The sequence below is a fragment of the Flavobacterium profundi genome (assembly GCF_006491645.1).
Taxonomy (GTDB): Bacteria; Bacteroidota; Bacteroidia; order Flavobacteriales; family Flavobacteriaceae; genus Flavobacterium; species Flavobacterium profundi.
The window spans coordinates 173,015-230,685 of the sequence record NZ_VDCZ01000004.1 but is presented as its reverse complement, the minus strand read 5'-3'; the positions used below and the strand labels follow the sequence as shown (position 1 = coordinate 230,685).

General features: G+C 31.7%; 44 protein-coding genes and 1 tRNA gene (1 of these 45 cut by a window edge). 31 read left to right on the top strand and 14 right to left on the bottom strand.

What is annotated here, in order from left to right:
* Positions 1-127: 127 nt before the first annotated feature.
* The 15 genes from FHG05_RS07680 (at position 128) to porT (ending at position 13,869) form a co-directional block, all read left to right on the top strand.
* Positions 128-874, top strand: coding sequence for an electron transfer flavoprotein subunit beta/FixA family protein (locus FHG05_RS07680; protein WP_140997433.1), 747 nt, complete (start codon positions 128-130; stop codon positions 872-874).
* Between the two features lie 29 nt (positions 875-903).
* Entirely contained in the window at positions 904-1,872 is a 969-nt protein-coding gene (locus FHG05_RS07675; protein WP_140997432.1) for an electron transfer flavoprotein subunit alpha/FixB family protein, read from the top strand.
* Positions 1,873-2,125: 253 nt separating this feature from the next.
* Complete coding sequence (locus tag FHG05_RS07670) at positions 2,126-2,755, top strand: bifunctional nuclease family protein (RefSeq protein WP_140997431.1); 630 nt, start codon at positions 2,126-2,128, stop codon at positions 2,753-2,755.
* Between the two features lie 13 nt (positions 2,756-2,768).
* Positions 2,769-4,430: a NupC/NupG family nucleoside CNT transporter gene (locus FHG05_RS07665; protein WP_140997430.1), complete on the top strand. Its 1,662-nt coding sequence runs from the start codon at positions 2,769-2,771 to the stop codon at positions 4,428-4,430.
* Between the two features lie 145 nt (positions 4,431-4,575).
* Positions 4,576-5,400: a thymidylate synthase gene (locus FHG05_RS07660; protein WP_140997429.1), complete on the top strand. Its 825-nt coding sequence runs from the start codon at positions 4,576-4,578 to the stop codon at positions 5,398-5,400.
* Between the two features lie 11 nt (positions 5,401-5,411).
* Complete coding sequence (locus tag FHG05_RS18355) at positions 5,412-5,579, top strand: hypothetical protein (protein ID WP_157504201.1); 168 nt, start codon at positions 5,412-5,414, stop codon at positions 5,577-5,579.
* 15 nt (positions 5,580-5,594) lie between these two features.
* A complete protein-coding gene (locus FHG05_RS18685) occupies positions 5,595-5,762 on the top strand; it encodes a methyltransferase domain-containing protein (protein WP_140997503.1) in 168 nt (55 codons plus the stop codon).
* Complete coding sequence (locus FHG05_RS07650; RefSeq protein WP_140997428.1) at positions 5,737-6,189, top strand: class I SAM-dependent methyltransferase; 453 nt, start codon at positions 5,737-5,739, stop codon at positions 6,187-6,189. Before FHG05_RS18685 ends, FHG05_RS07650 begins: the two co-directional genes overlap by 26 nt.
* Positions 6,190-6,206: 17 nt before the next feature.
* Positions 6,207-6,986, top strand: a complete 780-nt coding sequence (locus tag FHG05_RS07645; protein ID WP_140997427.1) for an energy transducer TonB — start codon at positions 6,207-6,209, stop codon at positions 6,984-6,986.
* A gap of 85 nt (positions 6,987-7,071) precedes the next feature.
* Positions 7,072-9,516 (top strand): zinc-dependent metalloprotease, encoded by a 2,445-nt coding sequence (locus tag FHG05_RS07640; protein WP_140997426.1) that lies wholly within the window; start codon positions 7,072-7,074, stop codon positions 9,514-9,516.
* A gap of 253 nt (positions 9,517-9,769) precedes the next feature.
* Positions 9,770-10,465 carry a DUF547 domain-containing protein gene (locus FHG05_RS07635; RefSeq protein WP_140997425.1) on the top strand — a complete coding sequence of 232 codons (696 nt, stop codon included), beginning with the start codon at positions 9,770-9,772 and terminating at the stop codon, positions 10,463-10,465.
* A gap of 71 nt (positions 10,466-10,536) precedes the next feature.
* A complete protein-coding gene (locus FHG05_RS07630; protein WP_140997424.1) occupies positions 10,537-11,898 on the top strand; it encodes an aldehyde dehydrogenase in 1,362 nt (453 codons plus the stop codon).
* Between the two features lie 17 nt (positions 11,899-11,915).
* Entirely contained in the window at positions 11,916-12,407 is a 492-nt protein-coding gene (locus FHG05_RS07625) for a dihydrofolate reductase (protein ID WP_140997423.1), read from the top strand.
* 33 nt (positions 12,408-12,440) lie between these two features.
* Positions 12,441-13,172 carry a bifunctional demethylmenaquinone methyltransferase/2-methoxy-6-polyprenyl-1,4-benzoquinol methylase UbiE gene (ubiE, locus tag FHG05_RS07620; protein ID WP_140997422.1) on the top strand — a complete coding sequence of 244 codons (732 nt, stop codon included), beginning with the start codon at positions 12,441-12,443 and terminating at the stop codon, positions 13,170-13,172.
* 1 nt (position 13,173) lies between these two features.
* A complete protein-coding gene (porT, locus tag FHG05_RS07615; protein ID WP_140997421.1) occupies positions 13,174-13,869 on the top strand; it encodes a type IX secretion/gliding motility protein PorT/SprT in 696 nt (231 codons plus the stop codon).
* Between the two features lies 1 nt (position 13,870).
* On the opposite strand, the gene FHG05_RS07610 is transcribed toward porT, so the two are convergent.
* On the bottom strand, positions 13,871-14,593 hold the full coding sequence (locus FHG05_RS07610; RefSeq protein WP_140997420.1) for a TrmH family RNA methyltransferase: 723 nt from the start codon (positions 14,591-14,593) through the stop codon (positions 13,871-13,873).
* Between the two features lie 101 nt (positions 14,594-14,694).
* Here FHG05_RS07610 and tamL point away from each other — a divergent pair, with 101 nt between their 5' ends.
* The 4 genes from tamL (at position 14,695) to FHG05_RS07590 (ending at position 19,449) form a co-directional block, all read left to right on the top strand.
* The gene (gene tamL, locus FHG05_RS07605) at positions 14,695-17,184 is read left to right on the top strand and encodes a translocation and assembly module lipoprotein TamL (protein ID WP_140997419.1); all 2,490 of its coding nucleotides are present in this window, start codon (positions 14,695-14,697) and stop codon (positions 17,182-17,184) included.
* A gap of 45 nt (positions 17,185-17,229) precedes the next feature.
* Positions 17,230-18,297 carry a class II fructose-bisphosphate aldolase gene (gene fbaA, locus FHG05_RS07600; RefSeq protein WP_140997418.1) on the top strand — a complete coding sequence of 356 codons (1,068 nt, stop codon included), beginning with the start codon at positions 17,230-17,232 and terminating at the stop codon, positions 18,295-18,297.
* Positions 18,298-18,382: 85 nt separating this feature from the next.
* Positions 18,383-19,237, top strand: coding sequence for an acetyl-CoA carboxylase, carboxyltransferase subunit beta (accD, locus tag FHG05_RS07595; RefSeq protein WP_130736752.1), 855 nt, complete (start codon positions 18,383-18,385; stop codon positions 19,235-19,237).
* A gap of 130 nt (positions 19,238-19,367) precedes the next feature.
* Positions 19,368-19,449: transfer RNA gene (locus FHG05_RS07590), tRNA-Leu, on the top strand.
* 173 nt (positions 19,450-19,622) lie between these two features.
* On the opposite strand, the gene FHG05_RS07585 is transcribed toward FHG05_RS07590, so the two are convergent.
* The 10 genes from FHG05_RS07585 to FHG05_RS07540 all read right to left on the bottom strand — a co-directional run bounded on the left by FHG05_RS07585 (position 19,623) and on the right by FHG05_RS07540 (position 39,200).
* Positions 19,623-20,000, bottom strand: a complete 378-nt coding sequence (locus tag FHG05_RS07585; RefSeq protein ID WP_140997417.1) for a hypothetical protein — start codon at positions 19,998-20,000, stop codon at positions 19,623-19,625.
* Between the two features lie 471 nt (positions 20,001-20,471).
* Positions 20,472-21,020 (bottom strand): hypothetical protein, encoded by a 549-nt coding sequence (locus FHG05_RS07580; RefSeq protein WP_140997416.1) that lies wholly within the window; start codon positions 21,018-21,020, stop codon positions 20,472-20,474.
* Positions 21,013-24,981, bottom strand: a complete 3,969-nt coding sequence (locus FHG05_RS18535) for a DUF6443 domain-containing protein (protein WP_198172265.1) — start codon at positions 24,979-24,981, stop codon at positions 21,013-21,015. Before FHG05_RS18535 ends, FHG05_RS07580 begins: the two co-directional genes overlap by 8 nt.
* Before the next feature lie 36 nt (positions 24,982-25,017).
* Positions 25,018-28,086 (bottom strand): hypothetical protein, encoded by a 3,069-nt coding sequence (locus tag FHG05_RS07570; RefSeq protein WP_140997415.1) that lies wholly within the window; start codon positions 28,084-28,086, stop codon positions 25,018-25,020.
* 14 nt (positions 28,087-28,100) lie between these two features.
* Positions 28,101-29,723, bottom strand: coding sequence for a T9SS type A sorting domain-containing protein (locus FHG05_RS07565; RefSeq protein ID WP_140997414.1), 1,623 nt, complete (start codon positions 29,721-29,723; stop codon positions 28,101-28,103).
* A 285-nt stretch (positions 29,724-30,008) separates the two neighbouring features.
* On the bottom strand, positions 30,009-30,464 hold the full coding sequence (locus tag FHG05_RS07560; protein ID WP_140997413.1) for a hypothetical protein: 456 nt from the start codon (positions 30,462-30,464) through the stop codon (positions 30,009-30,011).
* Between the two features lie 98 nt (positions 30,465-30,562).
* Positions 30,563-33,430, bottom strand: a complete 2,868-nt coding sequence (locus FHG05_RS07555) for an alpha-amylase family glycosyl hydrolase (protein ID WP_140997412.1) — start codon at positions 33,428-33,430, stop codon at positions 30,563-30,565.
* Between the two features lie 43 nt (positions 33,431-33,473).
* Entirely contained in the window at positions 33,474-34,559 is a 1,086-nt protein-coding gene (locus FHG05_RS07550; protein WP_140997411.1) for a SusE domain-containing protein, read from the bottom strand.
* 17 nt (positions 34,560-34,576) lie between these two features.
* Positions 34,577-36,118 carry a RagB/SusD family nutrient uptake outer membrane protein gene (locus FHG05_RS07545; RefSeq protein WP_140997410.1) on the bottom strand — a complete coding sequence of 514 codons (1,542 nt, stop codon included), beginning with the start codon at positions 36,116-36,118 and terminating at the stop codon, positions 34,577-34,579.
* 10 nt (positions 36,119-36,128) lie between these two features.
* On the bottom strand, positions 36,129-39,200 hold the full coding sequence (locus FHG05_RS07540; protein WP_140997409.1) for a SusC/RagA family TonB-linked outer membrane protein: 3,072 nt from the start codon (positions 39,198-39,200) through the stop codon (positions 36,129-36,131).
* Positions 39,201-39,427: 227 nt separating this feature from the next.
* Between FHG05_RS07540 and FHG05_RS07535 the strand changes: the two genes are divergently transcribed.
* The 10 genes from FHG05_RS07535 to FHG05_RS07490 all read left to right on the top strand — a co-directional run bounded on the left by FHG05_RS07535 (position 39,428) and on the right by FHG05_RS07490 (position 53,499).
* Complete coding sequence (locus tag FHG05_RS07535) at positions 39,428-40,450, top strand: LacI family DNA-binding transcriptional regulator (RefSeq protein WP_140997408.1); 1,023 nt, start codon at positions 39,428-39,430, stop codon at positions 40,448-40,450.
* A 200-nt stretch (positions 40,451-40,650) separates the two neighbouring features.
* Positions 40,651-42,177 carry an MFS transporter gene (locus tag FHG05_RS07530; RefSeq protein ID WP_140997407.1) on the top strand — a complete coding sequence of 509 codons (1,527 nt, stop codon included), beginning with the start codon at positions 40,651-40,653 and terminating at the stop codon, positions 42,175-42,177.
* On the top strand, positions 42,167-42,823 hold the full coding sequence (gene pgmB / locus FHG05_RS07525) for a beta-phosphoglucomutase (RefSeq protein ID WP_140997406.1): 657 nt from the start codon (positions 42,167-42,169) through the stop codon (positions 42,821-42,823). The genes FHG05_RS07530 and pgmB overlap by 11 nt, the downstream gene beginning before the upstream one ends.
* A gap of 1 nt (position 42,824) precedes the next feature.
* On the top strand, positions 42,825-45,122 hold the full coding sequence (locus FHG05_RS07520) for a glycoside hydrolase family 65 protein (protein ID WP_140997405.1): 2,298 nt from the start codon (positions 42,825-42,827) through the stop codon (positions 45,120-45,122).
* 1 nt (position 45,123) lies between these two features.
* Positions 45,124-47,238, top strand: coding sequence for a glycoside hydrolase family 97 protein (locus tag FHG05_RS07515; protein WP_140997404.1), 2,115 nt, complete (start codon positions 45,124-45,126; stop codon positions 47,236-47,238).
* A gap of 56 nt (positions 47,239-47,294) precedes the next feature.
* Entirely contained in the window at positions 47,295-49,136 is a 1,842-nt protein-coding gene (locus FHG05_RS07510) for a glycoside hydrolase family 13 protein (RefSeq protein ID WP_140997403.1), read from the top strand.
* Positions 49,137-50,072: an alpha/beta hydrolase gene (locus FHG05_RS07505; RefSeq protein WP_140997402.1), complete on the top strand. Its 936-nt coding sequence runs from the start codon at positions 49,137-49,139 to the stop codon at positions 50,070-50,072.
* A gap of 10 nt (positions 50,073-50,082) precedes the next feature.
* The gene (locus FHG05_RS07500) at positions 50,083-51,528 is read left to right on the top strand and encodes an alpha-amylase family glycosyl hydrolase (RefSeq protein ID WP_140997401.1); all 1,446 of its coding nucleotides are present in this window, start codon (positions 50,083-50,085) and stop codon (positions 51,526-51,528) included.
* 82 nt (positions 51,529-51,610) lie between these two features.
* The gene (locus FHG05_RS07495; protein ID WP_140997400.1) at positions 51,611-52,288 is read left to right on the top strand and encodes a glycerophosphodiester phosphodiesterase; all 678 of its coding nucleotides are present in this window, start codon (positions 51,611-51,613) and stop codon (positions 52,286-52,288) included.
* Complete coding sequence (locus FHG05_RS07490; protein WP_140997399.1) at positions 52,285-53,499, top strand: BaiN/RdsA family NAD(P)/FAD-dependent oxidoreductase; 1,215 nt, start codon at positions 52,285-52,287, stop codon at positions 53,497-53,499. The genes FHG05_RS07495 and FHG05_RS07490 overlap by 4 nt, the downstream gene beginning before the upstream one ends.
* A gap of 28 nt (positions 53,500-53,527) precedes the next feature.
* Here the strand turns inward: FHG05_RS07490 and FHG05_RS07485 are convergent, their stop codons facing one another.
* The 3 genes from FHG05_RS07485 to FHG05_RS07475 all read right to left on the bottom strand — a co-directional run bounded on the left by FHG05_RS07485 (position 53,528) and on the right by FHG05_RS07475 (position 55,629).
* A complete protein-coding gene (locus tag FHG05_RS07485; RefSeq protein ID WP_140997398.1) occupies positions 53,528-54,100 on the bottom strand; it encodes a hypothetical protein in 573 nt (190 codons plus the stop codon).
* A 24-nt stretch (positions 54,101-54,124) separates the two neighbouring features.
* Positions 54,125-55,057: an OmpA family protein gene (locus tag FHG05_RS07480; protein ID WP_140997397.1), complete on the bottom strand. Its 933-nt coding sequence runs from the start codon at positions 55,055-55,057 to the stop codon at positions 54,125-54,127.
* Positions 55,058-55,152: 95 nt separating this feature from the next.
* Positions 55,153-55,629 (bottom strand): TspO/MBR family protein, encoded by a 477-nt coding sequence (locus FHG05_RS07475; RefSeq protein WP_140997396.1) that lies wholly within the window; start codon positions 55,627-55,629, stop codon positions 55,153-55,155.
* Positions 55,630-55,710: 81 nt separating this feature from the next.
* Here FHG05_RS07475 and mvaD point away from each other — a divergent pair, with 81 nt between their 5' ends.
* Positions 55,711-56,787 (top strand): diphosphomevalonate decarboxylase, encoded by a 1,077-nt coding sequence (mvaD, locus tag FHG05_RS07470; protein ID WP_140997395.1) that lies wholly within the window; start codon positions 55,711-55,713, stop codon positions 56,785-56,787.
* 36 nt (positions 56,788-56,823) lie between these two features.
* Positions 56,824-57,671 carry the 5' portion of a mevalonate kinase family protein gene (locus FHG05_RS07465; protein ID WP_140997394.1) on the top strand. Its footprint extends 91 nt past the window's final position, so only the first 848 of its 939 coding nucleotides appear in the window; its start codon is at positions 56,824-56,826; its stop codon lies off the right edge, out of view.

Here is a 57,671-nt window from a genome sequence, read left to right as displayed (position 1 = left end):
TAAAATTATTAAGATCAACACCATATTCACCTATAAAATAAAAAATGTTTAAAAATTTATTATGCATGCATAGTATTTTTAAACATTTTTTTGTAATTTCGTGCCATTAAATCTCAAAAATTAAACAATGAAAATATTAGTTTGCATCAGCCATGTACCTGATACTACATCAAAAATCAACTTCACAAACAACGATACAGAATTTGACACAAATGGTGTTCAATTTGTAATCAATCCAAACGATGAATTTGGATTAACAAGAGCCGTTTGGTTTAAAGAAAAGCAAGGTGCTACCGTTACGGTTGTAAATGTAGGTGGTACAGATGCAGAAGCTACATTAAGAAAAGCATTAGCGATTGGAGCAGATGAAGCCATTCGTATCAACGCAAATCCAACTGATGGTTTATTTGTAGCAAAACAACTTGTTGAAGTGGTAAAACAAGGAGGTTATGATTTAATTATTGCTGGAAAAGAATCATTAGACTACAATGGTGGTATGGTTCCTGGAATGATGGCTGGATTATTAGGTTACAATTTTGTTAATTCTTGTACAGGTTTAGAAATTGACGGAAATAAAGCTACTGCTGTAAGAGAAATCGATGGTGGTAAAGAAACACTTTCTACTTCATTACCGTTAATTATTGGTGGACAAAAAGGTTTAGTAGAAGAAAAAGACCTAAGAATTCCAAATATGAGAGGAATTATGATGGCACGTTCAAAAGCGTTAGCCGTTAACGAACCAACAAACGACAGTAATGCAACTCAAGCTGTTAAATTTGAAAAACCTGCTCCAAAATCAGCAGTTAAATTAATTAGTCCAGATAATTTAGACGAATTAATTAATCTACTTCATAACGAAGCAAAAGTAATCTAATTTAGCCATTAACATAAAAATATAGAATCATGTCAATCTTAATATATGCTGAATCAGCAGAAGGAAAATTTAAAAAAGTAGCATTAGAATTAGCTTCTTATGCAAAAAAAGTAGCAGATGCAATGGGCACAACTGTAACTGCAGTTACTGTCAACCAAACGAATGCTACAGAATTAGCAAAATATGGTGTTTCTAAAGTATTAAAAGTTTCTAATGACAAATTAAGTCCTTTTAACGCTAAGGCTTATGCGGATGTAATTAAACAAGCAGCTGAAAAAGAAAGCACTAAATTAGTGGTATTATCTTCTACGACAGACAGTTTATATCTAGCTCCATTAGTGGCAGTAAGTTTAAATGCAGGTTATGCTTCCAATGTAGTGGCTTTACCAGTAAGCACAAGTCCTTTCCAAGTAAAGAGAAATGCTTTTTCAAACAAAGCATTCAACATTACTGAAATCAATACTGAAGTAAAAGTTATAGGAGTTGCTAAAAACTCTTTTGGATTATTTGAATCTGAAACTTCACTTACAGAAGAAGATTTTGCTCCTTCATTGAACGATGCTGATTTTGGAGTAAAAGTAGAAAACATTGAAAAAGTAACTGGTAAAGTTACGATTGCAGATGCTGAAATCGTAGTTTCTGCAGGCCGTGGTTTAAAAGGTCCTGAAAACTGGGGAATGATTGAAGAATTAGCATCAGTTTTAGGAGCTGCTACAGCTTGTTCAAAACCTGTTTCAGATATTGGATGGAGACCTCACAGTGAGCACGTTGGACAAACAGGAAAACCGGTAGCTGCCAACTTATACATTGCTATTGGTATTTCAGGTGCGATCCAACATATTGCAGGTATTAACTCTTCTAAAGTAAAAGTAGTTATCAATACAGATGCTGATGCTCCTTTCTTTAAAGTAGCTGATTATGGCGTAGTTGGTGATGCTTTTGAAGTAGTGCCACAATTAATTGAAAAATTAAAAGCTTTTAAAGCAAACAATGCTTAATTTTTAATTGTTCAAAAATATATTATATTAAAATTAGAGTTATCTTTGTTTAGATAGCTCTTTTTTTTATTTTTGAGCGAATGTTTTTGGTATTTTTGCCAACCATTTTCCTGCTGTACGCTTTATTTTTTATGCAGACTACATCCGCATAAAAAGATATCGCTACCATCAGGGCTAAATAGAATCATAGTTTATTTTAATAATCTTTAAGTATTGTTTTTATATTCAATCAGTACTTGTTACGAATTACATAATGAGTTTAGTCAAATTAACAATAAAAGGCATTTCCTATAGCCAAACACAAAATGGTGCGTATGCACTCATCTTAAATGAAGTGGATGGAGAACGAAAATTACCTATCGTTATCGGTGCTTTTGAAGCACAATCCATAGCCATAGCTCTGGAAAAAGAAATCAAACCGCCACGTCCACTAACCCACGATTTATTTAAAAATTTTGCAGATCGATTTGACATTATTGTAAAACAAGTCATCATTCATAAACTAGTAGATGGTGTTTTCTTTTCAAGTATCATCTGTGAAAGAGATAAAATTGAAGAAATAATAGACGCACGCACCTCAGATGCAATCGCTTTAGCACTACGTTTTAGCGCACCCATTTTTACTTATAAAAACATCTTAGACAAAGCGGGTATCTACTTAAAAATAAACCCTTCAAAAGACGAAGAAAACAGCAATGAAACCGATGATGTTTTATCCACACCAGAAACTTTTGGAAGTGATGACCCAGTTGTTTCTCAACAAGAAGAATACAGCGGCTTTTCGCTACAAGAATTGTACGATAAGCTAGAAGAAGCTGTACAAAATGAAGACTATGAAAAAGCTGCAAAAATAAGAGATGAAATCTCTAAAAAAGAATCTTAATACTACATCCAGAATGATTAAAAATATATTTTTATGCCTCTCTCTTATATTTACTTTTTTAAATATAAATGCTCAAGAAATTGAAAAAAAATGGCAATTAGGCACTTCTAAAAATGATTACTTAGAATTAAAAGAAGGGACATACCAACTCCAATTATCTAAAGACAGTCTTTTTCAAAAAGGCGATTATTTAATACAAGATAAGTTTTTATTCCTTTTTGAAGACGGATCCGATTCGCCTACCAAACGCTTTGTAATCGAAACTAAAACCGATTCTACACTTACTTTGAAGAAAGGAGATAAAGCCTATTCTTTTTTCTCTTCAAATAAAATTAAGAAAACAACCGAAACCACGAATACTTTAGTAAAAAGTACTGGAATAACTACTGGTGGAATCGCTAGAGGTATTCTAGGCATGTTCGCCTTACTAGCTATCGCATTCGTGTTTAGTGCGAACCGAAAAGCTATTAACTGGAAAACCGTCTTTATTGGTTTAGCTGCACAATTAATCTTAGCTATTGGTGTACTAAAAATTTCATTTGTTAAATCTGCATTTGAATTTGTAGGCAACCTTTTTGTTTTAGTATTAGATTTTACCAGAGCAGGTAGCGAGTTTCTTCTAGGCGGAATGATGAATGTTGAAAGTTTTGGCTTTATCTTTTTATTCCAAGTTTTACCAACCATCATCTTCTTTTCAGCTCTAACTTCATTATTATTTTATTTAGGAATAATACAAATTGTGGTAAAAGGATTAGCAAAAGTTTTAACCAAACTACTTCATATATCTGGAGCTGAAAGTTTATCTGTAGCAGGAAATATTTTTTTAGGACAAACGGAAGCACCTCTAATGATTAAAGCCTATTTAGAGAAAATGAATAAGTCCGAAATCTTACTCGTAATGGTAGGTGGAATGGCTACAGTAGCTGGTGGAGTACTTGCTGCTTACATTGGTTTTTTAGGCGGTAACGACCCTGTACTACGCTTAGAATTTGCCAAACATTTATTAGCTGCTTCAGTTATGGCTGCACCAGGTGCCATTGTTATTTCAAAAATACTATACCCTCAAACGGAATCGATCGACACCAATGTAGAAGTTTCAAAAGAAAAAATTGGCTCTAATATTTTAGATGCTATTTCAACCGGAACCACAGAAGGATTAAAATTAGCGGCTAATGTAGCGGCTATGTTGTTAGTTTTCATTGCTTTTATAGCCATGATTAATTACACTTTAGGATGGATTGGAGACTGGTCTGGATTAAATACTGTTATTGCAAACAACACTCCATATTCTAAGTTTTCTTTAGAAACCATACTTGGACTTATTTTCTCTCCTCTAATGTGGTTAATTGGTGTAGCACAAGAAGACATGATGCTGATGGGGCAATTATTAGGAATTAAATTGGCTGCTTCTGAATTTGTGGGTTATATTCAATTGGCTGAATTAAAAAACGCAGCGAACGATATTCATTTTACCTATGAAAAATCGGTAATTATGGCAACCTATATGCTTTGTGGTTTTGCGAACTTTGCCTCTATCGGAATTCAAATTGGAGGTATTGGTTCTTTGGCTCCAAATCAAAGAAAAACTTTATCCGAGTTTGGATTAAAAGCGGTTATTGGTGGAAGTATTGCCTCACTATTATCTGCAACTATAGCAGGAATGATTATTGGGTAAACTTTTAGGCAAAAGTAAAAAGGCGGAAATAGTTGAAACAAAAATTATATTTATACAAAATTTAGAAAGCAAGATTGGTTCGTTTATCATATTTTTAAATAAAAACAACTCATAATCTTTTATCTTTCACCATTAACCAAATAAGATGAAACAATATCACGATTTAGTAAAACATGTATTAGCAAACGGTAACCAAAAAGGAGATCGTACAGGAACGGGAACTATTAGTGTATTTGGATATCAAATGCGATTCGATTTAAGTGAAGGTTTTCCTATGGTAACAACAAAAAAATTACATCTTAAATCTATCATTTACGAATTATTATGGTTTTTAAAAGGAGATACTAACATCAATTATTTAAAAGAGAACGGCGTTAAAATTTGGAATGAATGGGCAGATGAAAATGGAGATTTAGGACCTGTTTACGGGCATCAATGGAGAAACTGGAACAGTGAGGAAATCGACCAAATAAAAGAAGTTATAGAAACTTTGAAGAACAACCCAAATAGTCGCAGAATGCTAGTTTCTGCATGGAATCCAAGTGTGTTACCAGATACTTCTATTTCATTTGCTAAAAATGTTGCCAATGGTAAAGCCGCTTTACCTCCTTGTCATGCTTTCTTTCAATTTTATGTTGCTGATGGAAAATTAAGTTGCCAACTATACCAAAGAAGTGCTGATATTTTCTTAGGTGTTCCTTTCAATATTGCTTCCTATGCCTTATTAACAATGATGATGGCTCAAGTTTGTGATTTACAAGTAGGTGATTTTATTCATACTTTTGGAGATGCTCATATTTACAACAACCATATAGAACAATTAGAGTTACAATTGTCTCGTGAATGTCGTCCGTTACCCAAAATGAAATTAAATCCAGAAATCAAAAATATATTTGATTTTGATTTTGAGGACTTCACTTTAGAAGGTTATGACCCTCATCCACATATTAAAGGTGCTGTAGCTGTTTAATTAGATTTTTAATGTCACATTATAGTACAGAAGTAACTTCGTCAAAAATTAAATCTGACAATCCTGTTCATCAAAGGTTACTTTTTGGATACTATTCTGCAAAAGAATATATCCATGGTGATGTGCTAGAAATTGGTTGTGGCATTGGGAGAGGTTTAGAAATTGTAGTAAAAAAATGAACAACTTACACAGGAATAGATAAAAATAAAAAACTAATTGATGAACAAATTCAAAACTTTCCTGAAAACTCTTTTATTCACGGAACGGTTCCTCCTTTATTAGAAATTGAAAACGAACATTTTGACACTGTAATAAGCTTTCACGTTATTGAACATATTGAAAAAAGACAATTTGTTTCTTGAAGAAATATACCGTGTTTTAAAACCTAATGGCACACTAATTCTCTCTACTCCCAATAAAGAAAAAACCATTACAAAAAACCCTTGGCATATAAGAGAATACAATGACGTTGAATTAAAAAAAATTTTAAAATCGAAACACTTTAAAGTTGAAAAAGAATATGGTATTTTTGGAAATCAAAAAGTAGAAAATTATTTCGAAATGAATAAAATAAATACATTAAAAATAATTCGTCTCGATTTTTTCAATATCAGAAGATTCCTTCCGCCTTTTTTATATAAAATCATTTATGAATTTTTCAACAGAGTAAATAGAATTCAATTAATGAAAAAAAACCCTGTCATTTGCTCTTCCATAACACACCAAGATTTCAACATAGCTAATTACTCAAAAGACTGCTTAGATCTTTTTTTTGTAGTAAAAAAATAACTTCATTAGAAAACTTTATGAAAAAAATTACTCTTATCTTATTCCTACTTATAAATATTGCATTTTCACAAGAACAAGACTATACAAATGTTTTTTCAAATTTCGACAGCATACAAAAATCCAGTTTAACCTATCATACTAACAGACTAATAACGGTATTTAACTATGAATTTGTTAAATCAAAAAAAGACAGTCTTAGAGAAGTGACCATGACTATGAAATTAGATTCGATTGGGAAATTCAATCTAATATACATTGAAAAACAAAATATTGATTTACAAGCTTTTTTTACAACTCTTTTGGAAAAAATTCCATCTGTTGAAATCTTAAATTCGAACAATAAAAAAGCTGTAAATGAATTTATAACTTGTAAATTTAAGTTGTATCCAAATGCTGATGTATCAAAATTGAATGCTGCAATTTTTGAAAAAGAAACAGACACTATCAAAGCAATTAAAGAATTGGATATATATCCCTCATTTGGTAATTTTAAGAAGAATACCAACAAAGAAAAATCATTAAATGAATTCAACAAAAATATTACAAAACACATCCAAGATAATTTTATTTATCCAGAATATGCTATAAATAACAACATTACTGGTAAAACTTTTGTTTATTTTGTAATTGAAAAAGATGGCAGTGTAGAAAAAATTATTGTTACTCAAGCACATCCCGTCTTACATTTTACAGGAATAGACATTATAAGTAAACTACCTAAACTTAAACCTGGTATGATAGATGGCGAACCCGTTAGAGTAAGTTATGGATTACCATTAACGTTTAGATTCAAATAATTGTGTTATTATTTTCTTAAAACAAAACACTTATTTCATTCCTTTTTTTCAATTTAGTATTTTAGCAAAAACTACACCTAAACGAATGAAAAAAATTACTCTACTTTTTTTAGCACTTTTCATATTTCAAAGCAGTACTGCACAATTTTGGAAAAAGAAACAAAAACAAAAACCAGAAATAACTGCAGCAACGGAAAAGAAAAAAACAGGAAAAATAAAGGATTACAATAGTGTAATAACTAAAGACGCTAAGACTACTTCTGGTTTATTTAAAATACACAAAGTAACCGATACATATTATTTTGAAGTTCCTAACCAACTCTTAAATAAAGACATGCTTTTGGTGAGTAAATTCGCTAAAGTTCCTGAAGGTCTTGGAGGAGGTTATGTAAATGCTGGTACTGAAACCAATACACAAATGATTTTTTGGGATCGTTTTGAAGACAAATTACTCATTAAAGTAAAATCTGCTAATAGTATTGCCAATGATAGTCTACCAATCAACATTTCAGTTAAAGCAAACAATAATGACATCACATTATTTTCATTTGATATAAGCGCATTTTCTAAAGATTCTACCGCAACTGTAATTGATGTTACTAAATTTTTCGCAACAGATGTAAAAGCGATTAGTGGTTTGTCTCCTAGAATAAGAGAAGCTTATAAAGTTAAAAATTTAGACGAAAGCAGAAGTTTTATTACTTATATGAAAGCCTTTCCTTTAAATATAGAAATTTTACAAGATTTTACTTACAACGCTTCAAAGCCTTCTATTTTAGAAAATACGGAATCCATTAGTGTACAAATGAGTCAATCGCTCATATTATTACCTGAAAACCCTATGCGACCTAGATATTTTGATTCTCGCGTAGGTTGGTTTACATTGAATAAATACGATTATAGTAGTACCGAATTAAAATCGGACAAAAAAACGTATATCAGAAGATGGCGATTGGAACCCAAAGACCCAGAAGCTTATGCAAGAGGAGAATTAGTAGAACCTATCAAACCCATTATTTATTACTTAGATCCAGCAACACCAGACAATCTTAGACCTTATATTAAAAAAGGCGTAGAAGAATGGCAAAAAGCCTTTGAAGTTGCCGGATTTAAAAACGCTATTTTAGCCAAAGACCCACCTACAAAAGAAGAAGATCCAGATTTTAGCCCAGAAGACATTCGCTATTCTGTAATTCGTTATGTAGCCAGTACAACAAGAAACGCCATTGGCCCTAGTATTTCAGACCCTAGAACTGGTGAAATTATTGAAAGTGATATTATTTGGTATCACAATCACCTTCGTTCGTATAGAAACAGATACCTTCTAGAAACAGGTGCGGCTAATCCTTCTGCACGCACATTACATACCAGTGATGAAGAAATGGGTGAAATGATGCAAATGGTTATCGCTCATGAAGTAGGACATGCTTTAGGTTTTCCACACAATATGAGTGCAAGTTGTGCCTACAATGTAGAAGATTACAGAAAACCAAATTTTACAAAACTAAATGGAATTTCTGCGAGTATAATGGATTATGCAAGATTCAATTATATTGCACAACCTGGAGACACCAATATTCGTTTCATAAGACAAATGGGACCTTATGATGCTTATGCTGTAAACTGGGGTTATCGAATTATTCCAAATGCAACCACACCAGAAGATGAAATTCCAGTTTTAGATCAATGGATTTTAGAAAAAGCAGGTAATCCTATGTATGAATTTGGAAAACAATCAAGTAATTTTAATCCTTACTCTCAAACGGAAGATATAAGCAATAATGCCATGAAAGCGAGTGATTATGGTATAAAAAACTTAAAAATTGTAGCGCAAAATCTTCCCGAATGGACGAGTAGCCAAACCAATAATTATGAAGATTTAGAAGAATTATATGGCGAACTGTTAAGTGTTTGGAGTCGTTATATTGGTCATGTAGTTACTTATGTGGGCGGAGTGGATGAAATTGAAAAGAAACCGAATCAAGAAGGTGCCATTTATTCCGTTATTCCAAAAGAAAAGCAAAAAGAGGCTGTAAGTTGGTTATTGAAAAATGTTTTTTCGGACCAAAATTGGTTGGTTAACCCATCGTTACTTAATAAATTTACACCTGATGAATATGCACAAAAATTATTAAGCTACCAAAAAAGACATTTGAACAACTTATTAAGTTTAGAAAGAATGTCTCGTTTAATAGATGCAACTTATATCAATTCCGAGAATTATACTCTTTTAGAATTACTTACTCAAACCAGAAATCACATTTGGTCAATACAACCTAAAGAGAATTCAATTTCAGAAAGAAATCTTCAAAAAGCCTATTTGAATCATTTAATTTCAATTTATGAAAATAAAGACAACACTATGAAAACTGAATTATCTGATATTAAATCGTTAGTGTATGGTCAACTTTTAGAATTAAAATCCTATTTGAAAAGGGTTTTAAACCAAGTAACTCATAGAGAAACTAAATATCATGTTTTAGAAAGTTTAAATACTATTGAAAAAACCTTGGAAAACAAATCCAAATAATACAACTGATAATCAAAGCAATAATTAAAAAAGCAAAGTTTTTATAAAAAGAGAATTAATTTTTCTACAATTTGGCTTACTTTTTGTAAATAATGAAATAAGCACGACTGTTTAAATAGTTACTATAATGATTTACAGTAATTTAATTTTTATTTATCAATTAAATTTATCTTATTTTTACTGCAATTCTAAAATAGATTTCCTATTTTTGCAATCGTTTTTTTTAAATTATTAAAATTATTAAAAAAATCTTATGAAGAAAATTTTACTATTATTATTAGTTGTTACCTTAAATGGATTTAGTCAAGTTATTGATTTTTCAGAATATGACGATTTTCTGAAAAAACATGTATCGAGCAAAGGAGTTGTAGATTATGACAAGGTTTTAAAAAACATGAATGAAATTAGAAATATAGCTCAAAATTTTTCTAAAATTTCCCCTAATAAAAGTTGGTCAGAAGCTGAAGTTAAAACGTATTGGATCAATGTTTACAATGCTAATATTATTAAATTATTAGTAGAGAACTATCCAATTAAAAGCATCAACTATATTAGAGACCCATTTAAAATGCAGTTTATTGACTTTGATGGTGAAAAAATTTCATTAGATCATATCGAGCATGAAATTTTACGCCCCATGAACGATCCTAGAATTCATTTTGCATTATATTCAACTGCTATTTCATCTCCACATTTAAGAAATACAGCCTATGCTTCTAACAGTATTGATTATGATCTTGATGTAGCAACTAGTAATTATATTAACGACGCTTCACAAAACACAATTGGAACTGCTACTTGCCAATTATCAAAAATTTTTGAATGGTATTTTACAGATTTTATTGGACCAATGAACATGGTAGGTTTTATCAATAAATATTCTGCAGTAAAAATAAACGATAATACTAAATTAGAGTTTAAAGATTACGATTGGAATTTATACAAATAAATCAAAAATATTAAGTATCTTAATGCCTGTTTGAAACAATCTTCAAACAGGCATTTTTGATTCAAAAATTCATGAAAAAAATAATACAAGACCAAAGACTTTTCTTCCATACCAATCAAACAAAATCCATATCGTTTAGAATAAAGGCTTTAAAAAAATTAAAAAGTATCCTACAGGAAAACGAAACTCTTTTATACGAAGCCATTTATATCGATTTTAAAAAATCAGCTTTTGACACCTACACTAATGAATTAGGGCTATTGTATAAAGACATAGACGAAGCGATACATCATCTTAAGAAATGGTCAAAAATTAAAAGTGTAAGTACTAATTGGGTGAATTTCCCAGCTAAAAGTTATATAGTCCCAGAACCATTTGGAAACACCTTAATTATAGGAGCTTGGAATTATCCATACCAACTTTCATTAGCTCCTGCAATTGCAGCCATTGCAGCTGGTAATACCATTATACTTAAACCTAGCGAAGTACCTAAAAATACAAGTCGTGCATTGGCTACCCTTATAAATAAAAATTTCAGCCCTAATTTTTTTAATGTAATTGAAGGTGGTGTAGATGAAACAACTTATTTATTGAATCAAAAATGGGATAAAATATTTTTTACTGGAAGTGTTCCTATTGGAAAAATTGTATATGAAGCTGCAGCAAAACACCTTACACCAGTAACTTTAGAACTAGGAGGCAAAAGTCCGGCCATTGTTGCTTCAGATTGCGATTTAAAAACAACCGTTAAACGATTAATTTGGGCCAAGTTCTTAAACGCTGGTCAAACATGCATTGCTCCAGATTATGTCTATGTTCACAAAACAATAGAAACTGATTTTTTAAAGGCTTGTCAAAAAGAAATTGAAGCTTCTCATTTCAGTTTTGAAAATCAAAATTATGTTCAAATTATTAATGAAAAGAATCACAAACGACTCACAAATTTGATTGATCCCAACAAACTTTTCTTTGGAGGAAACCATAACATTGAGAATCGATACATACAACCTACCCTCTTAAACAATATAACTGAGGACGATACCATTATGAAAGATGAAATATTTGGGCCCATTTTACCTGTTTTATCCTATACCGATTTATCAGATATAATCCATAAGATCAAACAAAGACCAAAACCCTTATCTTGCTACGTTTTTACAAATGACAATTCTACCAAAAAGAGAATCTTGAACGAACTTTCGTTTGGTAGTGGAAGTATTAATGAAGCAATTATGCAAATCAGTAACAGTAAATTACCTTTTGGAGGCGTTGGCGAAAGTGGAATAGGCTCATATCATGGAGAACATGGTTTTAGAACATTTTCACACTATAAAAGTATTTTAGAAAAACCCAATTGGTTTGAATTGAATTTAAAATATTTCCCACATTCGTTGAAGAAACTAAAAATAATAAAATTCTTATTGAAATTATAAACTTAAACAAACATACTATGTTAACCATAATTGCAGCTGCTGCAGAAAATAATGCTTTAGGCAAAGACAACGATTTAGTTTGGCATTTACCCGACGATTTTAAAAGATTTAAATCATTAACAACGGGGCATTACATCATAATGGGTAGAAAGACTTTTGAAAGTTTCCCTAAGCCTTTACCGAATAGAACTCATATTATCATCACTAGACAAAAAAACTACACTGTCCCAGAAAACTGTATCGTAGTAAGTAGTTTGAAAGAAGCTATTGCTAAATGTCCAAAAGATGAAGAAAATTTCATTATTGGTGGTGGAGAAATTTACAAACAATCTATTACTATCGCTGATAAAATTGAACTTACTCGCGTACATACTAGCATTGAAGCCGATACTTTTTTCCCAGAATTTGACTCTAAAGATTGGCAGTTAATTGCAGAAGAATTTCATTCGAAAGATGAAAAACACCTTTATGATTTTACCTACCTTACTTACTGTAGAAATGAAAATTAAATTCGTATTTTTGCGAACCATATAATTAAAATCATGTCAAAAAATATAACGCCATACAAAGATTCAGATTTAGGCAAAAAAGAGCAAGTTGCACAAATGTTTGATGCGATTGCCACGAATTATGACGGTTTAAATAGGGTTATCTCTTTTGGAATAGATGTTTCTTGGCGCAAAAAAGTATTACAATTAGTAGCTAACACCAAACCGGAGACCATTTTAGACATTGCTACAGGAACGGGTGATTTGGCCATCTTAATGACCAAAACAGATGCTAAAGAAATAATTGGTTTAGACATTTCAGCGGGAATGCTTGAAATTGGCAAACAAAAAATTAACGAAAAAAAACTAGATCATAAAATCACTATGGTTTTAGGTGATAGCGAAAATATTCCTTATCCAGACAGTTATTTTGATGCCATAACTGTAGCATTTGGTGTACGTAATTTCGAAAATTTAGAAAAAGGACTTGCAGAAATACTTCGCGTTTTAAAACCAAATGGGATTTTTGTTATTTTAGAAACCTCTGTCCCAACCCGATTCCCATACAAACAAGGATACGCTTTTTACACTCGATTTATCTTACCACTCATTGGAAAATTATTTTCTAAAGACAAAGTAGCATATAAATATTTATCGGATTCTGCTAATATTTTCCCTTTTGGAGAAGCTTTGAACAATATTTTAAGGAAAATTGGGTTTATAGATGTAAAGCATTTGCCTCAAACCTTTGGAGTTGCCACAATTTATCATGCATCTAAGAAATAGTATGAAAAAAAGTTTAATTTTATTGTTACTAACTACCACTATTAGCTTTGCTCAAGGTGGTTTATTTGGAAAAGATCCAATTATTAATCTCGAAAATTTCGACAAACAGAAAGTACATTGGGGTTATTTTTTAGGTTTTAATAGTTTGGATTTTAAATTTGATTATTTACAACCCGCTGAAGACGTTTCAACACAAACTACAATTGGTTTTAATGTTGGTTTAGTTGGAAACTTACGAATAATTGACCATGTAGATTTACGATTTGAACCAGGACTTTACATTACACAAAGAAATTTAACTTTTCCAGGTATAGACAATCCTGTTGATGCTTTAAGAGAAGTAAAATCAACTTATATTTATTTCCCTTTATTACTTAAATTCTCCGCAAAACGTGCTGGAAATATTAGACCTTATTTAGTGGGAGGACTTTCGACAGCTTTAAATTTAGGAAGTAATTCACAAGCACCTGATGACAACTTCAATGATCGTTTTAGAATGAAAAAATGGTCTAATTTTTATGAAGTAGGGTTTGGTATAGACTTATATTTGGAATATTTCAAGTTTTCTCCATCCATTCGTGGTGTATTTAGCATGAACGATGAATTAATACGAGACAACACACCTGATAGTCCCTGGACTGGAAATGTTCAATCCATGAAAACAAGAGGTATCTTTATTAATTTCACATTCCACTAATTTACCTTTTAAATTCACTTAAAATAATAGCTGTAGCGGTTGCCACATTTAAACTTTCAGTTTGTTGTAAGTTACCAAACCTAGGAATGGCAATTTTTTGAGTAACCAAGGCTTCAATGGAAGGAGAAATTCCATTAGCTTCATTACCCATTACAATAACGCCTTCTTTTAAAAGAGAGGCTTCATATATGTTTTTACCATCCATAAAAGTACCATAAATTGGCACACGAATTCCGCTTAATTTTTTTTCTAAATTCGTATACAAAACATTTACTCTACTTAGAGATCCCATAGTCGCTTGCACCACTTTAGGGTTATAAATATCTACTGTTTCTTCTGAACACCAAAGCGTTTCGATTCCAAACCAATCACAAAGTCGAATAATTGTCCCTAGATTCCCTGGATCTCTTACATCATCTAAAGCTAAAATTAACCCGTTAGGAGTTGTTCTTTTTTCTTTCGGAATTTTAAAAATGGCCAAACACGAATTAGGAGTAGTTAGTGCACTTATTTTCTTCAATTCACCAACCGTTATGGTATGAATTTTGTTTGTATCAACCGACAAAAACAAATCAGTTGTAGTGAATAAACTGTGTAATTCATAGTTAGCATCTAGGAACTCTTGAATTACTTTTTTACCTTCGGCAAAAAATAATTGGTACTGCTTTCTATATTTTTTTTGTTGCAGACTCGTTATAAGCTTAATTTGGTTTTTACTAAGCATAAAAATTGTATTTTTGACTAACTATATTAATCGAATTGAAAAAAATTTTTCCAAAAATAGCATTTATATTTATAACTGGCACCTTATTTTACTCTTGTTCGATGGTAAAAAAAGTTCCAGACGGCAAACAACTCTTAACGAAGAACACTGTCATAACCAATGATACTGTTGTTAAAAACGAAAGAGTCGAAAGTCTAATCAGTCAAAAACCAAATGGGAAACTTCTTGGATTTCCATTGCGTTTAGGCCTCTACAATATTGCCAAAGACAATCCTGACTCTCTTTATTACGCTTGGTTGGAAAGAAAACCCAATAGAAGAGAAAATCTAGCCAAAATTCTATCCAATAAGCAAGTAGATCGATTAAGCCAATCATTTTTGGTATCTGGATTAAGTCGCTTCTTAAAAAAAACTGGCGAAGCGCCTGTTATTATTGATTCTATTAAAATTGGTACAACCAAAAATAGACTACAAGGTTTTTATAGCAATCAAGGTTTTTTTGATGCCAAAGTAACTGCAAAAGTCGATTCTGTAGGTGTAAAAAGAGCCGAAATTACCTATCATGTAGAAACAGGAAAAGGATATATTATCGATAGCATTTCCAAACGCATTGAAACTCCAGCTTTAGACAGCCTATTTGTAAAAACACAACCACGCTCTTTAATCAAAAAAGGGGAACAATTTAACGATGAAAAGTTTGATGCAGAAAGAACGCGATTGACAACCTATTTTAGAAATCATGGGGTTTACGATTTTCAAGTCAACCATGTGAGATATGATGTAATTACGAGTGAAAAAGATACTAACATAGACATTGTATACGATATTGAAGACCGAAAAATTAAAAGAGGTGATACGCTCGTTAAGACTCCTTTTAAGATTTATAAAATCAGTCAAGTAAATATTTTCACCAACAGTCCTATAAAAAAAGGAAAATATAAAATAAGTGACAGTGTTGTTTATAATAATTATAATATTTATTCCATTGGAAAGTTAAATTATAAACCTAAAGCTATTACTGATGCCATTTTTATTGAAAAAGGAAATTATTTTAGCGACAACGACAAAACCCTAACATCCAGATCATTAAGTAACTTAAAAGTATTTAATTTTCCTAATATTGAATATATAGAAGATCTTTCCACAGAGGATGAAAATGATTTGGTAGCCAATATTTATCTTATTCCATTAAAAAAGAAAAATCTAAATGCTTCTATTGATTTCAATCATTCCAATATTCAAGATTTTGGTATTACTGGAAATCTTTCCTTAACTTTTAGAAATTTTTTTAGAAGAGCCGAAACCTTAGAAATTTCAACACGAGGTAATATTGGTTCCTCTCGAGATTTACCTAATCCAAACGGTACTTTCTTCAATCTTTCTGAATACGGAGCCGATGTAAAACTTACGTTTCCAAGAATATTTTTCCCTTTTAAAACCACTAGCATCATTAAAAAGGAAATGCTTCCTACTACACAGATGAGCTTTGGTTTAACCAATCAAAAAAATATTGGATTAGATAAAGAAAATTTCACTAGCATCATCAATTACAATTGGTTACCTAAAGACGACACCACTATTCGTTATGATTTATTAAACATTCAATTTGTTCGTAATTTAAATATCGACAACTATTTCAATGTGTATAACTCTTCTTACAACCGATTGAACGATTTAGCTCAAGTGTATGATACAACAGGAACGTATTTAGACCCAAGCACTGGAAACTTAACCAATACAAGTGCAGTAGGTTTTATTGATGCTGTTTTAAATGGTTCCATTCCAATTAACAACCAATCTTCTGACTTTAATTCAATACGAAGTATTGGAGAAAGAAGAAAACGTTTAATTGAAAACAATTTGATTGTTTCCTCTGCTTTTACCTACAATAAAAATACCCGAAAAGGCTTTCTAGATAATACATTTTATGCTATTAAAGCTAAAATTGAATCGGCAGGAAATTTAGTCAGCTTATTTGCCAAACAAGTGCCACAACCTGAAAGTGATAATGGCAATGAAACTCTTTTTGGTATTGAATATGCGCAATATGTAAAAGGAGAAGTCGATTTAATCAAACACTGGGATTTAGGCAAAAAAAATATTCTAGCTTTTAGAACATTTGGCGGAATTGCAATTCCTTATGGCAATGCCAATTCTATTCCGTTTTCACGTAGTTATTTTGCTGGAGGTTCCAATGACAATAGAGGTTGGCAAGCCTATGGATTAGGTCCTGGAAGTAGTGGCGGTATTAATGATTTCAATGAGGCCAATTTAAAACTAGCAGCCAGTGTTGAATACCGTTTCAATATAGTGGGTAAGATAAACGGTGGTCTTTTTGTAGATGCAGGAAATATTTGGAATGTATTTGACAATGTGGAAGACAAATCGTATACCTTCAATGGCATTGAATCCTTAAAAGACATAGCTGTAGGAACTGGAATTGGGTTGCGATATGATTTTGATTTCTTTGTCTTTAGAATCGATTTTGGTTACAAAGCATACAATCCTGCAAAAGAACAAAGTGAAAGATGGTTTAAAGATATAAACTTTAGTAAAACTGTCTTAAATTTTGGAATTAATTACCCATTCTAATTTTTTAAATTATTATTTTTGTAAATTATATTAAACAAACTAACTATGAATCATTCAATAAAACCTGGTGTAGCAACTGGAAATCAAGTTAAAGAAATATTCAAATATGCTAAAGAAAAAGGATTTGCATTACCAGCAGTTAATGTTACAGGTTCAAGCACAATAAACGGTGTTCTAGAAACTGCCGCTAAACTAAAAGCACCCGTTATCATTCAGTTTTCAAATGGTGGTGCTCAATTTAATGCTGGAAAAGGGCTTTCAAATGAAAATCAAAAAGCAGCTATTTTAGGAGCTGTTGCAGGAGCAAAACACATACATGAATTAGCAGAAGCTTATGGAGCAACTGTCATTTTACATACTGATCACTGTGCGAAGAACTTATTACCTTGGATTGATGGTTTATTAGATGCTTCAGAGCAATTTTACAAAGAAAAAGGAAAGCCTTTGTTTAGTTCTCACATGATTGATTTATCAGAAGAACCAATAGAAGAAAATATTGAAATTTCTAAAAAATATTTAGAGCGCATGAGCAAAATGGACATGACGTTAGAAATTGAATTAGGAATTACAGGTGGTGAAGAAGATGGTGTAGACAATTCTGATGTTGACAGTTCCAAATTATATACACAACCTGAAGAAGTAGCTTACGCATACGAAGAATTAATGAAAGTGAGTCCGAGATTTACCATTGCAGCTGCTTTTGGAAATGTACACGGGGTTTACAAACCAGGAAATGTAAAATTAACTCCAAAAATATTAAAGAACTCTCAAGAATATGTTCAAAACAAATACAGCACAACGGCAAACCCAGTTGATTTTGTTTTCCATGGTGGAAGTGGTTCTACACTAGAAGAAATTAGAGAAGCGATTTCTTACGGAGTAATTAAAATGAATATTGATACCGATTTACAATTTGCTTTCACAGAAGGAATTCGTGACTATATGACGAAAAATATCGAGTATTTAAAAACTCAAATTGGTAGTCCAGAAGGTCCAGAAAGTCCAAACAAAAAACACTATGATCCAAGAAAATGGATTAGAGAAGGTGAAGTAACATTTAACAAAAGACTTGAGCAAGCATTTGCCGATTTAAATAACGTTAACACTTTATAATTAATTTAGAATTTAAAATTTAGAATTAAGAAATTACGATTTCTAGTTCTAAATTTTGATTTTACAACTTCTAACTTCAAGAATTATGGCTTGGTTTAAAAGAAAAGAAAAAGGAATTCAAACAGCAACAGAAGATAAAAAAGATGTTCCTAAAGGTTTGTGGTACAAATCGCCAACAGGTAAAATTGTAGACACTGAGGAACTAGCAAAAAATTTATGGGTAAGTCCAGAAGATGATTTTCATGTACGAATAGGGAGTGCCGAATACTTTGAAATTTTGTTTGACAACAATGAATTTAAAGAATTAGATGCTAAAATGACTTCTAAAGACCCTTTGAAGTTTGAAGACACTAAGAAATATGGCGATCGTTTAAAAGATGCTATGGAAAAAACCAAATTAAAAGATGCGGTTCGTACTGCAGTTGGAAAATCGAAAGGAAAAGACTTAGTAGTTTCATGTATGGATTTTGCTTTTATTGGCGGTTCCATGGGAGCGGTTGTAGGAGAAAAAATTGCTAGAGGAATTGATTATGCTATCCAAAACAAAATACCTTTTGTAATGATTTCTAAATCGGGTGGTGCCCGAATGATGGAAGCGGCTTATTCCTTAATGCAGTTAGCCAAAACTTCTGCTAAATTAGCGCAATTAGCTGACGCAAAAGTACCATATATTTCACTTTGTACAGATCCAACTACAGGAGGAACTACAGCTTCTTATGCAATGTTAGGAGACATCAACATTGGAGAACCAGGTGCTTTAATTGGTTTTGCAGGTCCGCGTGTGGTAAAAGACACAACAGGTAAAGATTTACCAGAAGGCTTCCAAACTTCAGAGTTCTTGTTAGAACACGGATTCTTGGATTTTATTTCGCACCGAAAAGAATTAAAAAACAAAATCAACTTATATATTGATTTGATTTTAAATCAAGAAATACGATAAAAAGAAGCCAGCAAAATTGCTGGCTTTTTCTTTTTCAATCCTTTAGCAAAAAAGCGATAGAAAACCTTTCAAAAAACAGCTAAAAGTTTTTGATTATATCTAAAAATAATTATATTTGCACTCCAATTTAGCGGGTATGGTGAAATTGGTAGACACGCCAGACTTAGGATCTGGTGCCGCAAGGTGTGAAGGTTCGAGTCCTTTTACCCGCACAACAAAAAGCTGAACAATGGTTCGGCTTTTTTTATGGTATTTATTTACAGATTTGAAATATAACAACTATAGTTGTTCATTATATATTTTTTGTTCACGGAAAACATTTTCGCGTTATTAGGGATAGAATAATAATTATTTAAAAAAAACTTTTCATAATATATTAAATTAATTATTTGCAATCGGTCCATTTTTCTAAAAACAGATAGTTTCTTGCAGGTATCTTTTTAAAAACTTCATATTTATTTGTTTCATCATTAAATCTCAAAACACACAATATATTATCACACTTTTTTTTATACAAAATATCTCCAACCTCCAATAAATCATGATCTGTTAAATTATATGCAACTAAATGCTGAAGCTCACCTTTACTAAAAATCCTAATATAACCATTTATATTCTCATCTATTGATTCTACTTTAAAACAAAGCTTATTTTTATAAGTTTCAACAACATTTTTAAAAACTAGAACACGATTGATTAGGTAAAATAATACAAAAAATATAATTAAACCAATTTTAAAATATTTATCAGATTTTTTCTCCATAAAAATTTAAACATTATACATCAAAAAATTTCAATTTCATTACCGATAGCTCGGATTCACTTCGCCAATTCGGCTGAAGCTTTGGGTGCAATCCGTTCCAGTAATATTAATCAAAAGCAACCTAACCTTTCTTCAAAAATAAATAAAATTAATAGCTTTTTGGATGTAAAAAATACCTTTTAGCTTGTAATGACAACCTTTTTGCTTATTAAAAGATGCTTTTTGAATATAATTTGAACCTATTCGTTTATAATTACAAGCTTTTTGATTACAAATAGAAGCTTTGAGGTTGTAAATAATACCTTTTAGCTTATTATTAGAAGCTTTGAAGTTTTAATTAGAATCTTTTAGTCTATAATTATGCGCTTTTAGATTATAAATAGCAGCTTTTAGATTATTGAGAGATGCTTTTAGGCTTAAAATATAAAACCACTCTTTAAGGAGTGGTTTTATATTTAGCTATTTTGAGAGCTATTCATTGCATTTCAATTCATATGCTTGTAATTCCTCTAGTTCTTTAGCAACTATCAGAGACCATTCTTTTTGTTTTTCTTTATTAGAATAAACATTAAGATCATAAAGCATATTATATTCATTTTTCTCTTGTGCTAGAATTGAAAATACTTTCGAATAGGGACCACTGTGATTCACTTTTAGTTTATTCAAACTATCAAAAGCCTTTCTTATTTTTCTAGCATAAATTTCAGCAATATCAAAATGCAATTGTTCATGAGCTAATGTAGAACTATCATTAACAATTCTCCATGATTTGCTTTTAATAAAAAAAGACTTAACCTCTAATCTTGGCAAACCATCTATAAATTCATTTTTTGTTATTTCTAAACTTGTAAAAACTGCAGCATCAGCTAAAGGATTATTAATAGTATCTGGTGTACCTAAAAAATCATCCCAATTCAGCTTTCTTTCTGAGCACCATTGAACTAAATTCTTTTTATCAATACTTTTATTACTTAGTAAAAAAAATATTACACCAATAAAAATAATAAAAATTTTATTCATATTTCTTAATTTTTTTTGGAACATTTCTAAAATTTATAATAGAATTATTTCCTCTCCCCTTATTATTTAAAACATCTCCTTCGGCAACTTTTATTCTTCTCCAATCTATTCCATTTCTAATCAGGTAAGCCTCAATGGCTCTAGCTCTTGCAAGCATTAAAGCCGAAACTGTTGTTGATATATTATTTAAATAAGCTTGCGAATCACGATTCATAATCACATTTGGTTTATCAAATACACCATTACCTCTAATAAATAATGTTATTTGAGGATATTCCTTAAGTGTTTTTAAAATGTAATCAAAAACTTCATTATTCTTTTTGCTATCTCTTATTACATCAGAACTACTTTTAAAACTAATATTTACATTTAATATAAAATCAAAATCTTCAAACATCATTGGCAGTTTAAAATTAACTGTTGGTGGTTGTAAAGCTTTAAAAGGTTGTAAAGTTAAGTAATTCTGTAATTCTCCCATAAAAGGTTCTCTAACTACTTTATAGCTCCTACTACTTCCTTTGTCTGATCCATACCATCCAAAATCTGGTTTTTCCCATGATTCCGCTATTGATTCCTCCCTGCCACCACAATTACAATTCTTTCCTGAGAAAATTCTTTTAACTCCATTTTTTGCTCTTCTGAATAAATTTCCTATAACATTTAATATTCCTAATCCATATTCATCTCTATATAAAACAGGATTATTATCACTAGCCACATAAGGTGATTGATAATTCACAAAGTCCGCCATTGGGTCTTGTACCATAAATCGTGCCAATGCAGGGTCATACATTCTTGCTCCCAAATCGTACATGTTTAATCCTAACTCATTTTGCAACTCTTTACCGTTGTATTTATACTTATAATTTGGTTGTGCATTATCTGCATTATATCCTTGGTGTTTTAATCCATACGGATAATAATGATTTTCTTCTAAAACGGGGCTTACAAAATAATCATTACAAATTAATGCTCCACTCTTTGGACTTGTAAAACAAACTGTTGTGTGTTCCATTCCAAGAAAACCATTTCCATCAACATCTGAGTAACTCAATCTTATGTTTCCTAAATGGTCTGTATAGTTAAAAACATATTTGAAAGTGGGACTTACTCTACAAGTAGAACATGCCTCAGGAATGTGATACTTTACATATCCTTCTGCATGTGGAAAAAACTGCAATAATCCGTCTAAATACTGAAAACCTCCTAATAAGTATTCTGTAGTAGCTACTACACTATTTTCAGATACTTTTTTACTTATCTTCTGACCAGTTGCACTATAAAGATAGGAAATTTCATTCCCATCTTCAAATAAAATATGAGTAGGCAAATTATAATGGTTATAAGTAATGGATTGAATATGCTTATTTTTATCTCTTGTAAGATTACCATAATCATCATACTCATAATCATCTCCACTCGTATTTCCGTCCACAAAACCTTCTGGTGAATTTGTGTTATCATCTACACGCATCAATTGATTTTTATTATTGATATCATAATGATAAATCAAATCATCCATAGGAATGGTATAATTAGTATCATCTATAACCCCATATCTACTTAAATCTTTAATATTACCATTTTTGTCATAATTTATGGTTTCTCGGTAGGCATTTAAAGGGGTCGTTTCTCCTACTCTTTCGTATTTAGCATCTAATAGCCTATTTAAATGATCATAAGCATAATTGTATCTTCTTAATTTATTATCACTTGATGTCTTCCAATATGTCTCTGCTATATTACCATTAAATAAAGGAGTTGCTTCTTCTGCATCATTATATCTAATCTTAAAAGCAAATAAATCACTTCCTAAATTATTTACATCGTTAATATTTTTTAACCAACCTCTAATATTATAAGTATAGTCAACAATTTGTAAAGCCGTATTTCCTGTTGTATCTGTACCCCCAACATTTTTACTCACCAGTTGCCCTAATTCATCATAGGTGTTTTTTACAATTAACTGTTCTACCCCACCATTTACTTGTTGGGTATGAAGACTTAAACGGTCTTGTTCCGTATAAGTATAATTATCCCTAACTGTAAAAATATTTGCACTATTACTATCATGTTTATTAATAGTAATTGTGTATAGTGTTTTACCTGCCCAATCGAGCTTATTATCAATTTGGGTGTAACCTCCCAGAGAATTAGAAACATAGCTTCTTACTGGACGATATTGTACATCATATAAACTATAGCCTATTTCTGCTGCATTGGGATTTGTAGCATCCATTACTTTAACCCAAGAACCTGTCAACAATCCTTTTACGTCTGTTGCTAAAGCTTGTCCCTCAACGTCAGTTGGAAGTGAAGGAGCTCCTGGATACGTATACGAATCGTAAAAGTTTTTTGTTAAAATAAGATCATCAATGGCTAAAGTAAATGGATTACTCCCTGAATTAATATTATCTTGATAAGTTGCTCTATCTGTGGAAGAAACAGCCATTTGTTTCCAACCAGTTTGTGTAACTCTACCAAAAACATCATATTCTGTAATCATCCAACCTAAAGTAGTTCCTCCATAAGGTGTAAAAGCTGGTCCATTAGCTACTGGACGATCTAATCTATCATAAATAATGTATTCCCAATCCTTACCAGGCAATTTTTTCTCTATAATACGATTACGTGTATCATATTTATATTGATAACCTAAATTTTCAATTTCTGAAAAATTAAGTGTGTAAGAATATGTTGTTACTCCACCAAAAACATTAGAATCCAAGGGTTTACTTAAATTTTGAGATATTCCTGGAAGAGATGTAAAATATATCTGCGGATTATTTACATCATAATCCTCAAAAAAAAGTTTATTATTTTCAATTTTTACAATAAATTGATGATTACTGGTATAATAAAAATCAACATATCCTAAAATCATATCAGGTATAGGTGCAACAGCATTAATCTGAAATTGTTTTGTTAAATCAAAAGTAGATTGTACTCCTAAACCAGCAGATAAGTTTAAACTTATAGTACTATTCTGGATTTGAATAGACATTCCTCCTCCACCAGCTGTTACAGGATTACCTGAAGAATCTATTAAAAATTCTGAAATGTTAAAATATTGAGAGTAAGTATAAGGTGTTTGATTTGTCTGAACACTAACTATATTATCTGAAGCCTGAGGCGGAACTACATAAGTTAAATTACCAATAGCATCATATATATAGTAGGTATCAAACTTTTGTCCGTTATTAAAACTTCTTTTAAGAACAGTTCTATCTAAATTATCAACATACTCCTCAGTAGTATTATTTACACCATCTAATGCTTGCCAATTTTCATTTTTTACAGTATTTTTATATATTGTATTTGGATTATAATATCCTAAACACTCTAAAGTATAATTGATACCATTCTTTGTAACTTTAAAACGAAATACTTCGTCGCTCTCTGAATTTAAATCGTAACCGTATTTTACCTCATGACCACTATCTATAGCCCAAGATGCTCCAGGAGCGGACTGTCTCATCACTCGATTTAATGGAGAACCATCATATATTTTTTCACTAAATGGAAAATTAGTCGTTTCAAAATTGGGATTCGTACTACTTGAATAGTAATTCGACTGACTACTTAATGCACTGGAATCAAAATCTAAAGTCGAACTCGATCGTACGTAAGGTAAAAAATCTTTTGCTTGTCTTCCAAAACCATCATACTCCATTGGAATGATAATATCATTTCCTTCTCCTGATTGTTTATAAGCAACTTGCTGAACTGGTCTACCCAAACCATCAAAATACTGAACTTGAAGTACAGCATCTGTTGGATTAGTAGGATCTAGCGTATTCTGAGTGGTTTCTTTTTTGTATTTGATTGTTTTTATATAATTTTTATCTTGACTTTGGGAAAAAGAAAGCAACGAAAAAAGCAAACTAATTACAACAAAAAATACATTACTAGTAATTCTCAACTGACTATTTAAAAATGAAAAAGGTAAAATACTTTTCATTTGACTATTCTTTCTATAATTTTTATTCATCTTACCTTAATCTTTATAATGATACTCATTTTCACTTAAAACATTACCATTTTTATCTTTTACAAACTGCAACCTGTTATTTGTGTCGTAATGATATGTAAACTTATTGCCTTTTGCGTCTACCATTGTACAAACTCCTACCAAAGGTTTATGTGTATAAGTTGTTACCATTGCATCTGGTAATGCATTTCTTAAATTTTCCAATGCAATAAGTAACTGAGCTTCTGTACCTGTATTTGAAGCTTCTTGTATTGCTTGAATCAAAGAAGAAGAAATACTAGAATATGCCACATTTTCAATTTTTGCTACGGGTAGCGTTTTGTTGTAACCCCAAATAATACTAACATTTATATTATGTTCCTGATGGTATTGAAGCACATTATTTTTATCATCATAAAGATCATAGAAAAAATTTATTTTTGTTGATGGATCAGGATTACCTTCTGGCAACTCTTCAGTTTTGATAGGCAAGACAACATTATTATCGGTAGAATATATATATTGTAAAAATTTTTTAACAGAACCATTTTCACTAACAGATAACCAAATTGGTAAATCAAGAATATTTTTACTTAAAACAACTGAATTAGTACTCATTGAAGAATTTTCCTGATAGATAATTTCTCCAGATTGATTTTTTAATGTTTTCCCAATTGGAATGTTATTAGAATTATACTGATATTCTGTAGTTGTTAATTTCGTCCCAGAAGAAAAAACATCAGAGTCAATCACTTTTAATAATCTTGGAGTATTTGCAAAAATTGGATAAGAAGTTAATAAAAATCTAGGATGAATAAATTCTTGAGATCCGTTTGAATTAAATTGAAAAAAATAAGTAGTATCGTATGCCGAAAAACTAACACCATATCTATTTATATTTGAAGTTAATAATGAATATATATATTTTTTTTCTTTAATCACTTCATTGGAATTATTAAATATTTTTTCGTTTAGTAATGTACCATTGCTTAAATAATTTCTATCTTTATAAAATGTGGGTTTAAAGTTCAATTTTTGAAAAGGAAATAAAATATTATAAGCAGTATTTGTGAATTCTTTCAAAATTTTACCATTATAAGAACCTCCTATTTTTGTAATTTCTACTTTATCATAACCTATATAGTCATCAATTTCGTCAATAAAATTTTTACCCAAATTTCCATTACTTAAATTTGCTTCAATTAAATTAGTATTATATTTAGTTAAATTAGGAATAGGTGTATTAATCCCTGAACTTATAATAGATTTAACACCCGTAATTTCTCTAACTAATCTCTTTTTAAAAATCACTTTCCCATTATAATAATTATATTGTTTTTTACTAGACAAACTATTTAATGCAGAAAAATCACTAATTGACTTAATTCTTAATCCACCACCTTTAGTAATAATTGGCACATAATTATTCATATTAGGATGAAGAATTAGATCATCAAATTCATTAAGTTCATATTCAAATTCGGAATAACCACCAGTGGGATAAATTATTTTTTGTAAACTAGCTATTTTGCAAAACGTCAAATAACTTTTAAAATCATTTTGTGAATTATCATTATAATTACTGTAGCCAAGATCATTTAAATTTGGAAAAAAACTAATATTTGGTTTTCCATTAAAATATCCCCAATAATCAATAGAATATGAATTTTTCGATGGTAAGTCACCTTCATTATAAATAAAACTATACGAGTTTTCATTATTAGTTGACACAGATTCCAACTTCAACCTATTATTCAAGTATCCAGTTCCATTACTAAAGTAACTATAATTAAAATCAATTGATTTTATTACATTATTATTATTAGCTATTTGAATATTATCTATTTTTTTCATTCCTTCATAATCAATTCTATCACTATAATTAAAACTAACCACCTCATTAGGAGTGGAAATTGTAGTTAAAAAAGAAAATAATTGCGACTGTTTTTCACTTGTAACTGTATATGAAGATTGTTGACTACTATTAAAAGTAGGCAGATTTACACCTTCAATATTCTCTGGATTAGAATTATAGTAATTACTTTGTAAGGTTTGCGAAGTGGTATTAATGTTTTTATAATAAATATAACTATGCTTCTCTAAATCTTTTACTGTTCCATTGAAATATGAAAAAATTATTTCATTATTTTTATTTGTAATAATTTTTGTTAATTTAAAGATTTTAGAAGTAACTTGATTTGATAAGGAACCATTTTGAAGATAACCATTATTTGTGAAAATTGAATTTATTGAATTAATAAGATTAAAAAAATATTGACTCCCACTAAAATCAATAATTTTAATACCTCCATCATTTAATAATTCCACTTTATACTCAGAATGTCCATTTATAACTTTTAAGGGTAAGGAAACATTATTAATTGGTGATGGTGTATTTACTCCAATATCGTCTCTAATAATAATTAAGTTATCTCCATTAATATTAACTGTAAATGTATCTGGCTCTGTATCAACATTTGTATAACACATATCGTAGAATTCAGATCCGCAAGGGTACTTCCCATCTTTATTAATTAAAAAATATCCACTTGAAACAAAATATTGTGGTTGTATATTATAAGCTACTGAACCAGCATTTGAACATGGTGTTGCTACATCAGCACCACCAAACGTAAAGTAGCTTGGACTCCAATAATCTGGATTTAAACCTCCAGCTGTTGGAAAAATGGTATTACCTGTATTACCAGGCAAAGTTTGAAACTTAGTAAAAGGATCTAAATCATCTTCATCTTTTATATTTTGAATTAAAGTTGGCAAACTCATATTCCAACCTAATCCCACCAATCCAGCTTCTTCAGAGACTTTTATGCCTCCTGTATAGTAATTTAAATTTAAACCAATATTAATTCCATCTAAACTTATCTGGTATAATGGAATATTAATATCCGCCAAACCTCTATATTCATTTATATTTACATCTCCATATTTACTAAATTCGTAAACACTTGGATTGGTTGGAAAACTCACATTTGATTTAGAAGTTTCTAATTTATTAGATATTCCTTGAGAATTAGAATAATAACAATTACAGAAGATTAATATTAATATCAATCTAAATCTTAATTTTTTTTTCATTATAATTGGGTATCTTATTTTTTAATCACTTTTACGCTTCCTTTTTCGGTGTTGGTTTTTATTTCCACTAAGTAAATCCCTTGTGGTAGATGACTTACTTCAATAGGAATGGTGCGGTCGCCTTTTAAGGCTTGGGTTTGTAGGCTTCTGCCGTTTAAATCATATACAGTAGCCGTTCCTGTTTCGTATTCAAAGTTTACGATGATATTGGTAAAACTAATTGCAGGATTTGGCATTGCCTCAACCTTAATTTTTAGTTCTTCTTCTTTTTCTTTATCGCGCAGTTTTACTACCCAAAAATCACTACCTCCTTTAGCTGATTTCTTATCTCTTGAAGCGCTTCCTTTGGAAGTTCCTGCTAAAAGATAACCACCGTCTCTAGTTTCTAAGAGTTTCTTCAACACTTCATCACCTTTACTACCAACCGTTTGACTCCAAATTTCTTCTCCTTTCGCATTAATCTTTAAAGCGATATAATCGTTAATCCCTTCTTTGTCTGAACTAAGACTCTTACCTAATATCTTTTGTGCATTGGCTCTTGACTCACTTTGCGCATAACCACCAATTAAATAACTGCCATCTTTGTTTTCTACAATAGAAGTTAGCACATCAATTTTTCCATAGTTATAGGTTTCTTGCCAATCGATTTCACCTTTCTCATCCAATTTTAACACCCAAAAATCCGATCCATTTTGACTGGATTTTGATTTGGAATTCGTAGCTCCTGAATTGGAATTTCCACCCACAATAAAACCACCATCTTTGGTTTGCAATAAGGTAAATAAGTTATCGTCTTTATCACCACCTAAGGTACGTTGCCATTCGATACTTCCCGTTTCATCAAGTTTGACTATCCAATAATCACCTAAACCAAAATTCGCTTCTGTTTTATCACCAGAAACAGGTGAATTGGAATAACCTCCTAAAATATAACCACCGTCTTTGGTTTGAGAAATACTTTTTAATTCGTCTACATATTGACCGCCTATGGTTTTTTGCCACTGCATGCTGCCATCAGCTTTTAATTTTACAATCCAAAAATCTAAATTTCCTCTCGAATCTTCGCTTTTACCAAAAGGATTCTTTTCTAAATCGGGTGAAGTATTTGAGCTTGAAGTACCACCTAAAATGTAGCCACCGTCTATGGTTTGTGCAATACTCAGTAGTTTTTCCATACCATTACCGCCAATGGTTTTTTGCCACAATTCCTGACCTTTAGCATTCAATTTAATCACCCAAAAGTCTTCCTGGCCTTTGCAGTCATCTTGCTTGTCGATACCTTTATTTGAAGAAGAACTACCTCCTAAAATAAAACCACCATCACTAGTAATAGCAATACTTTGCAACAAATCGACTTGGTTACCTCCAAAGCTTTTTTGCCAATCGAGGTTCCCTTTTTCGTCCATTTTCCAAAGCCAATAATCTAAATCGCCTTTATTATTGTCTTCTTTATTTCCGTTTTTACCAGAAATAGAACTTCCTGCCAGAATAAAACCATAATCTGGTGTAGGAATTGCATCGTACAAAAATTCGGCATGTTTGCCTCCGTAGGTTTTTTCCCAAAGGATGTCTTGGGCATAAGAAAAGGAACTTGCCAAAAGTAAGGCAAACCCAAAGAATGAGGATTTTTTTATCATAAGAATAGCATGTAATTTTTACTCGAGAACAAAACTAGGTCTTCTTACCTATAGTTGTCAATACGTATTTATACGTATTTTTCATACTTTTTGCTACGTATAAATACGTACTTTTTGAATTATCTCTACTCTATAGAGCATTAAAAAAGGTAAAAGGTTGATCAAAAGACTTTTATTTTTTCTGCGGCAAAAATAGTCTCCGCATTTTTTAAAAAATAGGAATATTTTACATTTAACTAATATTACAATTTTTCTGTAATTATAGTTAAATGTAAATAGAAAAATTTATTTCAATGGTCGCAAGGTATTGCTATACGTAATCGAGAAATCGGCTGTATCGTCTTTATATTCTTTCATCAAATAAATGAATTTATACTTTTGTGCTTTATCCGCTGGAATTGCAATGTCTTTTTTAGAAAACTGATCGTGTATAATTAAGGTACTCTCGTTAGAAAAACTAAAATAATCGGCCAGTTTTGTGTTTAAATTGGTAATAGGATAACTCGAATAAACCGATTTTTCACCTTGTTTTGCCGTAATCTTTTCTCCTTTAAAGCCTTGTGTTAAAATGAGAACGCTACGATTAGTTCCATCCGCGTTCTGCTGTTTCAAAAACGCATTCTTTTCGCTTTCTGAAACACTGGTAAAATCATCTCGATATTGGGTAGATACACCACCCGATTTACATCCTATAATAAGTATTAAAAGGACAGCTAGGGTATATAAATTTTTCTTTTTCATACTTTAATAACTTAAAAAAACAGCTTATAGTATGTTTTTAAACTAAAAAAAGCACCTTTTAAAAAAAGATGCTTTTTAAAAACATATCCTAAATCAAATTAATCTTTACTAAATTTTATTTTAGTGATGGTGTTATCGGAATTAGTAATCGTAATAAAATAAATTCCTTTTTGAATATCTTCAATCGATAAACTTTGATTTGCTTTCACCGAATTAAAACTCTTCACCAATTGTCCTGTTATGGCATAAATAGCAACTTTATTAGCATCTAAAGACACATGCAGGTTGCTTTTTGCAGGATTTGGATACACCAAAACTTTATCATTTGCTTCAAATTCAGAAGTACTTAAAGTACTTGGTTGATTACCAAAAATTCTAAATTGACCAGAAGGAATACTAATTGCAGTTGTTGTATTCGTAACTACATAAGGCGTATCATTCATTAAATCGTACCAAGTTCCAGTGTAAGGAAAATTAGGATTAATCGTTAAATCTGCTACAGAAAAATTAGCCAAAATCACTACATTTTTCAATTGCGTAGTGGGCAAACTATTATCGTAAACATAGATTCTTTGTCTAATATTATTTCCATCTGGACTAATGGCGTAATCTCCATTAAAAACTGGTTCGTTCGTTTTTAAAGCAATCATTCGTGCATACTTATCATAAATTGCACCTCTAATTGGGTCGCTTGTCCAATTTTCAACCCATTGTGGTTGTGGTTTTGTAGCCAATTTACAATCTCCTGGAGTCGGATCAGATTCAGAATTTACAGTACCATTGGTACACGTATAAATAGAATCATCCATACCTAATTCTTGAAAATGCCAAATCATTTTTGGTCCTGGAACCAATACGCTTATTGCGCCTAAAGAAGCCATTCGGTTTAAAGCATTGGTAAGGTTTCCATATACTGGATAACTTCCTGCATTATTACCATAAGTTACGGCTTCATACATTAAACGATCTTTATCATGGCTTTCAGGATACCCCATTAAACGTTTCCCAGAAAAACCTCTGCTCACGTGGCCTATTCTTGAAATATCTCCATTGGTCGCATATCCTTTCGCTAATTCTTTATAATTAAAGAACATTTCACCCCACATCATAATTCCTTTACCTTCTCCTAGTCTATAATTTGCCCATTGTTGCTCTTCATTATCAGAACCTAAATGTTCAAAAATAGCGTAGTGATTGGTATCTAAACTCCAAGTATAATCTACATATTCTTTCAAAACATCGATACGATCTTGTTGGTACGCATTGGTACACGTTTCATCGCCACTCGTACAGTTTTGTGTAAACCCTTTGGTTAAATCCCAACGGAAACCATCAATTTTAAAATCATTAATCCAATGTTTTAAGGTTCGTTTTACATATTCTTTTGTATGTGCAGAAGCATGATTGAAATCTTCACCTACACTATAGGTATGTCGCGCTACTGTATTAAAGTAAGGATTATCTGTACTTGGGCTCCCCCAACCGTCACCGTCTGGATCATTCATCCACATTCTTACCATTGGATTTCTTCCGAAAGCATGATTAAAAGCGATATCTAAAATAACCGCAATACCATTTTGATGACACACATCTACTAATTCTCTCAACTTATCTTCTGTACCGTAGAATTTATCCAAAGCCATGTGAAAAGAAGTGTTGTAACCCCAACTTTCATTCCCTTCAAATTCCATTACTGGCATTAATTCGATTGCCGTAATTCCTAAATTTTTTAAATACATGATTTTATCTATCACATCTTGATAATTTCGGTCTGCATCGAAATCACGTACTAGAAGTTCGTAAACTACTAAATTATCTTTATTCGGTTTTGTAAAATTAGTCACTTGCCAATTGTATGGCGTTTGAGCCGTTTGCAATACCGTTACTTCTCTTTCTTGACCTGCTGGATAAGTAGGTAAATTTGGATAAGAAGTACTTGGAATATATGGATCATCGTATGGAGACAAAACTAATGTAGAACAAGGATCTGCTGCTTTCACCAAAGAAGGAGAATTTGTAATAGGCGTTTGATCCACTACCCAATATTGATAGGTATAGATTTGTCCTGGTGTTAAACCAGTAAGTTCCAACCAGAATTTTTCAGAAGACGTATCTTTTTTCATGGCATAAGCATTGCTTGGGTTCCAATTGTTAAAAGAACCTGCCACATATACAAAATCTTTCCCTGGAGCATTTAATACTAAAGTCGCTTTAGTGTTATCGGATGCATCATAATTAATTCCAATTTCCATTCCATTAGGAAGCGCTTGAGTTCCTGCACCTGGATTCACTACTACAGCAAAAGTTTTGGTTTGAGTAACCGCTCCTTGCGTAATTTCTAATTCATAATTTTGGTTGCTGGTAATATTCGTATGGTTGAAACTATATGAACTTACATTCGTAACCGAATTGATAGAAGCTCCATTCGCTTTTAAATTATAATTAGCATTACCATTATTATTGTTAGCCGAAATAGACAGGTTACCTCCTGAATTTAAAATGGTTGTAGAATTAACCGCTGGTGTAACTAAAGTGGATTGAAAAGCACCAACTTCAATTAAAATATCTTGTGATTTTTTATCACCAGTTCCATCTTTCGCTTTTACTAAAAACCCTATTCTACCAATTCCTGTTCTAGCATAAAACGTATTGGGAACAAAAGTCATGGTATAGGTATCTGGACCTGCATTATAGGTTAATCGATTCGCTTCATTAGAACTCGTCCAAGAACCATTGGTAGGACAATCTAAGATATTGGTATCATTGGTATCAAAAGACCAAGCCCATAAATAAAGGGCATTTCCAGTAACTCCCCAAGTAGCTTCATTAATAGAGTTGCCATTAATGGTAATAGTAATACTCTGATTTTCTTCAAAAGAAGAAGGACTAACACTATACGTTACGTTTTGCTGTTGAGAGTAAACAAAAGATATAAAAAAAGTTAATAAAAAGGTAATTTTTTTCATTGTTACTATATTTGAAAAAGGCTACCTAAGTAGCCTTTATTATTTATTGAGCAGTTAATGTATAAGTGTACTCTCTTGGGTTACTTAAATCCAATTCGATTAAATACGTTCCTGCTGAAGGTACTGTTAAATTTGGCCCACCATAATCCATATATTCATCACCATTTGAATCCCCACCTAAATTTAAATCCCAAGCATTGTTAGCTCTAAACTTGAATTCTCCTGCAGTTAATGGTAAAGTTATACTCCATTTTTTTGTTGAAGAATCATAAGTCATATCATGATCTAGAGCTGGATCAGGCCATCCATTAGGAGTAGCAGCACCAGTAACTGCCCAATTAGCAATTTCTACTGTATATGTTAAACCATTAGGATTATCTGAAGTAACAGCACCTGTATTAGCTTTTACTCTATAATAACCAGCTGCAGCTGGCCCACAGTTAGTTGAACTACCTTGTAGTAAAACTCCTGAAAATGTTCCATCATCACCCCAATCAACATTTCCCCATTCATAAGCACCTGATGCATTTGGTGCAATAAATTTGAACTCTCCATCTAACCATAGAAATCCTTCAAAATCAGTTTTACCAAAATCAGAAGCTGCTAATTCTGGTGCAGTTGGTGGATTCCATCCTTGGTGATTACCAGGCACAGCAATTTTTGGTAAATCAGTTGGGTAAGGAGTAACTGTTAAAGTAATAACATTAGAATAAGTAATCAAGCTTTCATTTGAACCTAAAGAAGCTTTAACTCTAACATCTACATCCGTAGCATTGTAAGGTATTGCTCCTAAATTTAGCATCACTCCATTAAGTGCTTCTACAGTCCAAGTCACAAAACGACTTGTTGTCATTCCTCCAATTTCATACGTTGCAAAATCAGTTCCTGATAAAGCTATTTGTACTTCATAATTAACTTCTGTTTGTACAGAATATTCTGCATGGTTCCAAACTAAAGTTGTTGCTTCACTTGAAGCATTTGCAGGATTTAATTCATAAGTACTTCCATTTACAGGAGAAACTAATTGCGGATCACCTGAAGCTTTAACGGTAACTTGCTCATCATTTTCACAAGAAAAACTTGTGAATAATAATAAGGCTAGAGCAGATATTTTTAATATTTTTTTCATTTTAAAACAATTTTATGTTAATAACCTGGATTTTGTGATAAGTTAGGATTTGCTTGTAAAGCTGTTAAAGGAATTGGGAATACGTTATAAGTAACTGGAATTGAAGCACCATTAACAGTATTTCCTTTCCAAGGCCATAGATAACTTCCTCCTGTAAACATTCCAAAACGAATTAAATCACTTCTTCTATGTCCTTCTAACATTAGCTCCCTACCTCTTTCTTCAATTAGGAAGTCTAAATCCAATTCACTAGATGAAATAGTTAACGCATTAGATCTTGTTCTAACAGCATTTACATAAGTAACTGCCTCAGTTAAAGAACCACCAGTTGCACCTCTTACCACACATTCAGCATACATTAAATAAGCATCTGCCAATCTAAATAATGGAAAATCTGTCCCAGAAAAGTCTGTAGGCGTTGTAGCAGACATATAATTATTATTTCTAAACTTGATTGATGGATACCCATTAGTCCATTCCTTATAATCTGTCATTTCGAAAGTATGACCATTTGTCCAAAACAATTGTGCTCTATCATCTGTAGAAGTTGATAAATTACCAAAAAGACCATACCATGCTTTAGTGGCTCTGTGACCTGCCCAGCCTTGAGTAGCACCATAGGTACTTAATGTCATGGTAGCACTATTTAAACTTCCGTTTACAATATAGGTGGTATTTCCATAACTTTGGCTTACTAAAGGATCTGCAATTAATGGATAAATAATTTCTGATGATGCATTATTATCACCTGTAAAATTAGATGCAAAATTAGGTTCTAATGTATAACCTCCCTCATCAATAACTTTTTTAGTATAAGTCAACGCATCAGTATATCTATCTACTCCTGTATACACTTGGGCATTCAAATATAATTTTGCCAATAACATTCTTACAACAGATTTATTTGCTCTACCATAAGCATTTGTCATATTAATTTTATCTTCAATATCTAATAATTCTGATTCAACGAAGTTGAATAAATCTAATCTCGACGCTTCTGGAAGTGGTGTTGAAACACCCGCATTTTCTTCGGTTACTAAAACCCCTTTTCCAAAACAATCAATCATATAGTAATAGGCTAATGATCTCAAAAATCGTACTTCACTAGTAATGGATTCTTTATTAGGTATATCAACATTATTTAAAACTACTAATAGATTATTACATTGAGGAACAGTATAATAAACTCTATTATATAAATATCTGAAAAATTTATTGTTTTCGTCCCAACTTGAAGTAGTTGTTAATTGGTCTAAACCATTATCTCCCCAACGATTTTTCATCCCGTCTGCAGTAAATTCTTGCAAATTGATAATTCCTCTTAAAAATGGAGATTCTCCTGGGTCATCACTTATATCAGAAGAACCTGGTCCATCAGGACCTGATAAAGCAAAGGAACCATACAATTTCGACATAATACCAGTAATAGCATTTGGATCTTTCTGTAGCAATTGTTCTAATGACAATTCTACTTTTGGTTCTGTGTTTAAATCATCTGTACATCCAGAAAACAAAGCAGCACAAAAGATGAATAAACTTAATAATTTGATTCTTTTCATATTTATTTTTTTAAAAATCTAAACTTAATCCAAACGTGTAAGAAGTTGGTCTTGGGTAAAAATTCGTATCAATTGCTCCAAAATTTTCAGGATCTTGACCTCCATACTTTGTTATTAAAAAAGGATTATTCAGAGCACCATACAGTCTTAGAGAAGAAGTTTTTATTAATTTGTTGAATTTATATCCTAAAATGATATTCTCACATCTTAAAAAAGTGGCATCTTCTAAGAAATAATCTGAAAAAGTGGCATTTCCATTAAAGTTTTGGAAAGCTAAATCAGACTCCCCTCCATAAAAATTTAAAACATTTGACAAGCTATTGTTGTTCACTGGAATTGCACTATCAACCCAACCTGAAGTTAAAATTCTTGAATTATAAACTTGTCCCCCAAATTGCCCTCTAAAACTAGAACTTAAATCCCAATTTTTATAATTAAATGCAAATCCAAAACCAAAAGTCCAATTTGGTCTTACTGCCTTATAATATCTATCGTCGTTGGTTATTACATTATCTCCATTTCTGTCTACAAAAGCACCAGGAATAACATTCCCATCTGCATCATACAATTGCTCAAATACCCAAAATGAATACGGTTGTAAGCCTACTACATGATCCGCAATATTAACTCCAGTACCTGTTGGCAAATTACCTCCAGCTTGCACTTTATCAACATCTTTTAAATCGGTTACTTTTACATAACTATAAGCTACATTAGTGTAAACTTCTAATTTATAATCTTCTGTTTGTACTGGTTTCACATTCAAACTTAGCTCAAAACCTTTACCTTCTGTACTACCAACGTTTTTAACAAAAGTATCTGTTAGTCCTTGTCCTGGAGGTAATGGTACTCTTGCTAATAAATCATTTGTTTCTTTCTTATAAATATCAAAACTTCCTGATAAAAAGTTGTTCTTAAAGAAATCAAAATCAATACCTAAGTTATAGGTAGTTGTTTTTTCCCAAGTTAAATCTTCATTAAATGCTAAAGCAGAATATAGGTTAGAACCATATAAATATTGACTACTATTGCTCCCAACGCTAAACAAAGGTGTAGATGGATAAAACCCTACAGTTCCTGTGATATCTTGTTGTCCTGTTTTACCTACTCCAATTCTTACTTTTGCATCATTCACAAAGGCAACATTTGAAAGAAAGCTTTCTTCTTTTAATTTCCAAGCTACTGCTGCTGATGGAAAATAACCCCATCTTTTATCTTCTCTAAACAAAGAAGAACCGTCTGCTCTAAAAGTTAAGGTAACTAAATATTTATTTGCTAAGTCTATATTCGCTCTACCAAAAAAGGATTGTAAATTCAATACATTATAATATCTATTGTTTGGATTGTTTACATTTGGCTGCACCTCTCTAATTCCCGTGTCTATATTATACCTGTAAATTTCTTTGTTTCCGTCATTCTTAAAGTTTTGATACGAATAACCTCCTTGAATATCAAATTTATTTACAAATCCATCAAAAGATTTAGCATACGCTAAATAAGAATCCATGGTTACATTTGTCATTTTTTGATTTTCTAAATAATTTAGTCCAGGATTAAAGACATAATCTGTATCATTATTGATTACCCTATAAGTAGCTATAGCATTATTGTTAAATGTTTCACGAATTCTAGCTTTAGAAGCATCAATACCTAAATTCAATACTGCTCTTAATTCAGGTAAAAAATGCATTTTATAATCCATTTCAATGTTACCTAAAAATCGAAGTACTCTTTCGGGTCTATTTCTTTGCTCTAATAAAGCTAATGGATTATATTGACCACTTATATTATTAGAATTTGTAACCAAATCTTGATAATAACCTCCAAATCTATTAGAAGCGGAGTAATCATATAATGGTTTAGTAGGATCCATTTTAATAGCACCTCCTAAAGCACCACCTTCATCGATTGAATTTTTCACAACATTTATCAATCTTGCATTGGCGTCGATTTTTAAATGATCTGTAAAAAGTTTTGGTGTTAATTTCAATGAATAATTATATCTCTCATAATCATTTGTTTTAACTAAACCTTCGTTTTTAGTATAACCTAAAGAAGCTCTCATGGGTAATACTTTATATAAATTCGTTTTAGCACTAAAATTATGATCCGTTGAAATAGCAGTTCTGTAAATTTCGTCTTGCCAATCAGTATCATATAAAATTCTACCTTCAATTACTCCAGGTGTTGATGGATCATCAACCAAAGTTGAATTTGGATCATCTATACCTAAATAATTAGTATAAGTTGGATGATACTGTTCAATAAATTGAGTAAACTCTTTCCCATTCATCACATCAATTTTCTTACCAACTTTACCAACGGATACATTTGCAGAATAATTATATTGTGCTTGACCAGAAGTTCCTTTTTTGGTTGTTATAATAATAACACCATTAGAAGCTCTAGATCCATAAATAGCAGAAGCAGATGCATCTTTTAGAACTGTAAAACTTTCAATATCATTTGGATTAATAAAAGACAATGGATTACTAACTCCAGCTTGCGTTGTGTTATCTAACGGTATACCATCAATAACAATTAAAGGACTACTGTTAGCACTTAAAGAAGAACCTCCTCTAATTCTAATATTTGGAGCTGAATCAGGTTGACCACCATTTGAAGTGATTCTAAGACCCGCTACTTTTCCAGTTAATAATTGATCCGCAGAAACAATTGCTCCTTTATTAAAATCTTTTGTAGTTACAGAAACTAAAGATCCTGTAGCGTCTTCTTTTTTAACAGATCCATAACCAATAACTACTACACCTTCTAACTGATTGGCGTCTTCAATCATTAATATAGTAATTTCTTTTTCACCTTTATAAGTGAACGTTTGCTTTACAAATCCTACATAAGAGAAAACAATTTGATCTCCATTAGATAAATTAGAAAGTGTAAAATTTCCGTCAAAATCTGTGGCAGTTCCTGACGTACTATTAACTACTGCTATATTCACACTAGGCAATGGAGATTGAGTGGCACTGTCTAACACTCTTCCTTTTAAAATGTTTTGTGCAAACATCCCCATTGGTAATACTACCAGCATGAAAAATAATAGCTTTTTTTGTAATGTTTTCATACAATTTGTTTAGGGTTAAATCTTTAATTATATTCGCTTATAATTCACTTCTAATGTTAAATTTATGTAAAAAAAGCTTTAAAAAAAATCAGTGAGCGATAAAGGCTAACCGAAAACGTTTTCGTGTTGAAAACTTTGTTAAATCCTAGCATTTTTTACATTAAAATTACGATACTAAGAAAAATAAAAGTACTTTTATTGAAAATATTAAATTTACAAAAAATGCAATGAAAAGAAAAGTAACTTTAAAACAAATTGCCAAAGAGTTAGATGTATCTATTTCAACTGTATCCAAATCCTTAAAAAACAGTCCAGAAATTAGTGAAGATACTCGTTTAAAAGTACAAGCATTTGCAAAACTATATAACTACAAACCCAACAACATTGCCTTAAGTTTAAAAAATAAAAAAACGAAGACTATAGGTATTATCATTCCTGAAATTGTACATCATTTTTTTGCTACAGTTATTAGTGGAATTGAACAAGTCGCAAATGAACAAGGTTATAATGTAATAGTGTGTTTATCGGATGAGTCATTCGACAAAGAAGTAATTAACCTTGAAATGCTTGCCAATGGAAGCACTGATGGTTTCATTATGTCCTTATCCAAAGAAACGCAGCAAAAAAAAGATTTCCATCATTTACAAGAGGTCATTAACCAAGGAATGCCAATTGTTATGTTTGATAGAGTAGCCAATGAAATTCTTGCTGATAAAGTAATTATTGATGATTTATTGGCCGCTTACCAAGCTGTCAATTTTTTAATTGAAGAAGGACGCAAAAAGATTGCTTTAATAACTACTGTTGACTATGTAAGTGTAGGAAAATTGAGAACTGAAGGTTACATAAAAGCTTTAAAAGATCATAATTTACCAATAGATGAAAACATCATTTTAAAAATTGAAGATATAGATAATTGTTCGGATGTAATTGAAAAATTAATTGCGGAACAAAAAATAGATAGTGTATTTGCTGTGAACGAACTTTTTGCAGTAGTTGCTATTAAAGAAGCTTTGAAAAAAGGAATAAAAATTCCGGAAGAACTATCGGTTATTGCATTCACAGATGGAATTATCTCAAAATTTTCAACACCCACAATTACTACTGTAAGTCAAAATGGTGTTAAAATGGGAAGAAAAGCTGCTGAAATGTTAATTGAAAGACTAGAAGCAGAAGATGAAGAAGAGGAAAGATATCGCACAGAAGTTATTGAAACCAACTTAATTTCTAGAGAATCTACGCAAACGTGATAGTTTAATATAATAAACTGAAAAACAAATAGTTAAAAACACAAAAAACACTTTTTCCTCCAAAAAAAAGTAGTTAAAAAAGATTTTTAGAATAAAATAAAATATATATTTGTACTCAATCAAAGCTTATAATACACTTCTACAATACTAAGTTTTGATAAGCAATCACGCTTATCGTAAAATAATAAAACGTTACGATAATGGAAAAGCGTAAATTAGGTTTCTGGGAAATTTGGAACATGAGTTTCGGTTTTTTAGGAATACAGTTTGGTTTTGCCTTGCAAAATGCAAATACTTCTAGAATTTTCGACACCCTTGGTGCTGAAGTGGATAAAATTGGCCTATATTGGTTAGCCGCTCCTTTAACTGGATTAATTGTACAACCTATCGTAGGCTATTTTTCTGACCGAACTTGGACAAAGCTTGGAAGAAGAAGACCCTATTTTTTAGCAGGTGCCATTTTATCTTCAATCGCACTATGCATCATGCCCAATTCCCCAACTTTATGGGTAGCCATAGGTACCTTATGGATAATGGATTCTTCCATAAACATTTCCATGGAACCTTTTCGAGCTTTTGTTGGAGATAATTTACCTGAAAAACAAAGAACATTAGGTTTCTCCATGCAGAGTTTCTTTATTGGAGCTGGTGCAGTTGTAGGCTCAGCCTTACCTTACATTTTTACCAATTGGTTCAACATGCCAAATACTGCTCCAAAAGGAATTATAGCTCCATCCGTAAAATGGTCTTTCTACATTGGAGGAATTGTTTTTCTATTAGCTGTGTTATGGACTGTATTCAATTCAAAAGAATACACACCAGAAGAGTTAGAAAAGTTTGAAAAAAACAAAGAACCTAATCTTAATAAAATTGAAAACAGCCAATCTTTAGTCCCATTCAAAAAACAATGGAATTATGGAATTCTATTGACCATCATTGGACTAATAGCCTTATCGTATGTGTATTATATCAATAGAATAAACAATTCGCATAAGGAATTATATATATTGGCTATTGGTTTATTCGTAACTGGATTATTATTTATCATTGTTTCACAATTGCGTAAAGCTCAAGTAAGAAATGGTTTTACAGTAATCGTTACCGATTTATTAAATATGCCAAAAACCATGAAACAATTAGCTTGGGTCCAATTCTTTTCTTGGTTTGCCTTATTTGCGATGTGGATATACACAACTAAATCTGTTACGGGTCACGTATTCAACTCTTTTGATACCACTTCAAAAGTATATAATGACGCTGCAGATTGGGTTAGTGTTATGTTTACAGTTTATAATGGAGTTGCGGCAGCAGTAGCATTTTTATTGCCTGTTATTGCAAAAAGAACCAGCAATAAATTCACTCATATGTTAGCGTTAGTTGCAGGTGGTTTAGGACTTATTTCTATTTATTTCTTATCGGATAAAACAGGATTATTGTTAGCTATGGTTGGTGTAGGAATTGCATGGGCTAGTATTCTCTCTATTCCTTATGCTATGTTATCTGGAGCTTTACCAGCAAACAAAATGGGATATTATATGGGTGTTTTCAATTTCTTCATTGTGATACCTCAAATTGTAGCTGGAACAATTCTAGGGTTTTTAGTCAATACTTTTTTTGATGACCAACCTATTTATGCGCTAATTATAGGAGGATTTTCTATGATTTTTGCAGGCCTTTTAACATTAACAGTAAAAACAAAAAGAAAATTAAATATTAATGAACAATAAAACTTTCATATTTGATTTAGATGGCGTAATTGTTGACACTGCTAAATATCATTTTTTAGCATGGCAACGATTGGCTTCTCAATTAGGAATAAATTTTACACCAGAACATAATGAACAGTTAAAAGGAGTTAGTAGAGTTCGTTCTTTAGATATTATATTAGAATTGGGAAACATTACTGCTTCACAAGAAGATAAAAACAAATGGCTTATACAAAAAAACACAGAGTATCTTTCTTACATCGATGAATTAGATGAAAGCGAAATATTACCTGGAGTATCTTCTGTATTAAATTACCTTAAAGAATATCAACAAAATATTGTTTTAGGTAGTGCTAGTAAAAATGCAAGACCAATTTTAGAAAAAACGGGAATCATACACTATTTTGATGTTATAGTAGATGGCAATGATGTTACCAATGCAAAACCCGATCCCGAAGTTTTCCTTCAAGGGGCAAAAAAAATGAATGCATCACCTACAAATTGTATTGTTTTTGAAGATTCGGTTGCAGGAATTCAAGCGGCAAATATTGCTCAAATGACGAGTATTGGAATAGGCGAAAAAGAGGTTTTGCATGAGGCGAAATTTATTTTCCCCAACTTTACTTTTATCGACACAACTTTTTTAGACAATTTATTGAAAAAATAAAATGAATCAGGATTATATTATACCAAATAATTGGTCAATTATAGAAGAAGGATTTAATGCGGCAAGTGTAAAATCCTCAGAAAGTCTATTTAGCATTGGAAACGGTGCCATGGGGCAAAGAGCTAATTTTGAAGAAAATTATTCTGGAAGCACTTTTCAGGGTAGCTACATAGCTGGAGTATATTATCCAGACAAAACAAAAGTGGGCTGGTGGAAAAACGGATATCCAAAATATTTCGCAAAAGTCTTGAATGCTCCAAATTGGATTGGAATTCATGTTGAAGTTAATGGAGAAGTAGTAGATTTAGCAACTTGTAAAGAAATCAAAAACTTTAGAAGAGAATTAAACATGAAAGAAGGTTGGTATAACCGTACTTTCGAAGTTGTACTTCAGAACGAAACGCAAATTCAAGTAAATGTAACCCGATTTCTTTCATTAGACATAGACGAAGTAGGTGCTATTAAATATGAAATAACTCCTATAAACACAGATGCCAAAGTAGTATTTGTCCCATATCTTGATTCGGGTATTGAAAACGAAGACACCAATTGGGAAGAAAAATTTTGGGAAACTTTAACGGTTAAAAGTGATGAAAACAAAGCTTTTATAGTAGCTCGTACTTTAAAAACAAATTTTGTGGTAGCTACTTTCATGCAAAATAATGTTTTGGTAAACAATCACACCGCTGATGTGCTTCCTGTTGAAATTAAAAAAGAAGCTTCAAAAATCTCTTTTTCTTACGAAATAGCTGCAACCAAAGGACAAACTGTTGCTTTACAAAAATTTGGAGGCTACACCGTTTCTACCAATCATGCTGAAGAAAACTTAATTGTTGCTGCAAAAAAAGTACTACAAGAAGCACAAACTTATGGTTTTAGCGGGCTTTTGGAAAAACAAAAACAAGCTTGGGCAAAGATTTGGGAAATGAGCGACATTACTATAGATGGTGATGTTAAAGCGCAACAAGGCATTCGATTTAACATTTTTCAATTGAATCAAACCTATTTAGGTAAAGATTCTCGATTAAATATAGGTCCGAAAGGATTTACAGGTGAAAAATATGGAGGTTCAACCTATTGGGACACCGAAGCCTATTGTATCCCTTTTTATATGGCAACCAAAAATCAAAATGTTGCCAGAAGTTTGTTAGAATACCGCTACAATCAACTGGATAAAGCCATTGAAAACGCACAGTACAACTTAGGTTTTAAAAATGGTGCTGCTTTATACCCAATGGTTACTATGAATGGAGAAGAATGTCATAACGAATGGGAAATTACACATGAAGAAATTCATCGTAATGGAGCTATTGCATTTGCCATTTTCAATTACTATCGTTACACTGGAGATTATTCTTATATTCCTGAAAAAGGTTTAGAAGTATTAATTGGAATTGCTCGTTTCTGGTTCCAAAGAGCCACCTTTTCAAAACATAAAAATAAATATGTTATTTTAGGGGTTACGGGTCCAAACGAATATGAAAACAATGTAAATAATAATTGGTATACCAACTATATTGCCAAATGGTGTATTGATTATGCTTTTGACCAAATTCAAAAAGTACAATCAGAATATTCCAAAGATTATCAACGCATCATGTCTAAAGTAAATTTAAATGATAACGAATTAATCTCATGGAAAAAAGTTTCTGAAAACATGTATTTCCCTTATTCTGAAGAATATGGCGTATTTTTACAGCAAGACGGTTTCTTAGACAAAGAATTGGTTAAAGTTGCTGATTTAGACAAATCAGAACGTCCCATCAACCAAAAATGGTCATGGGATAGAATTTTACGTTCTCCTTATATTAAACAAGCAGATACATTACAAGGATTCTACTTTTTTGAAGATCATTTTACGAAAGAACAATTAGAAAAACATTTTGATTTTTACGAACCTTTTACCGTTCATGAAAGCTCCTTATCGCCTTGCGTACATTCTATACAAGCAGCCGTTTTAGGAAGAATGGAACAGGCTTATACCTTTTATTTAAGAACCTCTCGATTGGATTTAGATGACTACAATAAAGAAGTTCACGAAGGATTACACATTACTTCTATGGCAGGAACTTGGATGAGCATCGTAGAAGGTTTTGGAGGGATGCGTGTTAAAAATGACCAATTGCATTTTGAACCAAAAATCCCAAAGGAATGGAACGCTTATACATTTAAAGTCAATTTTAGAAATGCTATTGTAAAAGTAGAAGTCAACCATCAAGAAACCAAAGTAAGCATAGAAGGCAATCAAGAAATAGATATTGTTGTAAATGGAAAACCACAATTAGTTAAAAACCAGTAAAATGAATACAATTAAAACACTGCTAATTTTAGTAGCATTATCCTTTTTAAATGCCCAAGCGCAAGAGTTACAATCACCGAATGGAAAATTTGTAATGTATTTTGCTTTACTAAATGATGGAACTCCTACTTACCAATTGAATTATTTAAATAAAGAAATTATCAAAAAAAGTAAATTAGGATTAGAGTTACAAAACGATTCGCAATCCCTTTTAAATGATTTTACAGTAGTAAAAACTACACCTGCTACTTTTAATGAAACATGGAAAACGGTTTGGGGTGAAGAAACAGAAATCCAAAACCACTACAATGAATTAGCGGTTCTTCTCAAGCAAAACAAAACTGAACGAGAAATTATCATCCGTTTTCGATTGTTTGATGAAGGATTAGGATTTAGATATGAATTCCCTCAACAAAAAAATTTAGTTTATTTTACGATTAAAGAAGAAAGAACGGAGTTCGCTATGACTGGTGATCATACTGCTTTTTGGATTCCTGGTGACTATGATACCCAAGAATATGATTATACAGAATCGAAACTTTCTGAAATTAGAGGATTATTTCAAACCGCATTAACTACGAATGCTTCTCAAGAACAATTTTCTGAAACAGGTGTCCAAACTTCTTTAATGATGAAAGCGGCTGATGGCTTATACCTCAACATTCACGAAGCTGCCTTAATTGATTATTCTTGTATGCACCTTAATTTAGACGATAAAAACTTAGTTTTCCAATCGCATTTAACTCCAGATGCACAAGGCAATAAAGGTCACTTACAAGCACCTTGTGTTTCTCCTTGGAGAACCATAATGGCAAGCTACGATGCAAGAGATATTTTGGCATCTAGAATGACTTTAAACCTGAACGAACCTTGTAAAATTGAAGATACATCATGGATAAAACCTGTAAAATATGTTGGTGTTTGGTGGGAAATGATTACGGGTAAAAGTTCTTGGTCGTATACCAATGATTTCCCTTCTATCCAATTAGGAATTACAGATTATTCAAAAGCAAAACCAAACGGAACGCATGGAGCAACGACAAAACATGTAAAAGAATTAATTGATTTTGCCGCTTTACATGGTTTTGATGGTGTTTTAGTAGAAGGTTGGAATCAAGGCTGGGAAGATTGGTTTGGTCAATCCAAAGATTATGTTTTTGATTTTGTAAGTCCATATCCAGATTTTGATGTAGAAGGCATTCATGAATATGCCAAATCAAAAGGGGTTAAAATGATCATGCATCACGAAACATCGGGTTCAGCTCGTAATTATGAGCGTCATTTAGATAAAGCGTTTCAATTTATGAATACACACGGTTATGAAGCGGTAAAAACAGGTTATGTGGGTGATATGTTGCCTCGAGGCGAACACCATTACAGCCAATGGATACTTAATCATTACCAATATGTCATTGAAAAAGCCGTAGATTACAAAATAATGGTAAATGCACATGAAGCGGTTCGCCCAACAGGAATTTGTAGAACTTATCCAAATATGATTGGGAATGAATCTGCAAGAGGGACAGAATTTCAAGCTTTTGGAGGTTCCAAACCAAACCATACTACCATTTTACCTTTTACAAGATTAATTGGAGGACCAATGGATTATACTCCTGGCGTTTTTGAAATGGATATCTCAAAAGTAAACCCAAATAATGATTCTCATGTAAATACAACCTTAACGAATCAATTAGGTTTGTATGTAGTGATGTATAGTCCGTTACAAATGGCCGCCGATTTACCAGAAAACTACAATCGCTTTTTAGATGCTTTTCAATTTATTAAAGATGTTCCTGTAGCTTGGTCTACTTCAAAATATTTAGAAGCGGAACCGGGTTATTACATCACTATTGCAAGAAAAGATAAAAATTCCAACAATTGGTTTGTTGGAAATAACAATGGGGTAAACCCAAGAACTGCAACAATTAGCTTAGATTTTTTGGATAAAGACAAAAAATATGAAGCGACTATCTATGCCGATGCTAAAAATGCAGATTACAAAACCAATCCACAGGCTTATACGATTACAAAACAAAAAGTAACTCACAAGTCAAAATTAAAAATGACTTCTGCAGCTGGTGGTGGCTACGCCATTAGCATCGTAGAAATAAAATAATAGTAAAAAGACAGCGGTTGTTAATTGCTGTCTTTTTCATTTAAAACTAAAATGAAATGAAAAACAATAAGCTCACCTTATTATTTGCCATATTCTTCACTACACTTTCTATGGCTCAAATCACAAAAATGGAACCTCCTTTTTGGTATGAGGGCATGAATAAAAGTGAAATACAAATTTTATTTTATGGAAAAGATATTGCTGAAAATTCGGTAATTGTATCAAAACCAGCAATCATTACCAACCTAACAAAAACTGAAAATCCAAATTATCTATTTGTAACGATAGATACTAAAAACATAACCGCTCAAACTTTAGAATTCACTTTTAAAAAGGGTAAAAAGACTTTTTCACAACCTTTTGAAATAAAAAAAAGAAGACCCGATTCAGCCACTAGAAATAGCTTTGATGCATCTGATGTTATCTATTTACTAATGCCAGATCGTTTTGCCAATGGGAATGAAGCCAATGACTCTTCTCCAAATTTAACAGAAAAAGGAAATAGAAATTTACCGGGCGGAAGACATGGTGGAGATATACAAGGAATTATTGATCATTTGGATTATATACAAGAATTAGGTGCAACGGCTATATGGTCTACACCTCTTTGTGAAGATAATGACAAAGGCTATTCTTACCACACTTACGGTCAATCGGATGTATACCAAATTGATGCTCGTTATGGAACCAATGAAGACTACAAAAGATTAGCTTCAGAAATGCACAAACGCGATCTAAAATTAATTAAGGATTATGTAACCAACCATTGGGGTGCCGAACATTGGATGTTCAAAGACATGCCTTCCTACGATTGGTTTCATCAATTTCCAGGTTATGCTCAAAGTAATTATCGAATGACTACTCAGTACGATACTAATGGATCCAAACGAGATGCTAAATATTGTATGGACGGATGGTTTGTACCTAGCATGCCCGATTTAAATCAATCGAATCCGTTAGTATTAAATTACTTGATCCAAAATGCAATTTGGTGGATCGAATATGCTGATCTTGACGGTTACCGAGTAGACACGTATTCTTATAATGATAAAGAAGGTATTGCTAAATGGACAAAAGCAATTACGGATGAATATCCTTATTTTAATATTGTAGGTGAAGTATGGATGCACGATCAAGCCCAAATTTCGTATTGGCAAAAAAATAGCCCTATAGCAAAAATTCAAAGTTATAATTCTTACTTGCCAAGTGTCATGGATTTTACGTTACATGATGCTTTTGGTTCTGTCTTTAATGAAAACGAAGCCAATTGGTCCAATGGAACAATCAAATTCTATGAAAATTTTGTCAATGATTTCTTATATGATAATCCGAATAATTTATTAGTTTTTATTGAAAATCATGATACAGGGCGTTTTAACGAAATTTATAAAAACGATTTTAAAAAATTTCAGTTAGGAATGACTTTATTAGCAACTACCAGAGGAATTCCTCAAATTTATTATGGTTCAGAAATTGGAATGGCGGGTGATAAAGGGAAAGGAGATGCCGATATTCGTCAAGATTTTCCAGGCGGTTGGAAAAGTGATACAAATAACGCTTTTACCAATTCAGGAAGAACAGAAACGCAAAAACAATATTTCGATTTTTCAAAAAAGCTTTTAAATTGGAGAAAAAACAAGGAAGTTATACATTCTGGTAAACTAACACACTATATTCCCGAAAACAATGTATATGTATACTTCCGTCATAATGATACTGAAAGCATTATGGTTATTCTTAATAACTCTTTGAATGGTCAAAAGCTTAATCTCGACCGATTTGAAGAAAATATAAAAGGATTCACTTCAGGTAAAGATATTATTTCTGATACAACCTTAAAATTGAATAACGAACTTTCAATAGAAGGGAAAACTGCATTAATTTTAGAATTACAATAAATGAAAAAACTTATATTCCTATTGCTAAGTAGTTTCGCTTTTGGTCAAGACAACATCCACTCGCATAACCTTGAAAACTCAGGTAATTTTGAAGGCAAAATAGAACGTATCAATAGTTTCCCTTCCCAATTTATTGTAACACGAACGGTAGATGTTTGGTTACCCAAAGCGTATACTGCCACAAAAAAATATAATGTTTTGTATATGCACGACGGACAAATGTTGTTTGACGCAACAACAACTTGGAACAATCAAGAATGGAAAGTAGATGAAGTGGCTTCTAAACTCATGGAAGAAAATAAAGTGAATGATTTTATTGTGGTCGCTATTTGGAATATTCCAGAATTACGTCATATGGATTTATATCCTAAGAAACCTTATGATTTACTTTCTAAAGCATGGAAAGAAAGGTTACAAGATGAAATCCAAAAATCACATTTTCCTTTTGATGCAACAAAAATTAATTCGGATAATTATTTGAAATTTATTGTAGAAGAAGTAAAACCTTATATAGACAAAACGTATCCAGTGTATACTACTCCAAATCATACTGCGATTATGGGTTCGAGTATGGGCGGTTTAATTTCCATGTATGCGCTTTGTGAATATCCTGAAGTCTTTGGAAAAGCAGCTTGTTTATCAACCCATTGGGTAGGTTTTCTAGATTTTGAAAATAATCCGATACCTGAATCTTTTTTTAGGTATTTAACGAAAAATCTACCCAATCCAAAAAACCATAGCATTTATTTTGATTATGGTACAGCAACCTTAGATGCAAGTTATTTGAAATATGAATATAGAGTAGATGAAATTTTAAAAGAAAAAGGATACACCGATTCAAATTCAAAAAATCTAAAATTTGAAGGTGAAAATCATTCCGAAAATTCATGGCAAAAACGAATCCATATCCCAATGGAATTCCTTTTTAAAAAATAAAATAAAACGTATGAAAAAAACAATTCTAGCCTTGTCAATTCTAGCCTCTTTATGGAGTTGCAAAGAAGATAAAAAAGAAGCAATTAGTGAGCCAATTGCTGAAACCGCAAAAGAAATAGCTGAATTTTCACCTGAAATGACTGAAAATGCTGTTATTTATGAAGCTAATATTCGTCAGTATTCTGCTGAAGGTACTTTTAATGCATTTACCAAAGACATTCCACAATTAAAAGAATTGGGTGTTAAAATTATTTGGTTGATGCCTATTTTCCCAATTTCTGAAACGAAACGAAAAGCAACTGGTGGAGAAAATAGCAAATTTGCTTCCGAAATGCCAGAAGCAGAACAAGCAAAATATTTGGGTAGTTATTATGCTGTTTCGGATTTTAAGAAAGTAAATCCTGAATTTGGAACTATTGAAGATTTACGAAATTTAGTAACCACAGCACATGAAAATGGCATGTATGTAATTCTTGACTGGGTACCCAATCATACGGGTTGGGACCATGTTTGGATTAAAGAACATCCAGAATTTTACACTCAAAATGAAAAAGGTGAAATTATAGACCCTATAAATCCAGAAACAGGAGAAACTTGGGGCTGGACTGATGTGGCCGACTTAAATTATGAAAATCAAGAGCTTCGTAAAACCATGACCAACGACATGTTACATTGGATTAAAAATGAAAATATTGACGGTTTCCGTTGTGATGTTGCGGGTAATGTTCCTACTGATTTTTGGCAACAAGCCATTCCTACATTAAGAAAAGAAAAAAACATTTTCATGCTAGCAGAAGCTTGGGAACCCGAATTATTAAAAGACAATCTTTTTGACATGTGTTATTCTTGGGAAGGACATCACACGATGAATAAAATAGCACAAGGAAAAGAAAATGTAACCAACTGGGATAGCTTCATGGATAAAAGGCTAAAAGAATATGAAGCAGATGACATCTTAATGAATTTTGTAGACAATCATGATGAAAACTCATGGAATGGAACCATTCAAGAAAGATTAGGAGATGCATCAGAAGTAATGATAGCACTATCCTATATGACTCCTGGAATGCCTTTAATTTATAGTGGTGACGAATATGATTTAGAACATCGTTTGAAATTTTTTGAAAAAGATTCTATCCCAAAAACAAAAGGAAAAAATTGGGATATTTTCAAAAAAATGGGAGCTTTAAAAGTAAATCAAGTGGCTCTGAATGGAGGTAAAAATAAAGCGGCTTATAAAAGAATCACAACTTCTAACGACCAGAATGTTTTGGCTTTTGAAAGAGAGAAAAATGGAGAAAAAGTCATTTTTATAGCCAACTTATCCAAAAGCAATCAAATTTTCACCACAGATTTAGAAGGAAAATTCAAGAATTTACTTACAAATGATGATTTTTCGTTAAATAAAAATCAAAATATAGAATTGAAACCTTGGAAATTTGTAATTTTGCAATAGTACAGGTTCATGTTTACCTGTTTGTTTGTTTGAATTGCGCGAATCTTCACTTTTAGATTCGCGCTTTTTCGTATATTTGAGTATGCAAAAAATTGGTCATCGTGGTGCCAAAGGTCACCTTACTGAAAACACCTTAGAATCCTTTCAAAAAGCAATTGATCTAGGTGTGGATGCGATTGAATTGGATGTGCATCAATGTGCTAGTGGTGAATTAATCGTTTTTCATGATTTTACCTTAGAAAGATTGACCAATTGTGAAGGTGAAATTTCAAAATTCACTTGGGAACAATTACAACAACTCAAAATTGTCAATCAATATCGCATTCCCACTTTAATTGAAACTTTAGATATAATAGATAGGAAATGTAACGTAAATATTGAATTAAAAGGACATCATACAGCACAAGCTACAGCAATAGTAGTTGAAGACTATGTTCGGAATAAATCTTGGCACTATTCTGATTTTATAGTTTCAAGTTTTCAATATGAAGAACTAGAAGCATTTAGCAATTTGAAATCTCAAATTCCTTTAGCTATATTAACACAAGCAAGTGTAGAACAAGCTATAGAATGGGCAAAAAAATTTCAAGCAAGCTACATTCATCCTCACTTTTCACTTTTAACAACAGATAATTGTAATTTTGCAAAAGCGAATGATTTAAAAATAAATACATGGACAGTAAATGACCCTATCGATATTGAACATGTAAAACGTTTCACTATTGATGGAATCATTTCCGATTTTCCAGACCGAATATGAATACAAAATACGACATTATAATTGTTGGTGGTGGAGCAGCTGGCTTTTTTACCGCAATTAATATTGCAGAAAAAAATAAAAACTATAAAATTGCCATTTTAGAACGTGGCAAAGAAGTACTATCCAAAGTAAGGGTTTCTGGTGGCGGAAGATGTAATGTTACGCATGCTTGTTTTATTCCAAATGAGTTAGTAAAATTTTATCCTAGAGGAGAACGTGAATTAAAAGGTCCTTTTCATCAATTTTGTTCGGGAGATACCATCGAATGGTTTGCAAATCATGGTGTTCCTTTAAAAATAGAAGAAGATGGTAGAATGTTTCCTGAATCGGATTCTTCACAAACCATTATTGACTGTTTTTTATTGGCTACCCAAAAATTAAAAATAGACATTCTTCCACTTCAAAGTGTACAATCTCTTTTTCAAAAAGATGAAGGCTGGAAGATTGAAACCAATTCAGATACATTTTTATGTAAAAAAGCGATACTAACAACTGGAAGTAACCCCAAGATTTGGGATATGATGCAGCAATTAGGACACACCATTGTTTCACCTGTTCCCTCTTTATTCACCTTTAATATTAAAGACCCCAGAATAAAAGATTTAATGGGACTTTCTGCTTTAGCAACTGTAAAAGTAAAAGGAACGAATTTAAAAGCTTCCGGACCTTTATTAATTACGCATTGGGGATTGAGTGGTCCAGGAATACTTCGATTATCAGCTTGGGGAGCTCGAATATTATCTGAGAAAAATTACCAATTTATACTACAAGTAAACTGGTTAAACGATATTTCATTTGAAGAAAGCATTGAAAACTTACACGAAATCAAACTCGAAAACAGTAAAAAACAAATTACCACATTTTGCCCTTTTGAATTTCCAAAACGATTATGGGAAAGTTTCATAATTGCTGCAGGAATTCATTCAGAATTAAAATGGGCTGATATTTCTAAAAAACAAATAATTGCATTAGCGGAACAGCTCACTAATGGCTGCTTTCAAGTAAATGACAAAAGTACCTTTAAAGAAGAATTTGTAACTGCTGGCGGTATTGATTTAAAAGAGATTAATTTCAAAACCATGGAAAGCAAACTGCTTCCTAACTTGTATTTAGCCGGAGAAATTGTTAACATAGACGCAATTACAGGTGGTTTTAATTTCCAAAATGCATGGACAGGAGGATTTTTAATAAGCGAAGCTTTAAAACAATAAAAAACCAGTTTAAAACTGGTTTTTTATTTTATTTTTCTCTTCCTCCATCTAATGTGGCTTGCCAATCTTTCAATTCTTGCCATTTCCCTTCGTAACACAATTTTGCTTGTCTTGGCCAAGTACCTGGATCATGAATTTGAAAACGTTCACCGGCTTTATTTAAAATTTCTCGGCATCTATCTACAGAAGTTTCAGACAATGCTTTCCATGTTAATATTCCTGAAGTTTTAAAAAGCTCTTCAATTTTTGGACCAATTCCTTCTATAATTTTTAAATCATTTTCATTCACTTTTTTACCAAAAATGACTTTCACTGCTGCACCATCAAAAAGAATAGGTTCAGCAGGCTGATTGATCTCTGAAGACACAATAGTTTCAGTAACAAAACTTGCTTTTGCTTTATTTTGTTCGTTTAATTGCGTACGCAGTTTTTCCATATCCAAACGCAATTGCGAATTCATACGATTGCAACTATCTAAATCGTCTTGTATTGAATCTACATCAGTAGTTCCTGTATCTGAAGCCATTTTTCCTAGTAAATATCCTAGAATTCCACAGATAAGTCCGACTAAAGCGGGAATTAAAAAACAAGGTAAATTCATAGTAGTATAGTTTAGTTCATTGTTTTATTTGATGGTAATTTCGGTTCTTCTATTTTTAGCTCTACCTATTTCCGTACTATTATCAGCTATAGGCTGTAACTCGCCCTTACCTGAAACTTCAATTTTATTTTCAGGAATACCATTGGATACAAAATAGGCTTTAGCAAATTGAGCGCGTTGCTCCGAATAATATTGATTCGTGTGCCTCACACCAGGATCATTATCCGAATGACCTGTTATACTAATTTTAGCACCTTCCACATGATTAATATAGTTTACTATTTCAGCAAATTGTTGTTTCTGCTGTTGGGTTAAAGAAATAGTAGATTGACCCGTTTCGAAATATAAGGTTAACGGATTTGCCTTGCTATTCTTTTTTATTTCTGCCCAATCTTTAGTAGTATTTCCTAAGGCTTTGGTTGTCAACCACTCAAAACGCATCCCTCCGATTACAGTATCATTTCTTATATTTAAACGTTCTTCTACTACTTCAGAAATTTCTATATTTTTTTCAGCAATACCTTGACTCACTAAATAATTCTTAACAGCATTCGCTCTAGCTAATCCTAAATTGGGAAAAATAGACGTATTGGATTCATTCTCTTGATACAAACCAAAGAGTTTTAATTTTCCTCCTCCATTTTCAACAGCTTCTTTCATCAAAGCTATTCCTAAACCTAACGAATCAGTAACGGGCAATAAAAGAGTAAAATTGGAACTTTTAAAATTAAAATTATCTATACATGAATACGTGACATTTGGTGTTGAAAAATGAAAGGCAAACAGATTGGTTTCATTTAGTGTTACCTTCTTTGTACTCACATTGCTAATCGTATTCTCCGGCTGAGCAGATGGTGTTTCTTCTGAACAACAAGGACAACAATACATAACATACAGCCATGAACCTAATAACATGGTGATGATGATTCCGAAATAATAAGGTATTTTTTTAGACATACGCTTTATTTTTTGAATACTCTCAAAAATATAAAAATTTAACAAAAAAACAACTCATTATTTTAAATAAATAACGAAATTACAAAATATAAATGCTAAAAATTAAGAATATAAATAGAAATAGTTAAAACAGTTGCAAATGCAACCCATGCCAAATAAGGAATAAATAAAAATGCAGCAGTTTTATTTATTTTTTTGAAAAGCAAATAGGTTTCATAAATAATCAGCCAAAGCAAAATAATTTCAATAAGCGCAAGTAATATATTATGCAATCCAAAAAACAAATACGACCATATAGCATTCAATAACAATTGAGCAACAAAAAAGAATAGTGCTTTTTTTACCAATTCTTTGTCTTTATCCAATTCGTTCCAAACCAATCCACCTGCGATTCCCATACAAACATAAAGCACACTCCAAACCGGTGCAAAAATCGAATTTGGTGGATTAAAAAAAGGTTTTTTTAAAGTAGGATACCAAGTTATTACACCCTCTTTAGTTACAAAACTAGACAAATAGCCTACTAGCAAACAAACGACAACAACAATGATAATTTTTACATACTTAGACATAACACTACTTTTTACACAAATTAACGAATAAACTCTCAAACAAATAAATCAAAATTGGTATTTTTGCTCAAATTTTATAGTATGTTATCTGAAAAAGATTTTATAAGTTCCCAATATGCGTCTATTGACAGCGCTCACTTTAGATGGAGTGCACCAAGCAACATTGCTTTGGTAAAATACTGGGGCAAAAAAGAACATCAAATTCCAGCAAACCCTTCCATTAGTTTCACACTGAATCATTGTAAGACGATTACTGAACTTTCCGTAAAAAGAAAAGAAAGCAAGGATACTTTTTCATTTGATTTACTTTTTGAAGGCCAACCCAAAGAAGATTTTAAACCAAAAATTCAAAAATTTTTAGAAAGAATCGAAACTTATTGTCCTTTTTTAAAAGAATATCATTTAACAATAAATACACAGAATACGTTTCCTCACAGTTCTGGAATTGCTTCTTCTGCATCAGGAATGGCTGCTTTAGCTATGAATTTCATGAGTTTAGAAAAAACATTAAACCCATCACTATCAGATAAATATTTTAACCAAAAAGCGTCTTTTTTAGCAAGACTAGGAAGCGGAAGTGCTTGTAGAAGCATTAAAGGAGAAGTTGTTATTTGGGGTAACCACCAAGAAACCAACAATAGCTCTGATTTATTTGGGGTGGAATTTACATCAATTCACGAAAATTTCAAAAACTATCAAGACACTATTTTATTGGTAGACAAAGGCGAAAAACAAGTTTCAAGTACTGTTGGCCATGATTTAATGCACAACCATCCGTATGCAGCTCAAAGATTTGCGCAAGCTCATGAGAATTTATCAAAAATGAAAGCCATTCTATCATCTGGAAACCTAGATAAATTCATAGAAGTAGTAGAAAGTGAAGCTTTAACTTTACACGCGATGATGATGACCTCTATGCCTTATTTTATTCTAATGAAACCCAACACCTTAGAAATCATAAATCGTATTTGGAAATTCAGAAAAGAAACGAAAACTCCTGTTTGTTTCACTTTAGATGCTGGAGCAAATGTGCATGTATTGTATCCTCAAAATACCACTGAAAAAGTTTTAGAATTTATTAAGAATGAATTAGTTGCCTATTGTCAAAATGGTCAGTATATTTGCGATCAAATTGGAACAGGTGCAAAATCAATTTAATTTAGTATCTTTACGTAATACAATTTGTGAATTACTATGAAAGGACCGTTATTTTATTCGAAAATATTACTCTTTGGTGAATATGGAATTATTCAAGATTCCAAAGGACTTTCTATTCCTTACAATTTCTATAAAGGAGCTTTAAAAACTGACGAAAATCCTTCAACTGAAGCTATTGCTTCAAACAAGAGTTTACAAAAATTTGCAGACTACTTAGGTGATTTACAAATTTCTCAGCCTGAGTTAGTCCGTTTTAATTTAGAAGAATTAAAACAAGACATTGCAAACGGAATGTATTTTGATTCTAGTATTCCACAAGGATATGGCGTTGGTAGTAGTGGCGCTTTAGTAGCAGCAATCTACGATAAATATGCATTCGATAAAATTACCGTTTTAGAGAATTTAACTCGAGATAAACTTTTACAATTAAAAGCAATTTTCTCTCAAATGGAATCTTTCTTTCATGGTAAAAGTTCTGGCTTAGATCCACTAAACAGTTATTTAAGTCTACCCATTTTAATTAATTCCAAAGATAATATTGAACCTACTGGAATTCCAAGTCAAAGTACACAAGGAAAAGGAGCGGTATTCTTGATTGATTCTGGAATTGTAGGAGAAACCGCACCTATGGTTAGCATTTTTATGGAAAACTTAAAAGACAATGGATTCCGTAAAATGTTAAAATCACAGTTCATTAAATATACGGATGCTTGCGTAGAGAATTTTTTACATGGCGATATAAAATCTTTGTTTAGCAACACAAAAAAGCTATCTAAAGTAGTTTTAAATCATTTTAAACCTATGATTCCTGAGCAATTTCATCAAATTTGGCAACATGGTATTGAGACCAATGATTACTATTTGAAATTATGTGGTTCTGGTGG

Coding starts and splice junctions, on each gene's coding strand:
- FHG05_RS07680 (WP_140997433.1), top strand. CDS start 128: ATGAAAATATTAGTTTGCATCAGCCATGTACCTGATACTACATCAAAA.
- FHG05_RS07675 (WP_140997432.1), top strand. CDS start 904: ATGTCAATCTTAATATATGCTGAATCAGCAGAAGGAAAATTTAAAAAA.
- FHG05_RS07670 (WP_140997431.1), top strand. CDS start 2,126: ATGAGTTTAGTCAAATTAACAATAAAAGGCATTTCCTATAGCCAAACA.
- FHG05_RS07665 (WP_140997430.1), top strand. CDS start 2,769: ATGATTAAAAATATATTTTTATGCCTCTCTCTTATATTTACTTTTTTA.
- FHG05_RS07660 (WP_140997429.1), top strand. CDS start 4,576: ATGAAACAATATCACGATTTAGTAAAACATGTATTAGCAAACGGTAAC.
- FHG05_RS18355 (WP_157504201.1), top strand. CDS start 5,412: ATGTCACATTATAGTACAGAAGTAACTTCGTCAAAAATTAAATCTGAC.
- FHG05_RS07645 (WP_140997427.1), top strand. CDS start 6,207: ATGAAAAAAATTACTCTTATCTTATTCCTACTTATAAATATTGCATTT.
- FHG05_RS07640 (WP_140997426.1), top strand. CDS start 7,072: ATGAAAAAAATTACTCTACTTTTTTTAGCACTTTTCATATTTCAAAGC.
- FHG05_RS07635 (WP_140997425.1), top strand. CDS start 9,770: ATGAAGAAAATTTTACTATTATTATTAGTTGTTACCTTAAATGGATTT.
- FHG05_RS07630 (WP_140997424.1), top strand. CDS start 10,537: ATGAAAAAAATAATACAAGACCAAAGACTTTTCTTCCATACCAATCAA.
- FHG05_RS07625 (WP_140997423.1), top strand. CDS start 11,916: ATGTTAACCATAATTGCAGCTGCTGCAGAAAATAATGCTTTAGGCAAA.
- ubiE (WP_140997422.1), top strand. CDS start 12,441: ATGTCAAAAAATATAACGCCATACAAAGATTCAGATTTAGGCAAAAAA.
- porT (WP_140997421.1), top strand. CDS start 13,174: ATGAAAAAAAGTTTAATTTTATTGTTACTAACTACCACTATTAGCTTT.
- FHG05_RS07610 (WP_140997420.1), bottom strand. CDS start 14,593: ATGCTTAGTAAAAACCAAATTAAGCTTATAACGAGTCTGCAACAAAAA.
- tamL (WP_140997419.1), top strand. CDS start 14,695: ATGGTAAAAAAAGTTCCAGACGGCAAACAACTCTTAACGAAGAACACT.
- fbaA (WP_140997418.1), top strand. CDS start 17,230: ATGAATCATTCAATAAAACCTGGTGTAGCAACTGGAAATCAAGTTAAA.
- accD (WP_130736752.1), top strand. CDS start 18,383: ATGGCTTGGTTTAAAAGAAAAGAAAAAGGAATTCAAACAGCAACAGAA.
- FHG05_RS07585 (WP_140997417.1), bottom strand. CDS start 20,000: ATGGAGAAAAAATCTGATAAATATTTTAAAATTGGTTTAATTATATTT.
- FHG05_RS07580 (WP_140997416.1), bottom strand. CDS start 21,020: ATGAATAAAATTTTTATTATTTTTATTGGTGTAATATTTTTTTTACTA.
- FHG05_RS18535 (WP_198172265.1), bottom strand. CDS start 24,981: ATGAAAAGTATTTTACCTTTTTCATTTTTAAATAGTCAGTTGAGAATT.
- FHG05_RS07570 (WP_140997415.1), bottom strand. CDS start 28,086: ATGAAAAAAAAATTAAGATTTAGATTGATATTAATATTAATCTTCTGT.
- FHG05_RS07565 (WP_140997414.1), bottom strand. CDS start 29,723: ATGATAAAAAAATCCTCATTCTTTGGGTTTGCCTTACTTTTGGCAAGT.
- FHG05_RS07560 (WP_140997413.1), bottom strand. CDS start 30,464: ATGAAAAAGAAAAATTTATATACCCTAGCTGTCCTTTTAATACTTATT.
- FHG05_RS07555 (WP_140997412.1), bottom strand. CDS start 33,430: ATGAAAAAAATTACCTTTTTATTAACTTTTTTTATATCTTTTGTTTAC.
- FHG05_RS07550 (WP_140997411.1), bottom strand. CDS start 34,559: ATGAAAAAAATATTAAAAATATCTGCTCTAGCCTTATTATTATTCACA.
- FHG05_RS07545 (WP_140997410.1), bottom strand. CDS start 36,118: ATGAAAAGAATCAAATTATTAAGTTTATTCATCTTTTGTGCTGCTTTG.
- FHG05_RS07540 (WP_140997409.1), bottom strand. CDS start 39,200: ATGAAAACATTACAAAAAAAGCTATTATTTTTCATGCTGGTAGTATTA.
- FHG05_RS07535 (WP_140997408.1), top strand. CDS start 39,428: ATGAAAAGAAAAGTAACTTTAAAACAAATTGCCAAAGAGTTAGATGTA.
- FHG05_RS07530 (WP_140997407.1), top strand. CDS start 40,651: ATGGAAAAGCGTAAATTAGGTTTCTGGGAAATTTGGAACATGAGTTTC.
- pgmB (WP_140997406.1), top strand. CDS start 42,167: ATGAACAATAAAACTTTCATATTTGATTTAGATGGCGTAATTGTTGAC.
- FHG05_RS07520 (WP_140997405.1), top strand. CDS start 42,825: ATGAATCAGGATTATATTATACCAAATAATTGGTCAATTATAGAAGAA.
- FHG05_RS07515 (WP_140997404.1), top strand. CDS start 45,124: ATGAATACAATTAAAACACTGCTAATTTTAGTAGCATTATCCTTTTTA.
- FHG05_RS07510 (WP_140997403.1), top strand. CDS start 47,295: ATGAAAAACAATAAGCTCACCTTATTATTTGCCATATTCTTCACTACA.
- FHG05_RS07505 (WP_140997402.1), top strand. CDS start 49,137: ATGAAAAAACTTATATTCCTATTGCTAAGTAGTTTCGCTTTTGGTCAA.
- FHG05_RS07500 (WP_140997401.1), top strand. CDS start 50,083: ATGAAAAAAACAATTCTAGCCTTGTCAATTCTAGCCTCTTTATGGAGT.
- FHG05_RS07495 (WP_140997400.1), top strand. CDS start 51,611: ATGCAAAAAATTGGTCATCGTGGTGCCAAAGGTCACCTTACTGAAAAC.
- FHG05_RS07490 (WP_140997399.1), top strand. CDS start 52,285: ATGAATACAAAATACGACATTATAATTGTTGGTGGTGGAGCAGCTGGC.
- FHG05_RS07485 (WP_140997398.1), bottom strand. CDS start 54,100: ATGAATTTACCTTGTTTTTTAATTCCCGCTTTAGTCGGACTTATCTGT.
- FHG05_RS07480 (WP_140997397.1), bottom strand. CDS start 55,057: ATGTCTAAAAAAATACCTTATTATTTCGGAATCATCATCACCATGTTA.
- FHG05_RS07475 (WP_140997396.1), bottom strand. CDS start 55,629: ATGTCTAAGTATGTAAAAATTATCATTGTTGTTGTCGTTTGTTTGCTA.
- mvaD (WP_140997395.1), top strand. CDS start 55,711: ATGTTATCTGAAAAAGATTTTATAAGTTCCCAATATGCGTCTATTGAC.